The organism is Flavobacterium sp., from assembly GCF_046296355.1.
Taxonomy (GTDB): Bacteria; Bacteroidota; Bacteroidia; order Flavobacteriales; family Flavobacteriaceae; genus Flavobacterium.
In genome coordinates this window covers 1-57,671 of sequence record NZ_JBKBLM010000011.1, presented here as the reverse complement: position 1 = coordinate 57,671, position 57,671 = coordinate 1, and the positions used below count along the sequence as shown (strand labels likewise).

Sequence of the window (57,671 nt, the reverse complement as noted above, 5' to 3'; positions counted from 1 at the left end):
TTCGACCTAAAAAAGGAGATATCGCCAATTTTGACTACGAAATCAAAGACTTAAAAGGCAATGTGGTTTATTCAGAAGTGGAATTACGTCCGCAAACCTATGCTGTCGACAAACAAAACATCATGATGGGATTGCGTCACGGGATTAAACTGATGCGCAAAAACGAGAAGGTAACTTTTCTTTTCCCGTCACACATGGCCTATGGTTACCATGGAGATAATAAACGAATTGGGTCAAACGAACCTTTGATTTGCACCGTAACTTTAAACGATTTTAAACCCGAAACTAAATTAAAAACCGAAAATTAATTACATTAAAATGAACAAAACTATAGGTCTTTTTCTGTTGGCTTTATCCATAATGGTAAGCGCATGTAAAAACGAACAAAAAAACTTAAAAGATGGTTTATACGCCGAAATTGTCACCCCAAAAGGTAGTATTATTGTAGAACTTAACTACAAAAAAGCGCCCATTACTGTGGCCAATTTTGTGTCTTTAGCCGAAGGTAACAATCCTTATGTTATGGAAGACTTAAAAGGAAAACCATTTTACAACGGCACAGTTTTTCACCGAGTTGAAAAAGGATTCGTGATTCAAGGTGGTGATCCTTACGGCAATGGTTCAGGTGATCCTGGATACATCTTTAAAAATGAAATCAGTGATTTGAAACATGACAAAGCCGGAGTACTTGCGATGGCCAATTCAGGTCCGGACACTAATGGTTGTCAATTCTACATTACCCAAAAACCAACGCCACAATTAGATGGTGGCTACAGCGTATTCGGTCGCGTGGTTGAAGGGATGACAGTAGTAGATTCTATAACGGTAAATGACGAGATGATTGAAGTAAATATCATCCGAAAAGGAGAAGATGTAAAAAAGTTTGATGCCGTAAAAGTGTTTTCTGATTATTTCAAAAAGAATAAAACTTCTAAAGAACAAAAAGCAGCTTATTTCAAACAACTCAAGAAATCAGCCAACAAATTGCCTTCAGGCTTATCCTATAAAATTACCCATTCTTCCTCTTTGGAGAGTCCGAAATCAGGAACTACTATAATGATTAACTATGCCGGGTATTTAGAAGACGGAACGCTTTTTGATACCAGCGATACAGAAGTAGCCAAACAATTCGGAAAATACGATGAGCAAAGGGCAATGCAAGGCGGCTATACCAAAATATCTTTTAACGTTGGAGGCCAAAACCAATTGATTCCAGGTTTCGTTGAAGGTGTCGGAAAATTAAAACTAGGTGAAAAAGCAGTTCTTTTTATTCCTGCTAATTTAGGGTACGGAGAACAAGGCGCAGGAAATGTAATTCCGCCTAATGCCAATATCGTTTTTGAAATAGAACTTTTAGAAAAATAAATACCAATAAATAAATTAAAACCATGAAAATAAAATTAAGTATTTTTTGCTTGCTTGTAATGGGATTGACAAGCAGCATGGCACAAACCAAGAAAAAACCGGTGGCTACAAAAGCTGCACCAACAGCTACCACAAATGCTAATGAAGGAATTTTTGCTGAAATCGATACCGATAAAGGTAAAATTCTATTACAATTGGAGTACAAAAAAACACCGGTAACTGTAGCCAATTTTGTAGCCCTAGCCGAAGGAACCAATGCTTCTGTAGCCGATGCTAACTTAAAAGGAAAACCTTTTTATAACGGATTGAAATTTCACCGTGTGATTGCAGATTTTATGATTCAAGGTGGTGATCCTGCCGGAAATGGTTCGGGCGGACCGGGTTATGCTTTCAAAGATGAGTTTGCACCCGATTTAAAACACAACCGTCCCGGCGTACTTTCTATGGCCAATTCCGGACCAAAAACCAATGGTTCACAATTCTTTATAACACACAAAGAAACACCTTGGTTAGACAACAAGCACACTGTTTTTGGTTATGTAATCAAAGGACAAGATGTGGTTAATGCTATCAAACAAGACGATTTGATTAAAAGCATAACCATTACCCGAAAAGGTGGTGAAGCAAAGAAATTTGATGCTCCTAAAGTTTTTGCCGATTATATGGCTAACAAAGCCACTGACGATGCCAAAGAAGCGGCAATTGCTGCAGAAAACAAAAGAAAACAAGCTGAAGCTGAAGCCCAAAGACAAGCCGAACACAAAGCCAAATACGGACCGGTTTTTGCTGCAAAAGCAAAATATTTAAGCGAAACTAAAGCAACCGCAACTGAAACAGCTTCGGGTTTAAAATATACAATCATCCAAACCGGAACAGGAAAAAAGCCTGCTGATGGTACCACTGTTTTTATCCATTATGCCGGTTATTTAGAAGACGGAACGCTATTTGACAGCAGCTATGAAGCGGTTAACAAAGAGTGCGGTAAGTTTGATGAAAACAGAGCCAAACAAAATGGTTACCAACCATTTCCTTTCCAATACGGAAAAAAAGACGGTTTAATTCCGGGATTCATTGAAGGATTAAGCTTTATGAACTTTGGCGACAAAGCTATTTTATTCATTCCGTCTAAATTAGGTTATGGCGAAAGAGGTGCCGGAAATGTAATTCCGCCCAATTCCAACATCATTTTTGAAGTTGAAATGTTAGAAACCGCTCCGGTGAAACAATAAAGAAATATTTTTTAATAAAAAAAGAGTCCCAATTGGGACTCTTTTTTTTATTCTTTTTTGTTCATAAACAAATAATAGACCGGTATTCCCAGCGCCACAATGACTAGGCCTAAACCTGTGTTGACCGTGTCATAAATCAATAAAGCAACACAAATAGCTGCTGTCAAAATAATATACAACGCCGGAATAATTGGATAACCAAAAGCCTTGTAAGGCCTTTCCGCATCGGGTTCTTTCTTTCTTAAGATGAATATACCGTAAATAGTTAGGATGTAAAACAGTAGCGAAGCAAAAGTCGCATAAGTCAGTAAGTCGCCATATCTTCCTGATATACAAAGAATACAAGCCCATAGACATTGGAACCAAAGCGCTTTTTCGGGCACATCGTGTTTATTTAATTCACCTACTTTTTTGAAGAACAAATTGTCTTTCGCCATAGCATAAAACAATCTTCCACCCGACAAAACCAAACCGCTGTTACAACCAAAAGTGGAGACCATAATTAAACCGGCCATCACAAAAACCCCAATGTTCCCCATAATCATATTGGCAGCAGCGGCACCTACTCTATCTTGTGCAGCAAACATAATTCCGTTTTCTACCACCGAACCGTCAGGCGTTCCGGTTAATGGCAATAGGACCAAATAGGCAATATTGGCCAAAATATAAACTATAGTAACAATCAAAGTGCCTAAAAACAAACTTCTCGGAATATTCTTCTTAGGGTCTTTAATTTCTCCTGCAATAAAAGTAACATTGTTCCAAGCATCACTTGAAAATAAGGAGTTGATAATTGTAGCACCGATAGCACCTGCTATGGCAATTCCTGTAAGTTTAGTGACGGTTACCGTTTTTGTAGTTTCATCAAAAACTGTTTTACTGGCTTCCCAAGTATTGTCGAAATTATTAGAAAAAGTATCCGTACTGAAACCTATATACAATCCGAAGCCAATTAAAGCAAAGAGCGCAATTAATTTGGCTGAAGTAAAAACCAACTGAATTACCTTTCCGTTTTTAACCCCTTTGGTGTTGATGTAAGTCAGCAGCACTATACTCAGCATCGCCAAAATCTGACTGTTTTTAAACACAAAAGAATCGCCTATTCGAAATATTTCATCCTGCAAAACGGGAAAGAAAACCGCAGCATAATTTGCAAAAGTTACAGCCACTGCAGCAATCACTCCGGTTTGAATAACTGTAAAAACCGTCCAACCATAAAGAAAGGAAGCCAATTTACCGTATGCTCTTTGGATGTAAACAAATTGTCCTCCGGCGGTAGGCATCATTCCAGCTAATTCTCCGTAACTCAATGCAGCCGACATGGTTAACAAACCGGTGATTAGCCAAGTTACCAATATCCACGCAGCTGAACCTAAATCGCGCGCCATATATACGGTTACTACAAAAATACCGGATCCTATCATAGAACCGGCAACTATACTGGTGGCGTCAATTAGCCCAAGAGAACGTTTTAATTCGTGTTTTGTTTCAGACATAAAGTTGGTTTTGTTTGGTTGGTTATTTTTTCAAATATAGTCAAATAGAGAAAAGAAAATAGAACAAAGAAAAAAGACTATTAACTGCTGCTTACTGCGACTGGAAACTGAATACTAGAGTTTTTTCGCTTCTTCCCAAAAGACATCCATCTCCGCCAATGTCATATCGGCTAACGGTTTGCCTAACTCACCGGCTTTGCTTTCCAGATACATGAATCGCTTCATAAATTTTTTATTGGTGCGTTCCAAAGCGTCTTCGGGATTGACTTTTAGGAATCGTGCATAGTTAATCATTGAAAATAGTACATCGCCAAATTCAGCTTCAATTTTATCTTGGTTTCCTGCATTGACCTCTACTTGGAGTTCATTTAACTCTTCCTGGACTTTGTCCCAAACTTGATGTGGTTCTTCCCAATCAAATCCTACGCCTTTCACTTTGTCTTGAATACGGCTGGCTTTTACTAAAGCCGGTAAACTTTTCGGAACGCCTTCGAGTACTGATTTCTTGCCTTCTTTGAGTTTGAGTTTTTCCCAGTTTTGCTTTACTTCTTCTTCATCTGCCACGACTACATCGCCATAAATGTGTGGATGTCTATCGATTAATTTGTCACAAATGCTGTTGGCCACATCGGCAATGTCGAAATCATTGGTTTCGCTTCCTATTTTGGCATAAAAAACAATGTGCAATAACAAGTCGCCCAACTCTTTTTTGATTTCTTGCAAATCATTATCCAAAATAGCATCGCCCAATTCATAGGTTTCTTCAATGGTTAAATGACGTAAACTTTCGAGCGTTTGCTTTTTGTCCCACGGACATTTTTCGCGCAAATCATCCATGATATCGAGTAATCGGTTGAAAGCTTCAAGTTGTTGTTGTCTGTTGTTCATCACTTAGAATTTGCATAAAAATAAAAAATCCTATCATTGCATTGCAACAATAGGATTTGTATTTATAAAGAAGTAATTAACTATTCTTCTTTCTTAGTATTTTTTTTTGGTGCTTTTTTAGCCTTTACTTCTTCTACCACTTCTTCTTTGATGGCTTCAGCGTTTTCTACTTTTGGCTCTTCTTTAGAAACTAAACCTTTGCCTTGAAGGATATTGTACCAGTTCAACACTTTTTTAATATCCGAAGCATAAACTCTTTCCTCATCATAATCAGGAAGAATTTCTTTGAAGTAAGCAATTAATTTGTTGTTGTCTTCTTTATGAGAAATCGCCGGACCTTCATTTTCTTTGATAGCAATGGCTCTCATAATATCAGCTAACGGTTTCTCTTCGCTATAAGTATACATCGAAATTTCAGAAAGTAAACTCACGTTACTTCTCATTCCCACGGTGATTTTTTTTCCGTCGATTAATGACTCTGCTAAAAACCCTGAACGAGTTTGCAATTTCAATTCGAATAAACCCGGTTTTCCGGCAATAGCTAATATTTTCTCTACGTTCATTGTTTTAATTTAATTTAGGGCACAAATATATTTAAATGTTTATTTCAGAAATGTTAATTATCTTCCTTTTTTGTTGGCAAATTTCATTCTGTAATCAGGGAAAGCTTTGCCATCCATGATGTTTTGTAATTTCTTCTTAATCAATGTTTTTTTCAAGGTCGAAATTTTGTCCGTAAACAAAACACCTTCAATGTGATCGTATTCGTGTTGGATTACACGGGCAATCAAACCGTCAAACACTTCTGTTTTTTTGTTGAAATCTTCATCACAATATTCAATCGTGATTCTTTCATTTCTGTATACATCTTCGCGTACATCCGGAATACTTAAGCAACCTTCGTTAAAACCCCATTCATCACCTTCTTCTTTCAACATTTTGGCATTGATAAAAGTCCTTTTAAATCCTTTCAATTGGGCTTGTTCTTCTTTAGTCAAATCATCGCTGTCGCTGAACGGTTCGGTATCGATTACGAATAATCGAATCGCCATACCTACTTGTGGCGCGGCCAAACCAACACCATACGCATTGTACATCGTGTCATACATATTGGTGATAATCTCTTTTAGATTGGGATAATCAGGCGTAATTTCTTCCCCAACTTTTCTTAAAACAGGTTCACCATATCCGTAAATAGGAATAATCATTTCTGAATTTTTTTTTTTTGCAAAAATAAGGAATTTAAATCATTTTCCTTGTCAAATAATCCTGAAGCAAAATCGTAGCGGCAATTTCATCTACCAATCCTTTATTTTGTCTTTGCTTCTTCGACAATCCGCTATCAATCATCGTTTGGAATGCCATTTTAGAAGTAAAGCGCTCATCTACTCTTTCAATTTTCATTTCGGGGAAAGCTGTTACAAAAGCTGTTACAAACTTTTCAATAATCGGTGTACTTTCGGAAGGCTGACCATTCATTTGCTTGGGTTCACCAATCAATACTTTAGCGACATTCTCTTTTGAAAAATAATCTTTTAGAAATGCAATCGCTGTTTCAGAAGGAATCGTTGTTAAGCCCGAAGCAATAATCTGCAACTCGTCTGTGACAGCAATTCCGGTGCGTTTCATTCCATAATCTATAGCGAGAATTCTTGGCATTCCATTATTATTTTATTGGTTCAAAGGTAGCCAAAATTGCTACTTTACCTCGGTGAAGTTTGAGAATATTATCTTTAATAGTGTATCGTTCGGTTTCTTCTAATGCTTTTGAAAAAAGGGTTTCTAAAACCATTACCGGACAAGCCATTTTTGTCATAGCCATATTGGAAAACGACAAACCAAAAGCCGATGGCATCACATAACTTCCCATTATGGAATTACAACCTGCATAAGCGGTGAACTTACCGTCTTTTGAATTTAGTTTAAGAAAATAGTCTTTCTTTCCCTTTTGAGTCACCACTTTTCCGTTTAAAGTAATCAACTTCCATTTGGTTTCTGCCAAAGTCGCTTTGCCAATGGCCGGATTGACTTTTTTGATTACCGTTTGAGATTCAATTCTATTGTTTAAATCCACTGTCTTTTTTGGTTCAGAAGTGGTTTCAATTTCAGAATTCTCCGCCGGTTGTTTGCCCAAAATATAAGCTGTGGCTAAATCACCGGTGATTTTTTTTCCCGACATATCCAATTGGGTCAAGGTATTTTCACCTACAAAATATCGATTAGGACCATTTTTCACATCGGCTAAAACAATCGTATTTCCGGCTTTGTTCCAAGAAAAAGTACCTTTTTGTTCGAATACTTTTTCGCCTTTGCCTTGGTACTGCGTTTTGATGTTATAGGTATTATTTTCATTGATGCAAATCACGGTTTCCAAGCCTTCGCAATCAGCACAAGGCAAAATACCTTTGTAGATCCCAATGTAATCCAAGGAGTTTTTAGCATTATGGGCCTCAATATTGTTGATTGAATCAACTTTTGCAATAGAATCTTTAGCCGCAACATTGCTATCAGTAGTCTGTTTTTGACAGCTTGTAAAGAAGAGTAGCAACAGTGTAAAAAGTAAAAGTTTTGCCTTCATAATTTAAGAGAATTGTAATGTTAAAGTTGGTCAAGACAAACTTACTTATTCTACCAACTACTAGTAAGATTTTAACATTTTTTTGATACAACAGCCGAACAAATAAATGCTTTGTTACTTTCTAAAAATGAAACTATCTTTGTTCCAAATTCAAAAAACATGACAACACTACAAAATACGATTGAAAAAGCTTGGGACAACCGCGCTTTATTACAAGAAGAAACGACTACAACAGCCATCAGAGAAGTTATCGCTTTATTAGACGCAGGAACTTTACGCGTTGCAGAACCAACTGCCGATGGTTGGCAAGTAAACGAATGGGTAAAAAAAGCCGTAGTGATGTATTTCCCAATCCAAAAAATGGAAACTTGGGAAGCCGGAATTTTTGAATACCACGACAAAATGCTACTCAAAACCGGTTATGCCGAAAAAGGAATCCGCGTTGTACCACCGGCAACAGCTCGTTATGGCGCTTATATTTCAAAAGGTGTAATTTTAATGCCAAGTTATGTAAACATCGGCGCTTATGTTGATGAAGGAACGATGGTAGATACTTGGGCAACGGTTGGTAGTTGTGCCCAAATCGGGAAAGACGTTCACCTTTCGGGTGGCGTTGGAATTGGTGGTGTTTTAGAACCGTTACAAGCGGCTCCTGTTATCATTGAAGATGGTGCTTTTATTGGGTCAAGATGTATAGTAGTGGAAGGCGTTCACGTTGGAAAAGAAGCCGTACTTGGCGCCAATGTTTGTTTGACTGCCTCGACCAAAATTATAGACGTAACGGGAAGCGAACCAATTGAATACAAAGGATTTGTTCCGGCGCGTTCTGTTGTGATTCCCGGAAGTTATACAAAGTCTTTTGCAGCCGGAGATTATCAAGTACCTTGTGCTTTAATCATTGGAACCAGAAAACCTTCAACCGATTTGAAAACATCACTCAACAATGCTTTGAGAGAATATGATGTAGCGGTTTAAAACACTTTGCACTTCTAACTTCTAACCTCTAACCTCTAACTTTTCAATGAAAGTACTGGTAATTCAAATCAAAATGATTGGCGATGTTTTGGCCAGTACTGTCATTTGTGAAACCCTCAAAAGAAATCATCCCAAAGCCGAAGTCCATTATCTGATTCAGAAAAATACTTTCGCGGTAGTGGATAACAATCCATTTATTGATAAGGTGATTTTCTTTGATCCCGAAGAACACAAAGGATTTCTAAATCTTTATCAATTCGGAAAAGAACTAAAAAAAGACCACTACGATATTGTTATTGACGCCTATTGCAAATGGGACAGCATTTTGCCGGCTTATTTTTCGGGTGCCAAAACAATTGTCGGGCATTACAAATGGTACACGACTTTTTTCTACACCAAAACCGTAGTTCCCGATGCGGATTGTAATGCGACGGCGAATGCCTATCGACTATTGCTTTCTAAAACCGCTTTAGGCAAAGAAGTCGCAATGATTTATCCGCAAATTCATTTACGTCAAGAAGAAATCGAGAAAGCCAAAGTTGACATCAAACAAAATTGCGACACTTCCAAACCTATCTTTATGATTGGGATTTTAGGCAGCGGCAAGAATAAAAGTTTACCTCCAAAATACATGGCGGAAACTTTAGACATCATTGCGAATACCAAAGACGTTCAAATGTTGTTTAATTATATGCCGAATCAGTTGGAAGAAGTTAAAGCGATTTATGATTTGTGTGCCATATCGACTCAGGAAAAAATCAACTTGAATTTTTACGCTAAAAGTTTGAGGGATTTTATCGCGTTACAATCCCAATGCGATGCTTTAATCGGAAACGAAGGAGGTGCAACTAATATGGCGAAAGCTTTAAACATTCCAACTTTTACCATTTATGCACCTTGGATTAACCGTACTTCCTGGAATATCAAAGAAGAAACCGGTTTCTACGATATTGTTCACTTGAGCGATTACTATCCTGAACTCTATCAAAACCATGCCAAAAACTATAAAGCGTTAGCCTTCGAATGGTACGAGAAATTAAAACCGGAATTGTTTGCGGAAAAGTTGAAACAGTTTGTCCTTCGAATTACGAAGTAAACTTATCCAAATACCATTGTACTTGTTGCTCCAACCCTTTTTTGAAGGTAACTTTAGGTTCGTAACCCAATAATTTCCGGGCTTTATCAATCACAGCAGAAGTTCGTTCCTGATCGCCTTTGCGTGCTGGTTTGTGGTCGATTATCAATTGTTTGTTCATGATTTCTTCCACCAAATTGATGCCTTCTTGAGTAGTATGCACTTCGTCAGTTCCTAAATTGATGATTTCGCCATTTACGATGTCTTCTTTGCCAATGATTGCCGATAATCCGTCCACAATATCACCAACATAAGTAAAACTTCTTTCATGCTTCACACTACCTTCAAAAAGTGGAAAAGGCTTGTTGGCATAAAGGTTTTCAATCAGTTTAGTATATAATTTTTCCGGACGTTCTCTTGGTCCGTAAACCGAATACAATCTTATCGAACAAGCATTCAATTTACTCAAGCGTTGTAAACCTAAAACCAATTGTTCGGCAGCTAACTTCGTACTACCGTAAAAAGAAATCGGCTTAGCCGGAACATTTTCATCCACATTTGCCACCAAACCATAAACGGAAGAAGTCGCAATATTGATAAAGGATTTTAAATTCGGATTGTATTTTTGGACAGCATCAAGTAAATTTTGTGTTGCAAAAATATTATTGGTAACATAATCACTCAAAGGTGTTTCGGCTGAAATTCCGGGTTGAGCCGCTAAGTGATAGATATAATCATATGGTTTTTCAAAAACCGATTGCAAGTTGTCATTCAAATCAATTTCGACGACTTCGATGCTTTTGGCATTCAAATCGGAAGCATTTAATCGTTTTAACGCCGGACTGTAATAATCATTAAAATTATCCAATCCAACCACGTCATAACCTAAATCATGTAGTTTTTCACAAAGATGTGACGCAATAAAACCTGCTGCTCCGGTGACTAATATCCTCATCAACTATTGATTGTCTTTTTTGATACCAAAAGGGGTCCAAACTATTTTTTTGTCCTTTACTTCTTTTCGAATCGCCAAGTTGGCCGCCAAAGATTCCGGCGTTTTGTAACCTCTTGGATGATCCAAATGTAAAACTATGGCTTTATGGCGAATTTGTTTTCCTTTGATGCCATTATTTTCCAAACGCTCTCCAAATTCTCTATCCGGACCGCCATATTTCATGCGTTCGTCGTATCCGTTAATGGCAATCATGTCTTCTCTGAAACCCGAAGAATTACAGTTATTGAATGACGCGTTGGTTGGCGAAAAGAAATCTAAAATATTAGCAGATAAATCATTGGCTCCGATTTTTAATTTATTTGAAAGGTTCAATTTGTCAATGCTTTTCAACCATTTCAAATTAAAACATCTTCCGGTTAGTATATCGTCTTTGGAAATTTCCGAACTCAATTTCATTGATAATTTACAGTAACCCCCAGAAAGGAATCTACCTTTTTCGGCATATTTCGCATGAATTTCAACAAAGTCTTTTCTTGGAATACAATCACCATCGGTCATTAAAATGTACTCATTAGAAGCTTCCATTATCGCCACATTTAGGATTTCCTGACGACGGTATCCTAAATCCTCGTGCCACAAATGACGTACCGGAACCGGATAATTCTTGGCATAACTATCAATCAATTCCTTAGTGGAAGGTCTTGATCCATCGTCGGCTATAATTAATTCGAAATCTTTATAAGTCTGAACACTGTAGCCAATCAATACTTTTTCCAACCATTCTTCGGCATTGTAAGTACTAACGATAACTGATATTTTCATAAGTGTAAATTATGTTGCAAAGGTAATTATATTTTCAATTTATCAATCCCTTTCTCGATTCGGATTACGTAGTGCTTTTTGTTATGGCGTCGGATTTCCATATTCTGTTTGATTTTTTCTTCATTAGCATAGCCTCGAGCATGATCTAAATGCAAACAAATAGCACTGTAACGAATTTGTTTCGAAAGCATCCCGTTGTTGAACATTCTTTCACCCAATTCTCGGTCCATTCCGCCATAATCCATTGCTTCGTTGAAACCATTGACGTTTAAAATATCTTGCTTAAATCCGGACGAATTATGTCCGTTCCATGAACGTTTCGTTGGCGTCAGCCAATTCATAAAAGCCGCAAAATATTTATTATGAGTGAGTTTAGACAATTTAAAATTGGCTTTCAATCCTTGATTTAATAACCATGAAATTTCAAAACATTTTTGGCTTAAAATATCTTCGTCAGCAATCGCTTCTGAAATACCCATCGGCAACTTAAAATAGCCACCCGAAAGGAAATAACCTTCTTGTTTTTCTTTCACATGAACCACTACATAATCCTTTCGCGGAATACAATCGCCATCGGTAAAAAGCAGGTAATCGGAATTGGATTTGAGTATGGCTTTATTTAGAATTCTCGACTTCCGAAAACCTTTGTCTTCGTGCCAAACGTGCACAATCGGGTATTGAAATTGACCTTGAAAAGCGGCTATTACGTCAGCCGTTTCATTCGTCGAACCATCATCAGCAATCACTACTTCGAAGTCTTTTTCGGTTTGAACCGTGAAGCCCAAAAGTACTTTGCGCAACCATTCCTCCGAATTGTAAGTGGTGATAATAACTGATAATTTCATCTAAATATAAAATTGGAAATTACAATTTTTCGGGCAACTTCCACTGGCTTTTTGAGTTATTTTTGAATATAATATTCTTCGTAAAAGTAACCAATTGGCTTTTAGACTCAAACAAAATGATTATTTTTACCAAAATTTATTCGACAAATGTCTATATCCGATTTTCTTTTAAACAAATTATCGCATTTTAACCGTTCAGCTCGTAAAAAAGAAGTCATCAATCGAATCCTAAAAAATCCCACTCAGGAAAACCTTGATGTAATCAACTTACACCGATATGATCCAACCAATATTGGTGATTATTATTGTGGCGTTCATCATTATTTTGATGAGTTGAAAGGCAAACACCTGGACATTTTTGATTACAAAAGAGACGAAGCTATCCGTGACAATTGGTTTGAAAAAATCACAAAAAACTCCTTGATTATTGGTGGCGGTGGGTTGCTTAACCGAGAAGGATTTGATTTACAGATGAAACTTTTCGAACAATTGGGCGATAAAGGAAAGAAAACCGTGCTATGGGGATTGGGACACAATGCGAAAGAAAAAAGCACTTATGGTAAAATCTCCAAATACAATGTTGATACTTCCAAATTTGGTTTGGTCGGTGTTCGTGATTATGGCATGAAAGAAGAATGGGTTCCTTGTGTGAGTTGTTTGCACCCTATTTTTGACGAAAAACACGAGGTGAAAAATGAAATCGGGATGATTTTTCATAAGAAAACGTTGAACGATAAAAGTGTTTTGAAAAAATTTGAGCAATTTCCATCTACGGCTAATAATGCCGTTTTTGAAGATGTGGTGAAATTTATTGGTGAAACCGATACGATTTTGACCGATAGTTACCACGCAATGTATTGGTCGCTGATGTTAGGCAAAAAAGTCATGGTATTCCCTAATTCCTCTAAGTTTTACAATTTCAAATACCAACCGGTAATATCCACTTTCTCTAACTTTGAGGCCGATTTGAAAAAAGTACAATCTTACAGTGGTGTTTTAGAAGACTGTCGAGAAACCAATTTGAAATTTGCAAACAAAGCTTTTGATTATTTAAATATATAAATAAATATGTTCCATCACCTTTTAGTTACCCGTTTCAACCTCAGAAATCCGGAATGGGACGTAACCAAAAACAACGAAAAACTACTCACCGACGAATGGATGGAAGAACGCATGTGGTTTTTTGAGAACTTCTGTTTTCCGGGTATAGTAGCACAGACCAATCAGAACTTTGAATGGCTGCTGTATTTTGATATTACAACTCCCGAAAAATACAAAAACAGAATGACGGAGTTGATTCAAAATCAACCCAATTTCAAAGTGTTTTACATAAATGGCATGCCAAAGTTTTACGATGAGTTGAAAAAATACATCAGCGCGATTCCAAATAAAAAGCCATATCTAATCACGTCGCGTATTGACAATGATGATGCCGTACATAAAGATTTTATCAACGAAGTTCAGTTGCAATTTGACCATCAAGAGTATTTGGTTTTAGACATTATTAAAGGCTATTCGTTACAAATTCGACCTACAGTAATGTTGGGCAAAAAAGAGCATATTTTCAATCCGTTTATGAGTTTGATTGAAAAAAATGACGACCCAAAAACCATTTGGTATTACCACCACAATATGTGGAAAAAAGAAACTCGCATCAAGCAACTAACACACAAACGCCTTTGGATTGCAGTGATTCATGAGAAGAACAAAGTTAATAACTTCAACGGTTATGACAATGTAAAATGGGACAAATTAAAATCGGATTTTATCCTTTCGGAAGAAGCCAATGTGTTAATCAAAAACGAATTGTTGCCACACAGCAAATGGTTGAAGTTAAGCTGGAAAAACAAAGTTATTGTCAAGTATAAAGTCATCAGCAAGAGTTTTAAAAAATTCTTCGGTGTTTACAAATTCAAATAAATTATGAGCGACATCAACGAAGAAGTACACAAAGCTTTTGAAGTTATCCAAAATGGCGGAATAATCCTATATCCGACCGATACGGTTTGGGGAATCGGTTGTGATGCTACCAATGCAGAAGCCATAAAAAAAATCTACGCCTTAAAACAACGAGAAGAAACCAAAAGCATGATTGTGTTGATGAATGGCGAAAAAATGATGTACAATGTTTTTAAAGACATACCGGAAGTCGCCTGGCAAATATTGGATTTATCCGAAAAACCAACGACCTTAATCCTCGACAATCCGAGAAATGTGGCCGCTAATGTTATTGCAGAAGACAAAACGCTTGGCGTGCGAATCGTCAAAGAACCGTTTTGTTTCAAACTGATGGAACGCATGAAAAAACCGTTGGTTTCTACTTCGGCTAATATTTCCGGAATGTTTACCCCAAAATCTTTTAAAGAAATTAGCCCCGAAATTATAAATGGTGTAGACTATGTAGTAAATTTGCACCACGAAAAAATTTGCGATAAACCGTCGACGATTATCAAACTAACGAGTGATAGTCAGGTTAAGATTATTAGAAAATAGTTTTCAGTCGCAGTCGCAGTTTTCAGAACAAAAAGCATGAATTATACCAAAGCATTAGACAATAAAATATTTGAAATCATTTCAAAAGCTTCTCAAGAACTTAACCTGGAAAGCTACGTGATTGGCGGTTTCGTGCGTGACTTTTTACTGCAACGCGATTTCAAAAAAGACATTGATATCGTGGCCGTGGGTTCCGGTATTGATTTGGCGCTGAAAGTTTCCCAATTGTTACCCAACAAACCCAAAGTACAGGTTTTCAAAAACTATGGCACGGCCATGTTGCGTTACAAAGAAATCGACATCGAATTTGTGGGCGCCAGAAAAGAAAGTTATACCCAAGACAGCCGAAATCCTTTAGTGGAAAACGGCACTTTAGAAGACGATCAGAACCGTCGTGATTTCACCATTAATGCGTTGGCTTTTTCTTTGAATCCGAATAATTACGGTGAATTGGTCGATCCTTTTGATGGTTTAACTGATTTGAAAAATAAACTCATCAAAACGCCTTTGAATCCGGATATTACCTATTCTGATGATCCTTTGCGGATGATGAGAGCGATTCGTTTTGCGACGCAATTGAACTTTATCATTGAAGAAAAATCTTTGCAAGCCATTGCCGATAACAAAGACCGTATTAAAATCATTTCGGGTGAAAGAATTGTAGACGAGTTGAACAAAATTCTCGAAACCCCGAAACCATCAATTGGGTTTTTACATTTATACAAAACCGGCTTACTTGAGATTATTTTACCCGAATTGACCGCGCTCAATAATGTAGAAGAAATTGAAGGCCATACGCATAAAAACAACTTCTATCACACGTTGGAAGTGGTAGATAATATTTGCCCGAATACCGATGATGTTTGGTTGCGTTGGGCAGCTTTGTTGCACGATATTGGCAAAGCGCCAACGAAACGTTTCAATAAAAAACAAGGCTGGACTTTCCACGGACATGAATTTTTAGGCGGAAAAATGGTGAAGAAAATCTTTGAAAGATTGCACATGCCCTTGAACCAAAAGATGAAGTTCGTGCAAAAAATGGTGATGTTGAGTTCGAGACCAATTGTATTGTCAGAAGATATCGTAACCGATTCTGCTGTGCGTCGATTAGTGTTTGATGCCGGAGAAGATGTCGATAATTTGATGACGTTGTGTGAAGCCGATATCACGACTAAGAATCCAAGTAAATTCAAAAAATACCATAACAATTTTGATATTGTTCGCCGTAAAATCATTGAAGTCGAAGAACGCGATCATGTGCGCAATTTCCAACCGCCTATTAGTGGTGAAGAAATTATGGAACTTTTCAACTTGCAACCTTCGAGAGAAATTGGTGTGTTAAAAGAAGCGGTAAAAGAAGCAATTCTGGAAGGAGAAATCCTGAATGAATACCAAGCTGCATATGATTTTGTTTTGGCAAAAGCTGAGAAATTAGGGTTGAAGAAAGTTACTGAGTAGCTGAGTTACTGAGTGGCTGAGTAAGATCATTTTCTTAAAAAATTAATAAAATATTATAATTTGTTTTTAGTCGAAAAGACAAAGTCAACATAAATTTGCATCTCAAAAACTAAAAAGACTTAGTTACTCAGCCACTCAGTAACTCAGCGACTCAAAAAATATGAAAAAAGACAAATCAGTCATTTATTGGCTATTTTCCGGTTGTGTTTTAGTGTTTATTATGGTCGTGGTTGGCGGAATCACTCGCTTAACAAATTCGGGTTTATCGATGACCGATTGGCATTTGGTAACCGATACTTTTCCACCGATGAGTGAGGAAAAATGGGTTCAGGCTTTTGAAGAATACAAGAAATTTCCCGAATACCAAAAAATCAATGTTCACAACGATTTCCAGTTGGATGACTATAAATTCATCTACTTTTGGGAATGGTTCCACCGTTTTATCGGCAGAATTATCGGTTTGGTATTTATCATTCCGTTTGTCTATTTCTTGATTAAAAAACGAATCGACAAAGCCACTTTGAACAAATGCTTCATCCTTCTCGGAATGGGCGCATTGCAAGGTTTCTTTGGTTGGTTCATGGTGAAAAGTGGTTTGGTTGACAATCCGGATGTGAGTCATTTCAGATTGGCTTTGCACTTGACTTTTGCTTTTGTCACTTTTGCTTACACACTTTGGGTCGCTTTGGATTTGATTTATCCGGAAAAGAAATTTGTTTTGGTTGATTTGAAAAAATTAGCCCGAATTACAATGTTTTTCTTAATTGCCCAAATCATTTACGGTGGTTTTGTAGCCGGATTAAATGCCGGATTAGTGCACAATCATTGGCCACTAATGAGTGACGGACAGTTTTTTCACGAGAGTATTGCTTTGGAAAAAGACAGTTGGTTACTGCGTTTAACCGAAGGCAAAAGCGGTGTTCAATTCGTTCACCGAACTATGGCCTACGTTGTAGTTGGATTGATTTTATATTTGTATTTCAAAAGCAAAAAATACACGCTTTCGGCCCAACAACAAAATGGTTTGAATGCTTTGGTTGTTTTGGTGTTTGTTCAATTTGTTTTAGGGGTTTTCACTTTGTTGTATGCAGTTCCGCTTTGGTTGGGATTGATACATCAAGTGATGGCTTTCTTCTTATTGACGGCCATGACTTATACTTTGCACCGCTTGTCAAAATAATACGCTTGCCCTGACTATATTGTCGCAGTTACCTTGTTTACTAACTTAAATGTCTAAACTTGCCGCACAGGATAAATTTTTAGATTTATCCGATTACGGAAGATCTTTCGGGAGATTTTTCGCACTTCAATTAAAAGATTCCCGCTTTACCCCTATTCATGTTACCTTACTTTTCGGGCTATCCGGACTGATTGCGATTTACTGTATTTTGGTACACCAATATTTATTGGCCGGATTTTTCATTTTACTAAAATCAGGAATCGATGCCGCCGATGGTGAATTGGCCCGACTCAAAAACACACCTTCGTATTCCGGAAGGTATTTAGACAGTGTGTTTGATATTGTCTTGAATTTTATGTTTTTGATGGCGATTTGTTATGTTTCTGAAACCTCCATTTGGTTTACCCTTTTGGCTTTTATCGGGCTCCAATTGCAAGGCACTTTGTATAATTACTACTATGTGATTTTGAGAAACAAATCGGTTGGCGGTGATAGTACCAGTAAAATTTTTGAATACAAAACACCCAAAGCTTTGCCGGGAGAAACCCAAAAATCAGTCAATATTTTATTTGGCATTTACCAAATTGTTTACGGCACTTTTGACAAAATCATCCACGCTTTGGATTCAGAGGCTTATAAAGTAAAAACCTTTCCGAACTGGTTTATGACTTTGCTTTCTTTATATGGCTTAGGCTTTCAATTGTTGATTATAGCTGTGATGTTGCCAATGGGCTGGATTGAACTGATAGTACCGTTTTTCATGGCTTATACTTTGCTAATCTTTGCCTTGATTGGCATTCGAAAAAAATGCATAGTGTGAATTATGCAATCTTCATTTATAATTGCATAACACCAACATCCCTATAATTGCCGAAATTTATAGTCTATAATTTTAAAACTATAAATCATGCCGAATTCAAAAGAAATTGAAGGAAATTGGGAACAATTAAAAGGAAAACTGAAGCAAAAATATGCCGACTTAACCGATGATGATTTGCTTTATGATGAAGGCAAAGAGCAAGAAATGTGGGGAAGATTGCAAGAAAAGATAGGAAAGACTGAAAAAGAAATTAAAGCCTTATTTGATTAGATTAAGTTATGCTTTGATTGTATTCGGAATGGCTGCATCAATGAGTTATTTCCAATAAAAAAGTCCCGTCTCGTCCCATAACGAGACGGGCTTTTTCGTTATACTTTTTTCTTCGCTTTTATCGAGCAACCAATAGCTTTGGTCAGTGAAGGTGAAGGTTCGCTTCCTTTTTCCAAGGCGGCGATGGCGTTTTCTAAATATCTTTCTTTTACGGCTGAAGCATCATCAGAATTGTCATCAATAGCGCCAATGTATTTTACCACTAAGTTTTTGTCTAACAAAAATACATGCGGTGTTTTGGTTGCGCCATATTGCGGATACACTTGTTGTCCTTCATCTACTAAATAAGGGAAAGCAAACTTTTTGTCTTTGGCTTTGTCTTGCATCAACTCATAAGTATCGGCCGGTTGTACTGCAGGATCATTAGGATTGATGGCCAAAAGAACATAGCCTTGTTTTTTGTATTTTTTGGCCAAATCATTGATTCGGTCTTCGTATTTGATGGCGAACGGACAAGTATTACAAGTAAAAACCACAATAAAACCTTTGGCGTCTTTGTAATCGGCCATGCTGTACATTTTGCCGTCAACAGATTTTAGTTTGAAATCGGCTGCTTTGTCTCCGGGTTGGTAACCGTTGGAAACCACAGTTTCTCCAATAAATAAACTGCTGAAGAATAAAATTAATAAGGATAAAACTTTCATGTTGAATTAATTAAGATTGATAAATGAGTTCACGTAATCGTTGAGTTCGGTAAAATTTTCAAATTCGCGCTCGGCGAATAAGTGCTTTTTACCTTGTATGATTAAGGTGGCCGGAATCGCGCCCGACCAATCTTTGTCGATTTTAGATAACCACGAATTGTAATCTTTGTCGCTTAGCAGCAAAACCTCAGCGGTGATTTTTTTTCTTTCTACAAAAGGGATAAGCTTTTTCTCCAAGTCTTTTCGGCTGTCAAGGCTGACCAAAATTACTTTTACCTTTTTGTTCTCTTTATGAAGTTGCTCAAAATAAGGCAACTCTTTGATACACGGTGCACACCAAGTCGCCCAAAAGTTAATCGCATAAACATTCTCATCTTCTTTGATTACCGCTTTTTCAAACTCGGCAAACGTTTCATAAACCTTAATTTGCGCCAAAGAAGTGTTGGCAAAAGTCAAGGTAAAAAAGATGCATAAGGTGTAAAGTAATTTCATAGGGAAAATTAAGTGTAACGAAGTTAATAAGTTAGGGTTTAGTTTGGAATTTACTTAACAAAATTTTACCAACTTTAACATAGCTTACCCCAACCACTCCTTAAAATCATTCACTCTTTCTCGCGCTACGATTACCTCATCGTCTTTATACGTTGGCAAAATGACTTTGAGTCTTGAGTTGCTGTGCAGTTGAATCTCTTTTATCGCTTTCATCGGGATGATGAATTTGCGCGAAACGCGGTAGAAGTCTTTTGGGTCGAGTTCGGTTTCGAGTTGTTCCAAAGTGATATCCAATAAATAATCACGATTGTCTAAAGTGTGCAAATAAGTGCCTTTGTTTTCGCTGTAAAAACATTCCACTTCCTCAATATTAATCATCTTCAATTGCTGTCCCATTTTGATAGTGAAACGTTTTTTGTAGGTTCTGTCTATTGGGTTGACCAGCATCTTTTTGATCATTTCGAAATCTAAAGACAAATTAGGCAAAGCCACATTTCTTGCCTTGAATTTATTGACAGCGGTTTCCAAATCGTCTTCGTCAATTGGTTTCAGCAAATAATCGATACTGTTGAGTTTGAACGCACGCAACGCATATTCGTCGTAAGCCGTCGTGAAAATTACCGCACTTTTTATATCTATGCTTTCAAAGATTTCAAACGACAAACCGTCGGACAATTGGATGTCCAAAAAAATCAAATCGGGATGCGGATTCGAATTGAACCAATAAATGGCTTCTTCCACAGAATGTAATAAAGTATTGACTTGCAAGCCCAGTTTTTCCACTTTGCGTTGGAGTAATCTGGCGGCGGGTTTTTCGTCTTCTATTATTATGATGTTCATTTTTCTTAAGTTGCTGAGTGGCTGAGTAGCTGAGTGGCTGAGTACTTTTTTGCTGATTTGCTCAGCAACTTAGGCACTCAGTAACTCAGTCACTTTTATTCCCATTTATTATTTTTCTCCTTCTCCATCAACTCTTTAATCTTTTTGTCTTCCCAATTTTTGCCCAAAATCATCGTTGGTACAAAAACTGAAAATCCATGAGCGGCTAAACCGATGCCCCAAAATAAAGCTGTGGCAAAGTTTTTCCAGTGAAAAAAGCCTTCGGAAGAATTTTGAGTGTTTACGATTAACAATATGATATTAATCACCACATAAACCGCAGCGTGACTATAGAATCCTTTGATTCGCTTTACTCTTTTTACTGCTTCTTGGTATTTGATTTCGTCTAGGTTTTCCATCGTTATTCAAATTTATTTCTTTTATTTTCTTCGTCCATGTATTCTCTAATCTTTTTTTCTTCCCATTCTTCGTTGAAGAACGGAAACCAGCCAAATACTTTCATCGCGTGAAAAAACAAACCAATGCCCCAACCCATCATCGACCAAAGAAACCAAAGGTATTGAGGGGTGTATTTTAAATTGATAAAAATTAAAACCGCCATCACTAAGACATAAGAAGCCAAGTGGCTGTAAAAACCTTTGATTTGCTCCACTTGCTTTTTGGCGCGCTGGTATCTTTCGAAGTCGTTATTTGTTTCCATGATTAACTCCATTTATTATTTTGATTGCTGTCTTTGTTTAAAATCTCTTGAATTTTCTTCTCTTCCCATGATTTTCCGTAGCCGAAAGTTTCTAAGGCATGGAAGGTTAATCCCATTCCCCAACCTAACATTGGGAACCAAAACCATTGAAATCCGCCGGATTTGAGATTGATAAAGATTAAAAACGGTATCACGCAACAGTATGAAATTAAGTTGCCGTAAAATCCTTTGAGTTTTTCTACTCGTTCTTTGGCTTTCATATAAGCCATATTTTCGTTGTATATATTTTTAGTTTCCATGATGACTATTTGTTTGGTTAAAATCGGGATTTTTACTTTGAAAGCGGTTTCAGTTTGATCTACCAAAACTTTTCGTTCCGAAATCAAAGCATAACGGTTGACGATGTTTTGTAAACCAACGCCTTTTCGGTCTTGCAAGACTTCTTTCTTTTGTAAATTATTCTCAACAATCAGGTAATTATTCTCGATATAAATTTTGATGTGTAATGGTTTTTGCTCGCTGGCGATATTGTGTTTGATGGTGTTTTCCAATAAAAGTTGTAATGAAAGCGGAACCACTTTGGCTTCCGGATTACCATATTCGGTTGGCAGTTCGTAACTGATGCTGTTTTCGAAACGCATTTTGAGTAAATTCATATACGTTTTAGCGAAAGCCAATTCTTCCTCCACCGAAACCAATTCTTTGTCTTTTTGTTCCAAAACATAGCGGTAGATTTTGGACAAAGAAGTGGTAAATCGTTGTGCATTATCCGGATTTTCTTCTATCAATGAACTCAGTACATTCAAGCTATTGAACAAGAAATGCGGATCGATTTGGTTTTTCAGGCTTTCAAACTGTGCCGATGCAGTGCCGGCGATAACCTTTTGCTCTTTAATTTTATTTTCTTGATACCCTTTGTACAAATAAATAATGTGGATAATCAATAAAACTATGAAGGTAAAAACAGAGGCAACTACATAATCTCCGGGCGATTCTTGCTTAAAAAAATTCTCCAACGTATTGTTTTCAATAATGATATTGATAAAAATACGGAGCAAAAAAATGACAAACAGCGATAGAAAAAATGAGGCAACAAATCCGATGGCAATTCTTTTCTTGTTGAACCTATCATTGATAAAAACCTTATCCAAATAAATAAAGAGAAAAGTATTGGCAAAGTGGAGAGAAAAACTATACAATATTGTGTACAGAAAGGTCATCTTCAAATTATGGTTGAAGCTAACATCTTCGCCATTGAGCAACCGAATGATGAGGATTACAATAAAGATTGATAATCCGATGAAAAGTGCTCTTGGTAGTTCTTTTATGAATTGTTTCATTGGTGACTTTTTAGTTTCTAAGTAGCTGAGTGACTGAGTAGCTTAGCTTTATTTACAATTTTTCAAGGATTGTTGTGCTCTTTCCAATCCCCAATTTGGGTGAAAAGGTGTTTCTGGTTGGAATCTTTCAAACAGTGGAATGGAACTTGCGATTTCTTCACAAAGCTTTTTTACATCGGCACCTGTCCATTGTGCGCCACCCATTTCAAAATCGGCTTTGCTAAAAACTACTCTTGGATTTTCGGGTGCAATGATTCTGGCTTTAGTGTATAATTCCATCACTTTAGGAGAATATTTCATGCCGTTGACCATTGGATCTTGAACAATCATTGCAGTGTAAATCATAGCTTGCATTACCATTAATTCCGGGTTGTTTGGGCTAATCATTGTGGCTGCATCTTGAGCGTTTTGTGCTTTTTCTAACAACGCCGGCACTTTAGCTTTATTTGCCGGATTGAAAGCTTCCGTGGTGTTGATTAAGGCTATGTAATAATTTGGTAACCAATTGGTTTTTTCTGCGGCTGAGATGCGCTCCATTAAATCGGAAGCTTCCTGTGCTTTGCCTTCTCCCCAAAGTCCGAGCGATTTGCCCATGCCTTGTTCAAATTGTGTTTGTGCTGATAATAACGAACAAACGAATAATGCGATAGTGGTGATAATTTTTGTCATGTCTTTTAATTTATTTGATGATTAAAACTCTTGTTATTTTATAGTCCAAAAGTATCTCGGTTTTTGTTGTTGTAAAACTTATAGTTACTGAATTGTTGATTTTTGGGGATGAATTGTTTTTCTTGGAGTGGCTGAGTTTTTTTTTTACTCAGGCTCTCAGTTACTAAGCAACTCAGTTACCTTTTACAGATTATCCAACTGATTCTCCTTCTTATTCTCACTAATCGTCCAAAAGAAACCTACGAAGAAAAACTGGTCAGCCGTTGGTCTGATGGTTCTTCTGTTGTAAACGCCTTCGGTATTTGGTGAATTTGCATATTCGTAACCAAAAACGTTGGCAGTTCCCAAAACATTGGATACTGAAAAGTACAAAATCTTTTGTTGCGACATTAAATAAGCCCAGCCCAAACTCAAATTATTGTAGCCTTTGGTTCTGCCATTCATAAACTCCGACTCATTCGGATTATTATAAGGTCTTCCAGTAGTGAAGGAATTAGTAATGCTCAATTGCGATTTTAGTTTGTTTATCCACCATTTGCTTACTACGCTTAAACTATGATTGGCCACAAAGCTTGGGGTTACTTCTGCTGCATAGTTTTTATAGTTTCTTTGGGTGTCAATAAACGAATAAGAAACCCAGTATTCAACATTTTTAACGGTTTTATTATCTCTCCAAAAAACGTCTAAACCTTTGGCATAACCGGTTCCGGTATTGTTGAAATTGGTGTCAAATTGAGAAACTTCAGTGTCATATTTTACCAAATCGGAATAATCTTTAAAGTAAACCTCTGCGCGAAACGTTCTTCGGTCTTTGCTGTATTGGTAGTTCAAAATATAATGTTGGGCTTTTTCACTGTTCAAATAATCCGCGTATTTCAAATAGTCTTGTCTTGGCGCTTGGGTAAAACTTCCGTAGGCAAATGAAAACTGACCATTTTTGGAAATTTTATAAGCCAAAGAAGCTCTCGGAGCAACGACTGTTTCGGCTAATAAATCATTATTAGATAATCTCGCGCCTAATTTTACGGCAAACTTTTTAGAGAAGAAAATATCCGCTTCGGTAAAGAAAGCTGCGATGTTCGCATCATAACCGCTTTTGAAAGTGTTGCCTTCGTATTGTTTGAAATCTTCGTCGAATTTTGTAATGAAATAATCGCCACCAAATGATAACTTCACCCTATCTGAAAATGATTTTTTTAGTTTTAGTTTCAAATGAGATGAATGTTCTGAGTTGGCTACATTATCTAAATCTAAACTGATTTTATTTTGGCTATAACCATAACTTAAACCGGTAAACAATTGCCATTGGGAACCAAAATTGATTTTGTAAGACGAATTCAAATAAAAATTATTATTGTCCAAATCGACTCTGATTTTTTCCGGATTGTTAATCGATTCACTGTTGATATCGAATTGTGATGCATCAAACGCCGCGTACAATTTGAACATACCATTCGTAAAACTGTGTCGGTAAACCGCTTCTCCTGAAAGCGATTGAAAAGGTTTGTTCCAATCGGCGCGTTGCGGAAATACTTTTTGGTATGGAGCCAAATTAATGTAGGCAGTGTTAAAACTCAAGGAGTTGTTGCCCCATTTTTGGGTATTGGCTAAGCCTAAACCAACAGTCATCAAAGAAATATCGGTTTTCTCTTCAACGGCTTCGTCTTGGGTGTTTAACAGTAAGACACTCGACAACGCTTCGCCATATTCGGCAGAATAACCACCGGTAGAAAACGACATTCCGCTGAACAAAAAGGGAGAAAATCTACCGCGAGTTGGTACATTCGCTGTCGTCGCACCATAAGGTTGCGCTACTCTTATACCATCTACAAAAGTTTGGGTTTCATCGGCTTCACCACCGCGAACGAATAATCTTCCGTCTTCGCCAACGGTTTGTGTTCCGGGTAATGTTTGCAATGCAGAGACGATATCGCCCATTGCTCCGGCTGTAGTAACAATATCTAAGGGTTTCAAAACCGAAACTCTGGCTTTATCACCGGCATCAAAAGTTCCGGCAGTAACGATAACCGCATCGAGTGAATTGACACTTTCTTTAAGTTTGAAGGATTTGTTTTGACAAGTCGCTACGTCAATTGGCGTTTTTAAAGTTTCATAAGTCAAGAAACTAATCACCAAAACCTGATTGCCAATGGCGGTTGTGTTGAATTTAAAATTCCCGTTTTCATCAGACGTGCTACCGTCATATGTGCCATCGATAAAAATATTGGCTCCGACTATGGGTTTGTTTTTTTCATCCAATACAGTTCCCGAAACGATTTGTTGTGCATTACTAGTTAAAGCAACTAAAAAAAATAGAAAAGTGTAAATTGTCTTCATGCTTTTTGTTTTGATGAAGCAAACTTGCAACAAAGGATAAAGCTATGAAATTTAAATTGACTGAAATGTAATTTTGAGTGGATGAATTGTAAATCGTTTCTAAAAAAAAAATATCTTTAACAAAAAATACAAATAAAAATCAGTAGCATTGCATTACCAAAAATCACTAAGACAATGAAAATTATCAAATCACTATTGGCAATTGCGGCTTTTTTTGCTTTAAACAGCGCATCAGCCCAAACAATTACTGAAAGATGGCCGGAAATTAAGGCTTACCATGAAGTTATATCCAAATCGTTTCATTCTTCTGAAGAAGGGAACTTAAATCCTATCAAATTGAACTCTGAATTATTGGTTGAACGAGCTGAAGCATTAGCCGTAGAAAATATGCCGGAAGAATATCGCACACCAAAACTTATAGAATCGATAGTAGTTTTGAAAAAAGACACTAAAAAGGTTAATGATTTAGTGCAAAGAAAAGCCGGTGACGACGAAATAAAGAAAGCTTTAGCTGCTCTTCACGATACATTCCATAAAATAGTCGGATTGTGTCAAACCGAAAATAAATAATCAAAAAGCCCGACCATAACGTCGGGTTTTTTTATGCAAATAGTTTTCAACAATTCGCCTCTGAGAAATCAAATATTGCAAATTAAATTTACCTTTGTGCGCTTATAAAAATTAAGATTATGATTTATAAATTCAGAGCTATTCTTGATGCCGAAGAAGATGTTTTCAGAGACATTGCGATTCAGGAAGAGGACACTTTAGAAGATTTGCACAACGCCATAGTTAATGCCTTTGGCTTTGACGGTTTAGAAGTGGCTTCATTCTATACTTGTGATGACCAATGGAACCAGGAAGAGGAAATTCCGATGTTTGATTCGGGCGATGTTCCGGGTGAAATGAAAATCATGAGCGATTATCCTTTGAACCAATTATTAGGCGAAGACCAAACCAAAATTATTTACGTGTATGACTTCATCAATATGTGGACATTCTTAGTCGAATTGGCCGCCGTTGAAGAGGCAGAAACCGGTATAATCTACCCCAATTTATTATTCTCTCACGGCGTATTGCCTGCCATAGCGCCTGAAAAAGAATTTGAAGCTGAAGGCGAAGATTTCTACTCCGAATTTGAAGACGATTTAGACGAGGATGATTTAGACACGTTTGGCGGAGATGACAGCTTTGAGGATTTTGGATTTGAGGAGAATTGGAATTAAAGTTACTGAGTAGCTGAGTTACTGAATAGCTAAGTTTTTTCTTATTTTTGTGTAATAAAAAACTTAGAAAATGAAAACATTCAGAGACTTATTTATTTGGCAAAAAGCAATGACTTTGGTAACCAATACCTATCAAACTACCCAAAAATTTCCGAAAGAAGAATTATTTGGTCTAACATCACAAATAAGACGAAGTGCTATATCACTTCCTAGTAATATTGCTGAGGGTTATGGAAGGGAAAGTAACAAAGAATTTTCAAGATTTATAAATATTGCCATCAGTTCTTTATTTGAGTTTCAAACACAAATTGAGATTGCAAAAAACATCAATTACCTAAACGAAAACGAATTTAAAAATTTATATGTCGAAACTAGAGAACTAGAAGCCATGATTATTTCCTTCTCGAAAAGACTAAAATAATCTCAGCTACTCAGTAACTCAGCTACTCAGCCACTAAAAAATGATCAACCTATTCAACGCCCACATCGAGTCCTTATCCATCCACCGAGTTGGAAACAAAAGCCGTAACGAAGCCATTTTTCTTTCAGAACAACCTTATGGTTTAAATGACGAAATTGTGCCGCTTTTGAAGGAATATTTTTTTAAACCTTTCCGTGAGAAAGAAGAGAATTACTTTCAATTTGCACACGATGTCGATTTGGAGTACAACGACATGTTCAACTTGGCGACAGAAATCTTTACCAATCCGAGTGATACGCACGAAGTTTCTAAAAAGATTACCAAGCATTTATTCGAACAATCTAATCATCCGCATATCAAAAACGGTGAAGTTTATGTGGCGCATTTGACCAATGTTTCTATCGACAATAATGTGGTTGATGCAATTGGCGTTTTCAAAAGCGAAATCAAATCTGATTTTATGCAGTTTGAAGAAAAAGGCGCTACACTGGAAATGATTTTACAACAAGGAATTAACTTGAACAAACTAGATAAAGGTTGTTTGATTTTTAATTACAAAAAAGAAGAAGGTTACAAAATTTTAACCATTGACAGCAACCGTTATGATGCGCGTTATTGGTTGGAACATTTCCTTTCGGTAGATGCCTTTCAAGATGAAAATTTTTATACCAAAAAGTATTTGAAATTCTGTCAAGGTTTTGCCAAAGACGTGGTTCTTCCGGCAGAAGACAAGAAGGAAGAAGTAATGTTTATGAATCGCTCAGTTAACTTTTTTGCCAAAAACGACGAATTCGAAGAAAGCAAATTCTTAAACGAAGTATTAGACAATCCTGATTTGATTCCGGAATTCAAAAACTACAAAGTAGACAAAGGCGAAAAATACAGCATAGAAGACATTACCAATTTCCCTATTGCCAATGCAGCAGTAACTGACGCTCGAAAGTCAATTAAAAACGTAATTAATTTGGATACCAATATTCAAATCAAACTCGATTTTATCAATCCGGAAAGTGCAGAGAAATATGTTGAAAAGGGTTGGGATGAAGAAAAACAAATGTACTATTACTTGGTTTACTTCAATAAAGAACAGAAAAGCTAAAGCGCCGGTTTAAAATTAATCACCATTTAAAAAAAATCCTCAATTGTTAAAATAATTGGGGATTTTTTTTAAATGGTGATTAATTTTATACCTTTCAAGATTAGTTATTGAACAAGCATGTCCTCAAAACATTACATATACTTCCTACTCTTCTTTCTTTGTGCCCAAAATCTATTGGCACAGGAAAAGGAAACCCATAGTGGTAATGACTCCGTCAAAGTATATAAGAAAATTGAAACTTACTCCAAAAAAAGTAAGTTCAATAAATTCATCTACAAATTATTGTTTAAATCTAACCGAAAGGCAAAAGCATCAACGGCAAGTATCAAAAGAAAACGGTTTTTAATCAAAAAGTCTTTTGACAGAAACGAAGGCAAAATCATCCGAAATATCAATATCGAAACCTTAGATCCTTTTGGGTATTCGATTGATAATTATAAAGATGCACCCGAAAAAGGATTTGAAAAATTTGGAAACAAACTTCACCTTAAATCCAAAACCTGGACGATTAGAAATCAGTTGCTTTTTAAAAAAAACCAGCCTCTAGATTCACTTGTTGTCAAAGAATCGGAGCGTTTGATTCGACGCCAACGTTACACCCGAAGTGTTATTATTAAACCTGTAGAAATTCCGGGCAGCAAAGATTCTGTTGATATTTCGATACGTGTTTTAGATTCTTGGAGTTTGATTCCAACCGGAAGTTTGTCGAGTTCCAGAGGTAATTTTGAATTGACTGAACGAAATTTTTTAGGCCTTGGTCACGAATTCAGAAACGATTTTGCCAAGCAATTTGACACCGGAAAAAGCGCTTACTTAGGTCAATACTCGATTAGTAATATTAAAAATACTTTTATCAATACGGAACTGACTTATGAAAATTCAATAAACAACAATACCATAAAAAGTGCTCGAATTGAGCGTCAATTCTTTTCCCCATTTACCCGTTTGGCCGGTGGTGTTTATTTTGAAAACCGATTTTATGTTGATTCGTTACCGGACAATATCGGTACTTTTGAAAACCATCGATTCAAATTAGAAACTCAGGAATATTGGCTAGGGCATTCGTTTAAAATTTTTAGTGGAAAAGACGAAGACTACCGAACAACCAATTTGGTAACCTCTTTTGGATACAAAAATGTCAACTATCTCGAAATTCCGACCATTGCCTATGACCCAACACGGTTTTTTGCTTCAGAAAAACTATACTTGGCTACTATTGGTTTGAATACCCGAAAATTTGCTGAAGATAAATATTTATTCAACTTTGGCATCATTGAGGATATTCCTTATGGACAAGTGTACTCTATCACAGGTGGATTTCAGGATAAAAATAATAAGAGAAGAAGTTATTTTGGCGGTCGATTTGCCTATGGTGATTATTTCTCTATTGGTTATTTAAGTGCCAATATTGAATGGGGAAGTTTTTTCAACAATGGTTGCACCGAGGAAACTACTTTTAGAATTGAAGGCAATTATTTTACCAATTTGCAATATTTAGGGAATTGGAAAATAAGACAGTTTGTCAAACCTACATTGGTTTTAGGAAATCATAGAGCGCCAATTATTAAAGACCGAGTGTTACTTTCTGACGACAATGGCATCATCGGATTTAATAACCCATTAATCAACGGAACGAGGAAACTTTCTGTGGCTTTTCAAACCCAAACTTATGCTCCGGGTAATTGGCACGGATTTCACTTTAGTCCTTTTTACAACATGACTTTTGGCTTTTTAGGCAATGAAACCGACAAATTCCTCGACGGCCGATTGTATTCTAAATTCAGTTTGGGTATGCTGATAAATAATGATTATTTAGTATTCAACAGTTTCCAAATTTCCTTTTCCTATTATCCTTCTATTCCATTTGAAGGCGATAATGTTTACAAAACAAACTCCTTCAAAAACAACGACTTAGCCCTACCCGATTTTCAAATTGGCCAACCAATTATTGTTCCGTACCAATAAATTTGGATTTTAAAAGTTTATTTTTGTAAGTTTTGTTCATTATAATACATCGATATAGTGTATTTTGACGACTATTTTTTGCTCCTAAACGGTAAAACTATAGATTTACTATACCTAAATAAAACCTTATCCTATGAAACTAAACTACTTAACTCAAGGAATGGTCAATAAAAGTTATCGCTGTTCCATCCTTGGACATCGCTTTGTGGAAACCAAAAAAATCAATATTCATTTTAGTGAATACGAATGTAATGTTTGCAAAATGCAAGCTACCAATGACAGTAGAGGTCAAAAAATAACGCTGACTTCCAAACTCAAAGAAATCAATGAAACACTTTTCTATTTGAATCTGAAAAAGCAATTCATTACTAAATTTTACTTTACTAAAAAAGAACAGTAACAAATCGATATTTCAATCGTCATACCCTAAACCAAAAAACCTGACCATTGGAATCAACTATTCTTTCAATTAACAAACTCAACAAACGTTACGGCAAAATACAAGCTGTTAAAGACGTTTCCCTCGAAATACACAAAGGCAATGTTTATGGCATTCTCGGTCCAAACGGAAGTGGAAAATCTACGACTTTAGGTATCGTTTTGAATGTGGTTAACAAAACTTCCGGCGACTACAGTTGGTTTGACGGCGCTATGCAAACGCATGAAGCCCTCAAAAAAGTTGGCGCCATCATTGAACGCCCGAATTTTTACCCTTACATGACAGCCAAAGAAAACCTGGAATTGGTATGTAAAATTAAAGGCATCAATTATGCAAAAGTCAACGAAAAACTGGAAATCGTTGGTCTTATGGACAGAAAAGACAGCAAGTTTAAAACCTTTTCACTCGGAATGAAGCAGCGTTTGGCCATTGCCTCCGCACTTTTAAACGACCCTGAAATTTTAATTTTGGACGAACCTACTAACGGTTTGGACCCACAAGGAATTCACCAAATCAGAGATATTATACGATTGATTGCTTCACAAGGCACGACGATTCTATTGGCTTCTCACTTGTTGGATGAAGTCGAAAAAGTCTGTAGTCATGTATTGGTTTTGCGTTATGGTCAAATTTTGTACAACGGAACCGTTGACGGCATGATAGCACATGAAGGTTATTTTGAGCTTCAGGCCAATGACAACCAAAAACTTTTACAAGCTTTAAACCAGCATCCAGAAATCGAAAAAGCTTCGGAGGTTGAGGGTAAAGTAATTGCTCATTTCAAAAGCATTGTTGAGGCAGCACAATTAAATAAATATTTATTTGACCAAGGCATTTGTTTGAATCATTTGGTTTTGAAAAAACAGAGTTTAGAAGAACAATTTTTAGCCTTAACCAAACAATAAACGCACGATTATGAAAAGATTACTCGCTATAGAATTACAAAAAATCTGGAAAAATCGCGCCAGTAAAGTTTTGACGATTGGTTATTTTGTTATCCTTTCTTTTATTGCCTTAATAGCTTCTATCAAGTTTGACATTGGCACTTTTAAAATTCATTTTGCCGAAATGGGCATCTTTAACTTCCCGTTTATATGGCATTTCAATTCTTGGATTGCTTCTTTACTAAAGTTCTTTTTAGCGGTCGTTATTGTTTCGATGATGGCCAATGAATACAGCTATGGTACTTTAAAACAAAACCTTATTGACGGTATGAGCAAAAAGGAATTTATCCTTTCCAAATTCCTGACTGTTTTACTTTTTGCCTTTGGCTCGACGGTTTTTATCTTCGTAATGTCGTTAATTTTAGGATTTAGTTTTTCTTCTTACACCGAATTGGGCATCGTTTTTTCTGACATGGAATACTTGCTGGCTTATTTTGTCAAACTAGTTGGCTTTTTCTCCTTCTGTTTGTTTTTAGGGGTATTGATTAAACGTTCGGCTTTTGCCATCGGATTTTTGTTCATTTGGTTCTTGATTGAGAAAATATCTTATGGTATTTTAAAATTTGAAATATTTGACAGAAACCCAATGGTCGATAAAGTTTATGCCTTTATGCCTTTAGAATCTATGAGTAATCTTGTAATAGAACCTTTCACCAGATTGAGTGTTATCAAAAATATACAAACAGTGGTGGGAGAAAATAATGTAAAAGATTATGACGTTCATTTTACTTCCCTATTAATCGTTTTGGTTTGGAGTGCCATCTTCATTTACTCTTCCTATAAAATAATCAAAAAACGAGATTTATAAATCAATTATCACCCGAGGCGAAACCGAACAGTTTGGAGCGCAGCGGAAAAAATCAATTCTTAAAGAAAACATAAATAGAAAAACTTCTCTTTATGTTTTCTTTTTTATTTGTTAATTTTAGCGAATGAAAAAGAAGTTGTTTTTTTTATTACTTATTGTTTTCTCCAGCATAAATTGTTTTTCACAATTTAGTAAAACGCACTATATACCGCCGCTTTCAGGTGCAAGTAGTGTGACTTCAGAAGACCAATTTTTATACATTTCAACACCCAACGTCAATCCGATAAATTTCAGAATTATCGAGTTGGGCGGAGGTGTTATCACTGGTACTGTATCCAGAAGTACGCCATATATCTACAATGTTGGTTTTGGCAATGACACCCAATTACATGTTGATGCCAGTATGGCCAATAATGTTTTTAACAATAAAGGTTATATTGTTGAAGCCGATGACTTGATTTATGTTTCGGCTAGGGTAACTGCAGGTTCAGGAAATCAAGCCGGAGAATTAGTATCCAAAGGAAAAGCTTCGTTGGGTAATCGATTCAGAATTGGCGCCATTACGAATCTTGCTGTCAACAACTACGTTGATATTCACACTACTTTCATCTCGGTTTTAGCTTCCGAAAATAATACTACGGTAAATTTTAGCGATATCAGAGCTGGTGTCCAACCCATCAACAGCTCCAACGGAAGTAATCCTTTTAGTATCGTTTTAAATAGCGGGGAAAGTTATGTGATGGCTGTTCAAGGACCGCTCAACGCAAATCGAGACGGATTAATTGGTTCATTAGTAACTTCAGACAAACCCATCGCTTTAAATTGTGGTTCTTTTGGCGGAAGTAATGCACCAGGTAACTTGGACTTAGGATTTGACCAAATAGTACCTTCGGAACGCATCAACACTAACGAATATATTTTTATCAAAAGTACCGGAATCGATATGGTAGAAACCGTTTTATTAGTCGCTGATGTTGACAATACCGAAATTTACCTGAGCGGTTCAGCCACACCGGCTACTACTATAAATGCCGGAGATTATGTGGTTTTTGACGGTTCGAGTTTTGACGCCAACGGTAATTTATATATCAGCACCAGCCAAAAAGTTTTTGCTTATCAAACCATTGGTGACAATAGCGCTATTGACCAAAGAAATCAAGAAATGTTTTTTGTTCCGCCGTTGAGTTGCCAAACTCCGAGAATCATCGACAACATTCCTTCTATAGATTTCATTGGCAACCGACAGTTTACCGGAAGAGTTACCATAGTAACCAAAACCGGCGCTACTTTAAATTTTATTATTGATGGCGTAAGCTATACTTTGGCCGATTTATCGGCGACAGCCTCAGTTATCGGACCTACCAATGTGGTTGGAAATGCGGATTATGAAACTTATATTATCACAGGTTTAACCGGTGACGTTTCTGTTTTTTCAACCCAAGAATTGTATTTAGCAGCTTATGGAACCAGTGGCGCAGCTACTTTTGGTGGGTTTTATTCCGGTTTTACTTTTGAACCTGAAATTTCCTTTAACCAATTAGACCCTATTCAAGCCAGTTGTATTCCCAATACGAGTTTGTCTGTAAATACTTTGAGTCCGTTTGATACTTTCCAGTGGTATTTTAACGGAAGTGTAATTCCGGGTGCTACCAACAGCAGTTATACTCCTTCAACACTCGGACCGGGTTATTATTTTGTTTCGGCTACGATTTCCAATTGTTCACTACCTATAAATTCTAATGAAATTCCGGTTAGCTCTTGTCCTATTGACACCGACAATGACGGCACAAATAATAATATTGACTTAGATAATGACAATGACGGAATCACCAATTGTAACGAATCCTACGGCAATCAAAATATCAATTTAACCAATACCACAATTGGAACCGTTACAGTGAGCAATTATACCAATTCTTTTGTAGGTGCTTTTGCTACTGCAGGGTCAGGAACACCTTCTGCAACCCCGATTGTTGGGGATGCCAATGGTAATTTTGTAACCGAAGCCGCAATCGGAAAACAAAACAGCGTCAGTTATACCACCACTTGGAACAATCCGATAAGTTTGGCTGTAGAATATGCTTCAACGGCTTTGGCCAATGATTTGTTTACTGCCTCTACTGAAATAAGAGTCACTTGTCCGATCAATAAAACCTTGACGATTTTAAATCCGAATAACCAAGTTTTGATTGACACCAATTATGACGGAATTTTCGAAAGCGGCATCACTGCCTATTCTTCCTTTGAAATTCGTTTTCGTTTAAACAGCAGTATTTCTTTGGCTTCCGGAACGGGAACTTTTTCGATTAGAGGTAATTTAATCGATGCCATCACCGTGAGTAATATCAACTTGGTGGATACCAATTCAAGCCGAGTTGCTTTGCGATTAATGGCTACTTGTGTTCCTTTAGATTCAGACAATGATGGTATTGCAAACCAAATTGACTATGACAGTGACAACGATTCCATACTCGATTTTGTAGAATCACAAGGGACAAATGTGCAAGCACTATCAAACGTAGACACCAATAATGACGGAATAGATGATGTTTTTGGAAACGGGTTAACACCTATTGATACTGATAACGATGGCGTATTAAACTATCTCGATTTAGATTCCGACAACGATGGAATTCATGATTTAGACGAAGCACAAAGCAATGCAACAGATGCTAATAGTGATGGAATAATTGACGGAGCTAATTTTGGCACAAATGGATTAGCAAATACTTTAGAAACAACTACCGACAGTGGGATTTTGAATTATACATTGGCCGATACTGATTCTGATACCATTTTTAATTATATAGAGTTGGACAGTGATGATGACTTTTGTTTTGATGTCATTGAAGCTGGTTATCTAGATCCAAATGGGGATGGAATCCTTGGGAATCTCCCTAATTCAGTTGATCCAAATGGGTTGTTATATAGCAGCAGTGGTTACGGAATTCCCAACGGTAATTATTTTATCGGAGCACCTATTTCAATTTCGGTGCAACCGGTAGATGTGACTACTTGTGAATTGCAGTCGGCTACTTTTACAGTAACTTCAGTTGCGGTTAACAGTTACCAATGGCAATTATCTACTGATGGCGGAACCAATTGGGTCAATTTGACTAATAACGCAACCTATTCAGGGGTAACTACTGTTTTACTTACTGTTTCCAATGTATCTCCTGCAATGGCGGGTTACCAATACCGTGTGTTTTTGAACAAAAACGGCAATAGTTGTGGTTTGTATTCCGATGCAGCGATTTTAACTACTTATGCTTTACCTGTAGTTACCACACCAATTTCCTTAATCCAATGTGATGATGATACTGATGCGATTTCGGTTTTCAATCTTACGCAGAAAAACAATGTGATTTCGGGCAATTATTTGAATGAAACCTTTACCTATTTCACAACTTCAACAGCTGCCAATACGGAAAATACCGCTTTTGAAATAACAAATCCTTTGGCTTACACTTCGGGGAATGCCGTGGTTTATGCTCGTGTGGAGAACAGTAACGGTTGTTTTAGAGTGGTCCAAATTAATTTAGCAGTTTCTGTGACGCAAATTCCACCCAATTTTGTGATTCCAAATCAGTATTTGTGTGACGATTATTTGGATGCGGTTAATGATGATTATGATGGTGTTTCGGGACCATTTAATTTTACAGCCATTCAAAACAGTTTAGCGGCTATACTTCCCGCCAATGTTACCATTAAATTCTATAAAACCCAAGCCGATTTCTTAGCGGAAACTGATGCTGCCGGAAATTCTTTGGCCATTGTTGATATTACCAATTACAGAAATATTGGTTTTCCTAATGTCCAAACCATTTGGGTTCGTGTTGACAGTACAATAGACAATTCCTGCTTTGGTTATAAAACTTTTGATGTAGTGGTTGAAGCTTTACCGATAGCGTATCCTGTAAATGCTGCTAATTTGATTCGCCATTGTGATGACAATCATGACGGGATTTACGGTTTTGACACTTCCGGAATTGAAGCTACAGTTGTCAACGGTCAAACCGGAGTTAATGTAAGATATTTTAGGGCTGATGGAACGCAGATTTTACCGTTTGGTAATCCGTATAATGTAACGGGAACCGAAACGATTACTATCAGAGTAAGTAATAATACTACGCAAACCGGCGGTCAACCTTGTTATGACGAAGTATCACTTCAATTTATAGTAGATGATTTACCCGAAGCCTTTGCCATTCCTAATACGCTAACCACTACTTGTGATGACGAACAAATTGCTATTGCTCAAGATGGTTATTTTGACTTTGACACTTCTACATTTTTAAGCACCATTTTGGGAACGCAAACCGGTATGATTGTTTATTATTATGACCAAAATAATGTGTTGATTCCGAGTACTGTTCCAAACGAGCTTCCGAATCCGTTCAGAACCAATACCCAAAACGTTAGAGTTGTGGTTGAAAACCCAATCAATACGGCTTGTTATGCTGAAATTACTATTCCGTTTATTGTCAATCCGACACCTAAAATAGACCAAGAAGAAACCATAATCATTTGTCTTCCCGAAACCCAAGCCTTAATTGATGCCGGAATTTTAGACGGAACACCAACAAGTAATTATACATTCCAATGGTATGAAAATAATGTCATCATTCCGGGACAAACTAATTCCGCAATAACGGTAAGTACTCCCGGACTTTACAGCGTGGAAGTAACTAATGCTTTCAATTGTACCAAAACCAGAAATATCAGTGTCATAGGTTCGGAAATTGCTACAATTCTTGGAATTGATGTGGTAGATTTGAGTGATCTCAATTCGATTATGGTTAATGTAACAGGTTTGGGTGATTACGAATTTGCGATAGATGACATTAACGGACCTTACCAAGAAAGTAATTTCTTCAACAATGTTCCTATTGGTTTTCACGAAGTGTATGTTAGAGACCAAAACGGTTGTGGTTCGCTTGGGCCAATTTTGATTCCGGTTTTGGGTATTCCTAAATATTTTACCCCTAATGGTGATGGTTTTCATGACTATTGGAATGTGAAAGGCGTTAGTGCACTTTACAATTATCGCTCAACGATTTATATTTTTGACCGCTACGGAAAATTATTGAAACAAATCGGAACCACCAGTCCGGGTTGGGACGGAACTTACAACGGAAGACCAATGCCGGCTGACGATTATTGGTATTCCATTGAATTTGAAGATGGTCGTAGCGCCAAAGGACATTTCACTTTAAAGCGATAAGGTTATGAAAACCCAACTGACTGCGGCAATTATTCTTTTTTGTTCGCTTATAAATGCTCAGGACATCAAAGTTTCCAAAGGCAGGGTTCAACGATTTGAGAATTTTAAATCCCAATTTGTCGATGCCCGAAATGTGGATGTTTGGTTGCCCAATGGCTATAATACCAATGAAAAATATGCTGTTTTGTACATGCACGACGGTCAAATGCTGTTTGATGCTTCAACCACTTGGAACAAACAAGCATGGGAAGTGGATGAAGTCGCCGGAAAATTAAATGCAGAAGGCAAAGTCAAGAAATTTATTGTTGTTGGGATTTGGAATATTGCTGCGAAACGCCATCCGGAATACTTTCCGCAAAAGCCTTATGAGAATTTGACCGAAGTTCAAAGAGATACGATTACTGCCCAATTGAAAAAAGCAGGAAGAACGACGCAAGTTTTCAAACCTTACTCTGATTTGTATTTGAAATTTTTGGTAACCGAGTTGAAACCTTTTATCGACAAGACTTTTTCAACCCTTGCTGACAAAGACAATACCTTTATTGCCGGTTCGAGTATGGGCGGATTGATTTCGATGTATGCTATTTGTGAATATCCCGAAGTTTTTGGAGCTGCGGCTTGTATTTCGACGCATTGGCCCGGGATTTTTGCGGTAGAAAACAATCCGATTCCTGATGCTTTTAATACTTATTTGAAGACTTATCTTCCGAATTTTAGAGCTAACCGAATTTATTTTGATTACGGTGACCAAACTTTAGATGCTTTGTATCCGCCGTTGCAACAAAAAGTCGATTTGATTATGCGTGAAAAAGGATTTACTTCTGTGAATTGGAAAACGGTATTCTTTCCCGGGAAAAATCATTCGGAGGAAGCTTGGGCTGAACGTTTGGCTATTCCGCTGGAGTTTTTGTTGAAGCACTAAACCCTAGCCCGGATTGGAATGGCATCCTTTTACACCTGTCAGGTTTTAAAAACCTGACAGGTGTAAAAGATAGAATGGAAAGCCGGAAATAGCTCCTAATAAAAAACCCTCTCATTACTGAAAGGGTTTCTTTTTATGATCAATAGAACTTATATTTTATTACGTTTTCGGTCGTTTTCGTTTAAGTAAATTTTTCTCAAACGAATAGATTTTGGCGTAACCTCAACATATTCATCTTTTTGTATGTACTCTAAAGCTTCTTCTAAAGAGAAAATGATTGGTGGAATAATTCTGGCTTTTTCATCATTTCCAGAAGAACGAACGTTAGATTGTTTTTTCTCTTTAGTTACGTTTACACTCATATCATCACCACGTGAGTTTTCTCCGATTACCTGACCTTCGTAAATTTCGGCATTTGGTTCAACAAAAAACTTACCGCGATCTTGTAATTTATCGATAGAATACGGAATCGCTTTTCCTTTTTCCATAGAAATTAATGAACCTTTGTTACGTCCGGCAATTTCTCCTTTGTAAGGTTCGTATCCTATAAAACGGTGTGCCATAATAGCCTCACCAGCAGTAGCAGTAAGCAATTGATTACGCAATCCAATAATTCCACGAGATGGAATATTAAATTTAACAATCATACGTTCCCCTTTAGTTTCCATACTCAGCATTTCACCTTTACGCATAGTAACGAACTCAACAGCTCTACCTGATAAATGCTCTGGTAAATCGATAGTCAATTCTTCAATTGGTTCACATTTTACACCATCAATTTCTTTAATGATAACTTGTGGCTGTCCAATTTGCAATTCGTAACCTTCTCTTCTCATGGTTTCGATAAGAACCGATAAGTGAAGTACTCCACGACCAAAGACCATGAATTTATCAGCAGAATCAGTTTCACCCAATTTCATCGCTAAGTTTTTCTCTAACTCTTTAGTCAGACGATCTCTAATGTGACGTGAGGTTACAAATTTACCTTCTTTACCAAAGAAAGGAGAGTCATTAATGGTAAACAACATACTCATGGTTGGCTCATCGATAGCAATAGAAGCTAACCCTTCTGGATTTTCAAAATCAGAAATAGTATCACCAATTTCAAAACCCTCAACACCAACAATAGCACAAATATCTCCGGCAATTACTTCTGTTACTTTTTTACGGCCAAGACCTTCAAAAGTATGTAATTCTTTAATTCTAGATTTTGTTACAGTACCATCTCTTTTTACCAAAGAAATTGGCATTCCTTCTTTTAAGATACCTCTTTCTAAACGACCGATAGCAATACGTCCTGTAAAAGCTGAGAAATCTAACGAAGTAATTAGCATTTGAGGTGTTCCTTCAGATACTTTTGGTGCTGGTACATGTTCAACAACCATATCCAATAAAGGCTCGATGTTTGAAGTTACATTTCTGAAATCATCAGACATCCAGTTATTTTTAGCCGAACCGTAAACGGTTGGGAAATCCAACTGCCATTCTTCTGCGCCTAATTCAAACATTAAGTCGAATACCTTTTCGTGTACTTCTTCCGGAGTACAGTTTTCTTTATCTACTTTATTGATAACCACACAAGGTTTTAATCCTAAGTCGATTGCTTTTTGTAATACGAAACGCGTTTGTGGCATTGGACCTTCAAAAGCATCAACCAATAGACAAACACCATCAGCCATATTCAATACTCTTTCTACTTCTCCACCAAAATCGGCGTGACCGGGAGTATCGATAATGTTGATTTTTGTTCCTTTATATTGAACCGAAACGTTTTTAGAAGTAATGGTAATTCCTCTTTCACGTTCTAGGTCATTGTTGTCAAGAATTAAATCACCTGTGTTTTCGTTTTCACGAAATAACTGGCAGTGATACATAATTTTGTCAACCAAAGTAGTTTTTCCGTGGTCAACGTGAGCGATAATTGCAATGTTTCTAATAGATTCCATGTGTGCTTTTTTGTGGGTGCAAAGGTACACTTTATTTTCAGATAAAAAACCAATAACAAATTAGTTTACACTTTATTAAAATTGGAATGAAAGTTTATAAAAAACTTAATAAGTTTTTGGGTAAATTTTAAAACTAATTTGAAAATCTATATATTTGGAGTAATGAAAAATAATTCTAATAAAATCACATTAACATACGTCATTATCTTAATGTTTGTGGCTATCCTTGGTCACCAAGTTTTTTTAGATTATATCAAAACTTCTGCTGAAAAATCTTCATTCTATTTTTATATAAGAGACTTCATATTCATTCTTATTTCGGGGATAATTTTAAAGTATATTCTTTATCGCAATGACGAGAATAACAAATCGGTTTTTGAAAAACTTCAGGTAACCAACAATGAGATTCTGGAATCTAATGAGCGCTATGACATTGTAGCCAAAGCGACTAGTGATACCATTTGGGATTGGAAAATTGAAGAGGATAGTTTTATTTGGAACAAAGGAATCCAAGGTGTTTTTGGATACAAAAAAGAAGACGTTGGTAAGAATTCAAATTGGTGGTTTGAAAGAATTCATCCGGAAGACAGTTTAAAGATGTCGGTGAAGCTCTACTCCTTTTTGGAACAAAAAACAGAAAAATGGCAAGACGAATACCGTTTTCAATGTGCAGACGGAAGTTATAAGTATGTTTTTGATAGAGGTTTCTTGGTAAAAGACAAAGAAGGGAAACCCATAAGAATGATTGGAGCTATTCAGGATGTCACCAAACAAAAAGAGGAAGAACAACGTCTTAGATTATTAGAAACGGTGATTACCCAAACCAAGGATGCCGTAATGATTACCGATATTGACACTGCTGTTGAAGTCATTCCGAATATCATTTTCGTCAATTCGGCTTTTACTGATATGACGGGTTACAAATCGGAGGAAGTGATTGGCAAATCTCCCGTGATGTTCTTTGGTCCAAAATCTGACATTTTAGAATTTGACAAACTAAAAACTGCTATCCAAGAATATAGAGAATGTTATGTAGAAACCATTAGCTATAAAAAAAGTGGCGAAGAATTTTGGATTAATTTCTCGATGATTCCTGTGACCAACAAAGATGGTGAACATTCCCACTGGATATCCATTCAAAGAGATGTTACAGAAGAAAAAAACAAAGAAAAAGAAAGAGAACAACTCATTAGAGAGCTTACCCAAAACAATAAGGATTTAAAGCAATTCTCCTATATCACTTCGCACAACTTAAGAGCGCCGCTGTCTAATTTAACCGGTTTGTTGAATTTGGTGGAAGACATGCCAATAGAAGATCCGGAACTAAAAGAAATAATTACAGGTTTCACTAAATCGACGCATTTGCTAAATGAAACCATCAATGATTTAGTCAAGGTTGTTATCATCAAAGACAATCCGTCTATTCAAAAGGAGAAAGTATTGATTAAAGAAATTTTCGAGAATGTTTTCAATCAGTTGAGTTTTTTAATTGGGTTACACAAACCAATCTTAAAAATCGATTTGGAAGAAGTTACAATTTTGAACATCAATAAGTCTTACTTAGAAAGTATTTTTTTAAATTTACTGACGAACGCTATCAAATACAGATCCGAAAACAAGCAATTGCGGGTAACCATCTCTTCTAAAGTGGTTGATGATGATTTAATCCTTACCTTTAAGGACAACGGAATAGGAATAGATTTGGTTAGAAATAAAGATAAAATATTCGGTTTGTACCAAAGATTCCACAACCATCCCGACAGTAAAGGATTAGGATTGTATTTAGTGAAATCGCAAGTAGAAGCTATGGGAGGAACAATAACCGTATCGAGTGTAGTGGATAAAGGAACCACTTTTACCATCACATTCAAAAACAATTAAACTCATTTTTTGATTAAATGCTGGATAAAATACTTTGTGTAGACGATGATGCCATAACTTTAATGCTTTGTAAAAAGGTAATTGAACGCGTATCTTTTGCTCATGAAATACTAACGGCCAAAAACGGAGAAGAAGCTATTTTCTATTTTGATGAATTAGCACCGCAGCTCCAAAAGGATCAAACCGTCTCCTATCCTAAATTGACCTTTTTAGATTTGAATATGCCTATAATGAACGGTTGGGAGTTTTTAGACAACTACCTTCAAAACGGTTATCATGAACTTTTTAGTGAAGCCAAATTCATTGTGCTTTCGTCTACAATAGATCCTTATGATGTTGAAAAAACCAAAAGCTATCCAATGGTAATTGACTTTCTCTCCAAACCAATAACAAAAGAAATGCTTGAAAATTTAAAAAGTAAATCTTAGCAATGATATAAAACAAAAAAGCACTCAAAATTGAGTGCTTTTTTATGTTTTGTAAGTTAGATTATAACTTAGTAACGTGCTTAGTTAATTTTGATTTTAAATTAGCTGCTTTGTTATCATGAATGATATTTTTCTTAGCCAATTTGTCAATCATAGAAATAACAGCAGATAACTTAGCAGAAGCATCAGATTTATCTGTAGCCAATCTTAATGCTTTGATTGCATTACGAGTCGTTTTGTGTTGGTATCTGTTCAACACTCTTTTCTTTTCGTTACTTCTGATTCTCTTTAAAGCTGACTTGTGATTTGCCATTTTTTCTTTTCTTTTATTTAAATTGTAGCCCGTAGGGGAATCGAACCCCTCTTACATGGATGAAAACCATGCGTCCTAACCGATAGACGAACGGGCCATCTTTCTGATTGCGGTTGCAAAGATACAACTGTTTTTTATTCTCGCAAGAGGGAAGATAATTTTTTTTTATTTTTTTTTAGTACGCTTTTGCAAATAACACTCTACCAGCGGATTTGTTCCCGGAAAAAACACAAATCCCTTCCTCATTCTCCCTATTTAAAGGAATACAACGAATGGTTGCTTTGGTCAAATCCTTAATTCTCTCTTCTGTTTGAGGTGTTCCGTCCCAATGTGCCGCAATAAAACCGGTCTTATTTTCTAAAACGTTTTTAAATTCTTCAAACGAATTGACTTCAGTTACATGGGTATTTCTAAATTCCAATGCACGATTGAATAAATCTTTTTGAATTTGTTCCAACAAATCAGAGACGTAATTTACCGCACCTTCTTTTGCGATGACTTCTTTGGTCAACGTATCGCGTCTGGCTACTTCAAAAGTACCATTTTCTAGATCTTTTGGCCCGATGGCAATTCTAGCTGGTACGCCTTTTAATTCCCATTCGGCAAACTTAAAGCCCGGTTTTTGAGTAGTTCTGTTGTCAAACTTAACAGAAACACCGAGTTTTCTGAATTGGCTAACCAAATCGTTTGCTGCTATTGAAACAGCCTCAAATTCTTCGTCCGTTTTAAAAATAGGTACAATTACGACTTGTATTGGGGCTAAGTTTGGAGGCAAAACCAATCCGTTATCATCAGAATGTGTCATCACTAACGCACCCATTAATCGGGTTGAAACGCCCCAAGACGTTCCCCAAACGTGTTCTTGTTTTCCTTCTTGGTTGGCAAATTTAACATCAAATGCCTTTGCAAAGTTTTGGCCTAAGAAATGAGATGTTCCGGCTTGCAATGCTTTTCCGTCTTGCATTAAGGCTTCAATACAATAGGTTTCTTCTGCTCCTGCAAAACGTTCCGTTTCGGTCTTTAATCCTTTGATTACCGGCATAGCCATAAAATTCTCGGCAAAATCAGCATAGACATGCATCATTTTTTCAGATTCTCCGATAGCTTCCGCTTTAGTGGCATGTGCCGTATGCCCTTCTTGCCATAAAAACTCAGCGGTTCTTAAAAACAACCGGGTTCTCATTTCCCAACGAACCACATTGGCCCACTGATTAATGAGCAAAGGTAAATCTCTATACGATTGTACCCAATTTTTATACGTTGACCAAATAATAGCTTCACTGGTAGGACGAACAATTAATTCTTCTTCCAATTTAGCGTTTGGATCAACTATCAATTTCCCCGGATTGTCCGGATCATTTTTTAGACGATAATGGGTAACGATGGCACATTCTTTGGCAAAACCTTCGGCATTTTTTTCTTCGGCCTCAAACATACTTTTGGGAACAAAAAGAGGGAAATAGGCATTACTGTGACCTGTCTCTTTAAACATACGGTCTAATTCCGCTTGCATTTTTTCCCAAATTGCATAGCCGTAAGGTTTGATTACCATACAGCCTCTAACCCCTGAATTCTCGGCTAAATCAGCCTTGACTACAAGCTCGTTATACCATTTGGAATAGTCTTCATCTCTCTTTGTTAAGTTCTTACTCATAATGAATAGTTTGGCATAAAAATTGTTTAACTTTTTTTAACTAAATAGTTCGACAAAACTAACTATTTTTGTATAGTCCAACAATAAAAATGCTATAGATATGAAAACTTATTATTTATTCAGTAGAAGATTGTCCCTATTTTCCGTCTTAGGAATTTTGGCAATTACAGTAACCTCATGTGGTTCTTATCAAAACAGTTCTTATTATGACTCTGACGGAGTTTATGGTGGTACAGAAAATAAGAAGAAAGAAGTAGCCTCTGATGACAATTCTCAAAGTAATAAATACCAAGAATATTTTAGCGATTTAAATAAAGAGGCTGAAACGTTTACAAATGTTGAAACCTACAGTACCGTATCGGACGACTCCACTGCTACAAACAGCAAAACCTATGATGATGATAATAATGCCGGTTGGGGAAGCAACGCTCAATCAGTAACCATCAATGTTTATGACAACAACTGGGGTTATGGCTATTGGAATAATTACTGGTATGGCAATTATTGGGGCTGGAGTAGTTGGGGGCCATCATGGGGTTGGGGCTGGAACAGTTGGTACGGACCGGGTTGGAACGTTGGTTGGGGTGGTTGGAACAGCCCGTGGTATAGCCCTTGGTATGGTGGTTATTATGGCTACAACAATTGGTACGGCGGCTATTACAACAACTATTACCACTATAACGGTGGAAGAAGAGGTTCTACCTACGGTTACTATGCCGGAAACAGAGCAAACAGCTCAAGATATGGTATCAGAAATTCATCAAATAACGGTGGAAGAGGCAATAACATCGTGAGACCAAGAAATTCAAACTTCAGTCCGACAAGAAACAATTACAGTTCACCAAGAAATAATTCTTCCAGTCCAAGAAACAACAATACCAGTTCTCCTAGACAAAATACAAACACCTCACAACCTAGAAATAACGTAAGATCAGAATCAGTACCTACTCGTTCTTATAGTCCAAGTTCTAATTCTAACTATGGCGGAGGACGTTCTTCATCAGGTGGCGGTGGCGGAAGATCATCATCAGGTGGCGGAAGAAGATAATACTAACACCTAACTTATACCTATGCTTTGTTAATCTATTGCATAGGTTTTTTTTGAATAAAATTTAAAACTACTATGAAAAAGTATCTACTATTATTATGCATGGGAATGTCCTTTTCCAATATGCATGCACAAGAAACCACACCGGAAGATGTTATTCGTTTAGCTACAGATAACCTTACTGGAACAGCCAGATTCAGAGGAATGAGCGGCGCATTTGGAGCTGTTGGCGGTGATTTATCTGCCATAAGTGTTAACCCGGCAGGTTCTATTTTTTTTAATAACAACTATGCTACAATAACCGGTTCTGTTTATAATGCCAAAAACAGGTCCCGTTATTTTGGAACTTCAACCAATGATACCGATAGTACGCTTGACATCAATCAAATTGGCGCTGTATTTATTTTTAAAGATGGTGCCGACAGCAAAAATGATTGGAAAAAAATTGCAGTGGGTTTAAATTATGAAAACGCTAATAATTTCAACAATAGTGTGTTTTCTGCCGGAGTCAATCCTTATAATTCAATCGGAAATTATTTCTTGAATATCGCTCAAGGCATTCCAACCAATGTGCTGACAGATTACAGTTATTACGACTTAAATTTTTATGAGCAACAAGCATATTTAGGGTATGACACTTATATTTTCGAACCAACTGTTGATGCTGCGAACAATACTTCTTACTATACCAACATCCCAAACGGAGGAAACTATTACCAAGAAAACCAAATTTTAACTACCGGTTACAATGGTAAACTTACCGGAAACTTCTCAGCTTCTTATAAAGACATTCTCTTTTTAGGAGGTAACTTAAACTTTCATTTTGTAAACATTGAAAGACTGTCATCGGTTTATGAAAGCAATGAAAATCCGGTTTATGATACCGGTTCAACTATTTCGGAAATTCTTTTTGAAAACCGCCTTTGGACAACCGGTTCGGGATTTTCTTTTAACTTGGGTGCCATCGTAAAACCGATTGAAAGTCTTCGAATTGGATTGGCTTATGAATCCCCAACATGGTTAAGATTAACCGACGAATTACAACAAGGCGTTAGCACACAAAGTCTCAACAATCAGGATGGAAATGAATTTCCTTTCTCTTACCACGACCCTATTACCTATTTACCTTACACCATTCAAACACCGGGAAAATGGACCGGAAGTATGGCCTATATTTTTGGGAAAAGAGGTTTATTGAGCGTTGACGTCTCTACCAAAGATTACAGCAACACCAGAATAAAACCCAAAAATGATTACGCAGGTATAAATCAATTTATGAGCAATGCTTTAGACAATGCTATGGAAATTCGTGTAGGTGGAGAATTCAAAATCAAACAAGTGAGTTTAAGAGCCGGTTATTGCTTTGAGGAAAGTCCGTATAAAGTGGATGAAGCGTTTGGAGACTTAACCGGTTATACTGGCGGTATCGGTTATAATTTTGGTGAAAGCCGTTTGGATTTGGCTTATTCTTACGACCACAGAAACAGCAACCAAGCTTTAATATCTTCAGGCATGACTGATCCTGCGAGAATCAGCCGATACAATAATAATGTGACCCTTAGTTATTCTATCAATTTCTAATTTTTAGAATACACCATATAAACCATCTCAAGCGAGGTGGTTTTTTTATTTCCAAAAATCAACAAACTAATTATAAATAAAAGCGTAATTTTGCACGCTTTCCCAATAATCGGAATTAAATCTATGAGAACTAAGTCTTTAAAGAAAAACAAAATCAATGTCATTACCCTTGGATGTTCAAAAAACACTTACGACAGTGAGGTTTTAATGGGGCAATTAAAAGCCAGCGGTAAAGATGTAGTGCATGAACAAGAAGGAAACATCGTGGTGATTAACACCTGCGGTTTTATTGATAATGCCAAAGCAGAATCGGTAAATACCATTTTGGAATATGCCGATAAAAAAGAAAAAGGTTTAGTAGATAAAGTTTTTGTTACCGGTTGTCTTTCTGAAAGATACCGTCCCGATTTAGAGAAAGAAATTCCGAATGTCGACCAATATTTCGGAACCACAGAATTACCGTTATTATTAAAAGCATTAGGTGCCGATTACAAACATGAGTTACTTGGAGAACGTTTGACTACAACTCCAAAAAACTATGCTTATCTAAAAATTGCCGAAGGTTGTGACAGACCATGTAGTTTCTGTGCAATTCCAATTATGCGTGGCAAACACGTTTCACAATCTATTGAAAAATTGGTTAAAGAGGCCGAAGGTTTAGCCAAAAACGGTGTAAAAGAATTGATTCTTATTGCACAGGATTTGACTTACTACGGTTTGGATTTATACAAAAAAAGAAACTTAGCGGAGTTGTTAGAAAACTTGGTAAAAGTAGAGGGCATCGAATGGATTCGTTTGCATTATGCGTTCCCAACAGGTTTTCCGATGGATGTTTTGGAATTGATGAAAAACGAACCTAAGATTTGTAATTACATCGATATTCCGTTGCAACACATTTCAGATAATATTCTGAAATCAATGAGAAGAGGAACAACCAAAGAAAAAACAACCAAGCTACTAAAAGATTTCCGCGAAGCCGTTCCGGGCATGACCATCAGAACGACTTTAATCGTAGGTTATCCGGGCGAAACTCAAGAAGATTTTGAAACCATGAGAGATTGGGTTCAGGAAATGAAGTTTGAAAGACTGGGCTGTTTCACCTATTCCCACGAAGAAAACACACACGCTTACTTATTAGAAGACGATGTTCCGGAAGAAATAAAACAAGCACGTGCTGCAGAAATAATGGACTTACAATCGCAAATTTCTTGGGATTTAAACCAAGAAAAAATCGGGCAAACGTTCAAATGCATTATCGATAGAAAAGAAGGCCAACATTTTATTGGAAGGACAGAATTTGACAGTCCGGATGTAGATAATGAAGTGTTGATTGATGCCGCTAAATTCTATGTAAAAACCGGTGAATTCGTTAATGTAAAGATTATTGACGCCACTGAATTCGACCTTTACGGCGAACCGGTTTAATAGCTAAAACTTACTGTAGTTATCCAAAAGTTTTTTCCAAATGCTTCCGTATTTTTGGTAGCGCCATTGTGTGTGTAATTCAAAGCAATCGGCATAGTAATTCCTTTGCCCAAATCAATTTCTTTGGATACTGTTATTCCTAAATTCACAAAAGAAGGCTTATCATAATCGGCATAAGAATAATACTCGGCTTTATTATTTAGCACTACACCAATAACAGGAGCAATCTCAATATTTTGCATTGCTGTCCATTTGGCCTTTTCAAAAAACGAAAACGTATACCCTAACTCCAAATAAGTAGTGAAATTCTGTTTAGGATTCTCTCCGTTTCTGTCATAACTGAAATCATTTCCGGCAACTAATGTACTTATGGTAGCGTTAAAAGGATATTTGTAACCTTCAGAAAAATCAAAATACCAAATAGCATCAACCGTTTTAGAACCATCTCTACCATAATTTAAAAAACTATTATCAATACCTGCTACGCTTTCAACAGACGGCCAATAGTAATCCCAAAGCTGGAACTGCAAAAAATCATTAATTTGATAAGTCAGATAAAAATCTATTTCCTGATAACCTTTATAATAAGTCACGCCATCTGGATAAAAATAGTCGTTTTGGAAATTGGTAGTCGCCCAAAAACCCAAAGTGAATTTTGGTGTAAGCTTGTATTCTATAGTTGGCTGAACGGCCATATAATCTCCACCCCAACATTGACCACGCCAAAGATAACGGTTCACTATGTCCAAATTTAAATAAAGTCTTTTCTCTTCCTCCGCTGCAATGCTATCAACAGCTGTTACTGTTTCTTGCGAATTAGAATAAATTGAAACCAATCCAAAAAACAACACTGCAATAATTCTATTCCTCATCCTTGCTTTTTTCTTCTAAATACGTGGTTAATAAATCAAATAATCGCTCTCTGTTTAAGGGTTTAGTGATATAATCCGTGAATCCTGCTTCTTCGATTTTGGCTTTATCTTCGGAAGAAGAATAGGCTGTTTGCGCTATTATTGGTAAAGTTGGTCGCATAGGCTGAATTCTTTCAATCGCCTCAAAACCGGTCATGATTGGCATTTTTATATCCATCAACACCAAGTCAATGTTGGGATTGTTTAAGCAAATCTCAACGGCTTCCTGACCATTAATGGCTCTGATGATTTGGTAATTTTTATTTTGCATCATTTTTTGGAACAACAAGAAATTGATATTGTCATCTTCCGCAATCAAAATCAACTTGTCCTCCGATTTTGAAACTTCAAGATTGTTTATCGGTCGAACAGAAATATTCTCCATCTTAGCATACTTAAGCGGAATAGAAAAATAAAACGTTGAGCCTTCTCCTACTTTAGACTCTAAGGAAATACTTCCGCCAAGCAACTCCACATAAGCCTTGGATATCGCCAAACCTAATCCCAAACCTCCTACTTTTATAGAAACGTCACTATCAACACGCTTGAATCGGTCAAAAATATTTTTGTGTTCTTCTGCGTCTATTCCGAGACCTGTATCTCTTACCGTAAAATGAATTAGTTGATTCTTTTCATCAATCTCATAGCCAAAAGTCACCATGCCTACATCAGTAAATTTAATGGCATTAGTCAACAGATTAATGATGACCTGTTTCAGTTTGATGTCATCCGTTACTATATTAAATTCTGCCGGTAATGAGCTTTTAATCAATATAAACTCGATATCCTTGTTTTGAATAGTTACCTTGATGGTTTCGTACAACTCATTGACACAAGATTCCAAATTGACCAAAGTATAATTGGGTGCAATTTGATTCGAATCAATTTTAGACATTTCTATTAAATCGTCAATGATGGAAACCAAATTTTTTCCGCTTTTTTCAATGACATTCAAGTATTCCAACTTCTCTGTTTCATTGATATCCGTGTTGAGAATCAAATCTGTAAAACCGTTGATGGCATTCATTGGCGTCCTGATTTCATGAGATAAATTGGCCAAAAAGGAAGATTTCAAGCGATCGCTTTCTTCTGCTTTGATTTTGGCCGTAATCAATTCGAGTTTTTGGTTGTTGTTTTCCTCAAACAAATTGCCAATATAACTGAATTCACCATTGGATTCTTTCAACAATTTAATGGCCTTTTTATTGCCGGTTTCCAATACTCTTCTGACCAAATCCAGCGGATAATACACCAAGGTTCTGGTGTAAATTAAATTCACCAACAAACTCACGAAAAAGGCTATAATGATGATATAAAGCAAGTTAGTCGTATTCTCAAAATAAACTTCAAAGTTTCTTTGGAACAACAATTCGCCGATAACTTTATCTTGTGAATCTTTTAATTGAAAAACAGAGGCAATTTTATTTTTTTCATCAGAAGGTTTAAAATTAGCCTCAACCAATTGAATTTCCGAATTGGTTATGTGCTCTAAATTTTTGATGAATGCTTGATCAATAAGACGAACCACAAAAAAATAACCCGAAGTATTTGTTTTGTTTTTTAATGGGTCGTCAGAAGGATGAATTGCGGCTCCGGTAATTTCTACTATGCCTTCAGGAATTTTTAAGTAAAACTTTTTTATTCCTTCTTTGTTGAGCAAATCCATCGACTGCTTCGGAATAAAATCCAGTGTTTTGATACTGGGCGTTGGAGTCCTGATGATAAATTTTTTATCGGCACCATAAGCTCCTAAATAATCCGCATCATAAATTTCTAATTCATTGCCTATGGTCTCATCAAACCAAACTTTGTCTTTAGTAGCAATAAAATCAACAAATTCATCCCAATTAGTATCATTATTAATCGCCACAAAAATAGGCTTAGACTCTAAACTGAGGAGCTTGTAAATCTCATTGTTAAACTGTTCTACAGAATCTCTATAAACTTGTTTTTCCGCTTTTTTAGTATAATAAAAAAGGGCAAAATAAAGGATAATAAAAAAAATACTGGAAGAAATTATTAACCAAAGGATTTTGGGGAAGGTTTTTTTAACTTTCATGCAATTCGGCTAAACAATTAGAATTAGAAAATTAAATTTAGGCTAAAAAACAACCCTTCAACAAAAGAAAAAATAAAACTAATAAACAAGTTATTAAGATTTTTAAACAAGTTACAAGACGAGCAAAAACCCAAAATCTCTCAATTTTTTCAAGGGCTTTGAGTGCCAAAACAATTCAAAATCATCAAATTGCGTTTCAAAATCAGTTTTAAGTTGCACAAAAGTAAGTGTCTTTTGATTGTGAATGGCCAAATTATCTATGATGCGCAACAACCATTCGCCTTTATCTTTTTCTAAATTGATTTCAAGGGTTTCTTTTTTATCAAAGAAAACTAACTTCATCATTTCCCAACGATTGCCTTTCTTGGTCTTGGTGAAAATTTCAGTTTGTGGTTTTCCGCTTAACCAAATTACTTTGGCGGAAGGTTTTATCCCAAAGTCAGTCTCTTTTTCCAAACAACTAACTATAAAATCAGGTGAAATAGTTGTTTTCGGAATTTTGAAATCAAACCAATCATGTAATGTATAATCGAACCCAATGCCATGCATATAATTGAATAGCGATTTCTTTAAGCCAAAACTAAATTGGTCATGATCAATTCCGGTTTTGTCTTTAAATTGGATATCATTGTTGGCAAAAGTAATTTCATTTTGTTCAGGAATCACACCGAATTCCTCTGGAAACAAGCCAACCGGACTATGCGCCGTCATCGCAAATTGGTGCCAAAAACCCGATTGCAAAACGCCCACTTCAAACAGTTGTCGAACCATTTCCAAACTATCAACAGTTTCTTGAACGGTTTGTGTCGGATAACCATACATCAAATAAGCGTGTACCATGATGCCACTTTCGGTAAAGTTCCTTGTAACTTGCGCTACTTGTTCTACCGTTACGCCTTTTTTTATCAACTCTAATAATCTATCCGAAGCGACTTCCAATCCGCCTGAAACCGCAATACAACCGGATGCTTTAAGCAGCAAACACAAGTCGAGACTAAAACTTTTCTCAAACCGAATGTTCGTCCACCAAGTCACGGTAAGTTTACGGCGAAGAATTTCCAAAGCCACTTCCCGCATCAATGCCGGTGGCGCAGCTTCGTCTACAAAATGGAATCCGTTTTCACCCGTTTGGGCAATCATTGTTTCCATTCGGTCGACCAAAATTTGCGCTGCAATCGGTTCGTATAATTTGATATAATCCAAAGAGATATCGCAGAAGGTACATTTGCCCCAATAACAACCATGCGCCATCGTAAGCTTGTTCCATCGGCCATCGCTCCACAAACTGTGCATCGGATTGGCTATTTCAATGACTGAAATATATTTGTCTAAAAACAAATCGGAATAGTCAGGTGTGCCAACCTCACTTTGTTTATAATCAGATTGTGTGGTATTGTTTTTATAAACGACTTGGTTGTTTTCAAGAAGGAATGTTCGTTTAAACTCGTTGGAATTTGGATTTTTAATATTGTAATTTAAAAGTTCCACCGGCAATTCTCCATCATCTAACGTAATAAAATCAAAGAACTCGAATACTCTTTGGTCTTTTAAATCACGGAGTTCTGTATTGGGAAAACCTCCGCCCATCGATACTTTTATGCTTGGAAAGTTCTTTTTGATAAACTGTGCACAGCGAAAAGCACTATACAAATTTCCCGGAAACGGGACGGAAATACAGACTAATTTCGGCTGAACTTCAGCGAGTCTGTTTCCCAAAATTTTGAGTGTGATTTTGTCGATGTAAGTCAAGTCATCTTGCAAATGTGCATACAATTCGTCAAAGGAATTAGCGCTTCTCCCCAATCTTTCCGCATAGCGACTGAAACCAAAATTTTCATCAACACATTCTACTATAAAATCGGATAAATCTTCTAGGTATAAAGTCGCTAAATGTTTGGCCTTATCTTGCATTCCCATCGAACCAAAAGCCCATTCCATATCGTCTAACTGTTCAAATCGTGACGCTTCGGGCAGAAAGTTACCGCTGCAAATTTGGCGTGCCAAAGTATGATTTTTCCCTTGGAGAAAAGCAATAACGGCGTCGACAGTCTGGATATAATCTTCTCTTAAACTGAAAATCCGCTGAAGATTGGGTGTTAGATGTTGGGTGTTAGATGAATCAAAAATTGCCGTCAATCCTTCTTTGGAGAACATCGCCAAAATCACTTCGATGCCCAAATCCATTTGATAGGCAGAAATGTTTTTTGTATTCAAAAACCCTTTTAAGTAAGCCGTTGCCGGATAAGGTGTGTTGAGTTGGGTAAACGGTGGCGTTATGAGAAGGATGTCTTTCATTTGCTTTTAGTGACAAACAAAAGTACTTTATTTTTCAATCTTTTTTCTTTCCGCTATAAACTGGTTAAGTTTTTTACCGTAAAGTGATTTTGCCACTTGTGGTGTTAATGATTTTTGAATGGTGTCCAAATACTTTAAATTGATATCATAAATCTCTGCCAATGCAACATAAGGCGCGACTTCATATTTGGCATTGTTTACGGCAAAATTAGTGGTAAACAAGTATTTTCTTTTTAAAATACCTTTTTGCTGTTCTTCCATTGCACTTACTTCCGATAATTTTCCGGCTTTGAAGGCTTTGAATTTTTTTTCCACCAAATCCAAATCCTGATTGATATATCGCGACATTACTTTTCTATAGTCATCATATAACTCTTGGTTTTTAGAACCGGTAATTTTAACATCCGAAGTAAAAAAATCCAAACTGGTTTCTAAATTCATCGTGCCTTTTTCGGCAAAAAACATAATATTATTGTCGACCGAATTGGTTACGCCACGATCTAAAAACAAGTATAACATTTCAGGCGATTGCAAATCAAACTCGCTGACAAAATGAGAATCTCCATCAATTTTAATCGTATCTATCGGCACTAAAAGCGTGTCTTTTATCCTTTGTATATAAAGCGTTCCATTCTTTAATCCTTTGATATTTCCGTTGAGCACAAAGTTTTTGGTGGATTTTTGTTCCGAACAGGAAACTAAAACAAACAAGGATACTAAGGCTAAAAATGTTTTTTGCATGTTTGATATTAAGAGGAGAATGCCCGGTGGACATTCGGTTTATATTTAGTTATACACAGATATTTCAAATCTGTTATAAATTTTGGCAATAATACTAAAAAAACCTCAATTTGTTGACCAAATTGAGGTTTTATACTATTGCAAAATTATTTTATTTCCCGGTCAACCAAGCTTTGTTCAGCTTCTCTTTGGAAGCATCAGTAAGTCCGTAACCTTCAACCTCTTCTGTTGATAATTTTACTTTTCCGTTGATTACTTGTTCTTTTCCGTCTCTTCGGATTTTAACACTGATAGCATCGTCTACTTTCCAATTTTGACTTTCCATAATCATATCGTAAATATTATCTAAATTGTAATCTTTGTTGTTGATAGCCAAGATAAAATCGCCGCCTTTGATTCCGAGACTGTTCATAAAATCGTTTAAAGTACTATCCGGAATCACCATGATTTCTTTACTTTTCCCATCAACAGTGATATAAGGTGTTGATTGGTCTTTCAAAAACGGATTAATCGGAACACTAACTTTGGTTTTCCCCACACCAACTTTAGCAAAGAAATCGTCATACTTTATTGGTATTGGTCCGGCTACATAAGTATTTAAGAACTCACCTACTTCAGGATAAGTCAACGAAGTGATTTTTGCGAAAAGCTCGTCATCGTTGAAAGGCTTATTCGGACCATATTCACTTGATAATTTTTGCATTAAATCTAAAATACCTCTTTCACCATTGCTTTTTTCACGAATGATAATATCGATACACATCCCAATTAAAGCGCCTTTTTCGTATACATTTAAATATTGATCTTTGTAGGGTTGCTCTAAAACTTTAGCACTCATTTCGGTAAACGGCATGGTGTCGTTTAGAGTTGAAGCATTATTGATTTTCCCTATCATTCTTTGGTAAAACTCATCCGCATCGATTAATCCTTGGTTGACTTGGAACAAATTGGCGAAATACTCAGTTACGCCTTCATACATCCATAAGTGTTTTGACATTTTTGGATTGTTATAGTCAAAATATTGTATCTCTTTAGAGTGAATACTCAATGGTGTTACGATGTGAAAAAACTCATGGGAAACCACGTCTTTAATTTGTTCTCCTAAAGCAGCAGCCGGCATCATATCAGGGAAAACTACGGTTGTTGACGTGTGGTGTTCCAAAGCGCCAAAACCTTTAGCATCCTTTTTTTGCATGTCGGATAAATACAAAAGAACCGTGTATTTTTTATTGTTATTGATAGGACCCAAAAAAGCTTTTTGCGCACGCATGGTAGTTTCCAAGTAAGTCGAAAGCGATTTGGCAGTATGCATCCCATTGGCTGAATAAACACTAAACAAAATTTCCATCCCGTCAACATTAAAAGTAATGTAATCGGGTTTGCAATACATGATTGGGTTGTCAACCAACTCAAAATATCTTTCGGTTTTAAAAGTATCTACGGTATCACTTTTGTTACTGTCAATCAATGATGTTGAACCAAAAAGTGACGCCGGATGCGTGATGGTTAGATTATAAGGAATCTCTAACTTGTCGTCAAAATACCCAACAAATCCGTGGTTGTTCAGCATAAAATTTTTGCCTTCATCTATATTCGTTCCGGCCGGCGAAAAAATCTCATCTTTACCAAAACCTCTTCCGGTTTCGGTATCATATGTATCAGTTACCCAATAAGTAACTTTTGACAAGGCTTTGGCATTGCTTATTTTCCAGGAATTGTCATCGGTTTTGGTTACGGTTAATTCTTTACCGCTTTTGTCCAAAGCTTTTAAATCAACGATTAGCTTCCCGTAATTATCAGAAGAATAAGTTCCGGGAACCGTTTTAGGGATGTGAAAAACAACTTCCTCCGATTTAAAACTCGGCGGCGTGACTGTAACCATCACTTTATCCTCTTTCACTTGGTTCAAATCTATGGCGACTTTCACTTCTTGAGCCGCTGGTTTTTTTTGGGCTACCGCACTATAATTGAATACAGTTAACGCCACTATGGCACTCAGAATTAATTTTTTCATTGTCGAAAATTTATATTTTTTTGGAATAAGTCATCAAATGTAACCAATAGTTACACCCGAATTTAACATTTTACCATTGATTAACTAAAATCGTGCCGATTAACGCTTGGATATTTTATTGTGGGTAATTTGTCTTTGTAAGGTACACTTAAATCGGTCGATACCATTTTCGCGGAGTTTTGCGTGCTTTGTGGCTCTACCTTGTACCCTTTCACGCCACATTTTGAAACTCGAAGGCTTCATTTCGCGACGCATAATTTCTATAGTTTCTTGTTCTGAAATACCAAACTGAAAAGTAATCGCTTCAAATGGCGTTCTGTCTTCCCAAGCCATTTCAATGATTCTGTCGATTTGTTGTTCGGTAAACGAGTTTGGTTTCATACAAACAAAAATCGGGATTAAATAAAAAAACTCTTGTTGAACAAGAGTTAAAGTTTAGTCAAATTTATTTTTGATATAGTATTTGCCTTCTAAATCATCATCAAAATCGTCAATAATTGGTTTTGGCTTTGGTTTACTGCCGGTGGCTTTCTTTTTCCAAAGCTCAAAATTATCTTTCGATAATCGTTTGCGCATCAATTCGGTTACTTCATTTTCGGTAAGGCCAAATTCTTCTTTTATTACCTCAAAAGGTTTTCTTTCCTCTTGAGCCATGCTGACAACTCTTTCAATTTGCTCGTTGTCAAAGTCTGCAAGCTTACTTTTTTTCATTTCTGTAAAAGCATTATTTTAAAATAGATTTCAACTGAATAATTTCCAATTCAATATTAATAAAAAAAATAATTAGTTTTTAATC

The 57,671-nt window shown here is 36.6% G+C and carries 54 protein-coding genes and 1 tRNA gene (1 of these 55 running past the window's edge); 27 read left to right on the top strand and 28 right to left on the bottom strand.

The annotated features are described in order from the left end of the window. The 3 genes in view from gldI to ACK4HO_RS06610 are tightly spaced (at most 23 nt apart) and all read left to right on the top strand, a layout consistent with a single transcriptional unit that may run on beyond the window. On the top strand, positions 1–308 hold the 3' portion of the coding sequence (gene gldI / locus ACK4HO_RS06620; protein WP_409664241.1) for a gliding motility-associated peptidyl-prolyl isomerase GldI. 259 nt of this gene lie to the left of the window's left edge; the window shows 308 of its 567 coding nt (coding positions 260–567); its start codon lies beyond the left edge, outside the window; the stop codon is at positions 306–308. Positions 309–318: 10 nt separating this feature from the next. Further along, positions 319–1,365 (top strand): peptidylprolyl isomerase, encoded by a 1,047-nt coding sequence (locus tag ACK4HO_RS06615; RefSeq protein ID WP_409664239.1) that lies wholly within the window; start codon positions 319–321, stop codon positions 1,363–1,365. Between the two features lie 23 nt (positions 1,366–1,388). Beyond that, positions 1,389–2,594, top strand: a complete 1,206-nt coding sequence (locus ACK4HO_RS06610; RefSeq protein WP_409664238.1) for a peptidylprolyl isomerase — start codon at positions 1,389–1,391, stop codon at positions 2,592–2,594. Positions 2,595–2,641: 47 nt separating this feature from the next. On the opposite strand, the gene ACK4HO_RS06605 is transcribed toward ACK4HO_RS06610, so the two are convergent. The 6 genes from ACK4HO_RS06605 to ACK4HO_RS06580 all read right to left on the bottom strand — a co-directional run bounded on the left by ACK4HO_RS06605 (position 2,642) and on the right by ACK4HO_RS06580 (position 7,556). Next, on the bottom strand, positions 2,642–4,090 hold the full coding sequence (locus ACK4HO_RS06605; protein WP_409664237.1) for an APC family permease: 1,449 nt from the start codon (positions 4,088–4,090) through the stop codon (positions 2,642–2,644). A gap of 114 nt (positions 4,091–4,204) precedes the next feature. Further along, positions 4,205–4,978, bottom strand: coding sequence for a nucleoside triphosphate pyrophosphohydrolase (gene mazG / locus ACK4HO_RS06600; RefSeq protein ID WP_409664235.1), 774 nt, complete (start codon positions 4,976–4,978; stop codon positions 4,205–4,207). 80 nt (positions 4,979–5,058) lie between these two features. Then, the gene (locus ACK4HO_RS06595; RefSeq protein ID WP_409664233.1) at positions 5,059–5,541 is read right to left on the bottom strand and encodes a DUF5606 domain-containing protein; all 483 of its coding nucleotides are present in this window, start codon (positions 5,539–5,541) and stop codon (positions 5,059–5,061) included. 57 nt (positions 5,542–5,598) lie between these two features. Next, positions 5,599–6,186 (bottom strand): peptide deformylase, encoded by a 588-nt coding sequence (def, locus tag ACK4HO_RS06590; RefSeq protein WP_409664231.1) that lies wholly within the window; start codon positions 6,184–6,186, stop codon positions 5,599–5,601. A gap of 34 nt (positions 6,187–6,220) precedes the next feature. Beyond that, positions 6,221–6,637: a Holliday junction resolvase RuvX gene (gene ruvX / locus ACK4HO_RS06585; protein ID WP_409664229.1), complete on the bottom strand. Its 417-nt coding sequence runs from the start codon at positions 6,635–6,637 to the stop codon at positions 6,221–6,223. A gap of 7 nt (positions 6,638–6,644) precedes the next feature. Beyond that, positions 6,645–7,556, bottom strand: a complete 912-nt coding sequence (locus ACK4HO_RS06580) for a copper resistance protein NlpE N-terminal domain-containing protein (protein ID WP_409664227.1) — start codon at positions 7,554–7,556, stop codon at positions 6,645–6,647. 159 nt (positions 7,557–7,715) lie between these two features. On the opposite strand from ACK4HO_RS06580, the gene ACK4HO_RS06575 reads away from it, so the two are divergent. After that, positions 7,716–8,531: a 2,3,4,5-tetrahydropyridine-2,6-dicarboxylate N-succinyltransferase gene (locus ACK4HO_RS06575; RefSeq protein WP_409664225.1), complete on the top strand. Its 816-nt coding sequence runs from the start codon at positions 7,716–7,718 to the stop codon at positions 8,529–8,531. A 46-nt stretch (positions 8,532–8,577) separates the two neighbouring features. Further along, positions 8,578–9,627 (top strand): glycosyltransferase family 9 protein, encoded by a 1,050-nt coding sequence (locus ACK4HO_RS06570; protein WP_409664223.1) that lies wholly within the window; start codon positions 8,578–8,580, stop codon positions 9,625–9,627. Here the strand turns inward: ACK4HO_RS06570 and ACK4HO_RS06565 are convergent. The 3 genes from ACK4HO_RS06565 to ACK4HO_RS06555 are packed head-to-tail and all read right to left on the bottom strand — an operon-like array spanning position 9,617 to position 12,228. Next, on the bottom strand, positions 9,617–10,561 hold the full coding sequence (locus ACK4HO_RS06565; RefSeq protein ID WP_409664221.1) for an NAD-dependent epimerase/dehydratase family protein: 945 nt from the start codon (positions 10,559–10,561) through the stop codon (positions 9,617–9,619). The two genes, ACK4HO_RS06570 and ACK4HO_RS06565, sit on opposite strands and share 11 nt — an antisense overlap. 3 nt (positions 10,562–10,564) lie before the next feature. Next, entirely contained in the window at positions 10,565–11,383 is an 819-nt protein-coding gene (locus ACK4HO_RS06560) for a glycosyltransferase family 2 protein (RefSeq protein ID WP_409664219.1), read from the bottom strand. Positions 11,384–11,409: 26 nt separating this feature from the next. Continuing rightward, positions 11,410–12,228, bottom strand: coding sequence for a glycosyltransferase family 2 protein (locus ACK4HO_RS06555; protein ID WP_409664217.1), 819 nt, complete (start codon positions 12,226–12,228; stop codon positions 11,410–11,412). A 147-nt stretch (positions 12,229–12,375) separates the two neighbouring features. Between ACK4HO_RS06555 and ACK4HO_RS06550 the strand changes: the two genes are divergently transcribed. The 7 genes from ACK4HO_RS06550 (at position 12,376) to ACK4HO_RS06520 (ending at position 18,449) form a co-directional block, all read left to right on the top strand. Then, a complete protein-coding gene (locus ACK4HO_RS06550) occupies positions 12,376–13,290 on the top strand; it encodes a polysaccharide pyruvyl transferase family protein (protein ID WP_409664215.1) in 915 nt (304 codons plus the stop codon). 6 nt (positions 13,291–13,296) lie between these two features. Continuing rightward, positions 13,297–14,148: a glycosyltransferase gene (locus tag ACK4HO_RS06545; protein ID WP_409664213.1), complete on the top strand. Its 852-nt coding sequence runs from the start codon at positions 13,297–13,299 to the stop codon at positions 14,146–14,148. Positions 14,149–14,151: 3 nt separating this feature from the next. Continuing rightward, positions 14,152–14,721, top strand: a complete 570-nt coding sequence (locus tag ACK4HO_RS06540) for an L-threonylcarbamoyladenylate synthase (protein ID WP_409664211.1) — start codon at positions 14,152–14,154, stop codon at positions 14,719–14,721. 36 nt (positions 14,722–14,757) lie between these two features. After that, positions 14,758–16,179 (top strand): CCA tRNA nucleotidyltransferase, encoded by a 1,422-nt coding sequence (locus tag ACK4HO_RS06535; protein ID WP_409664210.1) that lies wholly within the window; start codon positions 14,758–14,760, stop codon positions 16,177–16,179. 160 nt (positions 16,180–16,339) lie between these two features. Next, on the top strand, positions 16,340–17,359 hold the full coding sequence (locus tag ACK4HO_RS06530; protein ID WP_409664208.1) for a COX15/CtaA family protein: 1,020 nt from the start codon (positions 16,340–16,342) through the stop codon (positions 17,357–17,359). A gap of 49 nt (positions 17,360–17,408) precedes the next feature. After that, the gene (locus tag ACK4HO_RS06525; protein WP_409664206.1) at positions 17,409–18,179 is read left to right on the top strand and encodes a CDP-alcohol phosphatidyltransferase family protein; all 771 of its coding nucleotides are present in this window, start codon (positions 17,409–17,411) and stop codon (positions 18,177–18,179) included. An 87-nt stretch (positions 18,180–18,266) separates the two neighbouring features. Beyond that, positions 18,267–18,449 carry a CsbD family protein gene (locus ACK4HO_RS06520; RefSeq protein ID WP_121313070.1) on the top strand — a complete coding sequence of 61 codons (183 nt, stop codon included), beginning with the start codon at positions 18,267–18,269 and terminating at the stop codon, positions 18,447–18,449. 98 nt (positions 18,450–18,547) lie between these two features. Here ACK4HO_RS06520 and ACK4HO_RS06515 read toward each other — a convergent pair whose 3' ends face one another. From ACK4HO_RS06515 to ACK4HO_RS06480, 8 genes are all read right to left on the bottom strand, one after another. Beyond that, positions 18,548–19,153 carry a thioredoxin family protein gene (locus ACK4HO_RS06515; protein ID WP_409664204.1) on the bottom strand — a complete coding sequence of 202 codons (606 nt, stop codon included), beginning with the start codon at positions 19,151–19,153 and terminating at the stop codon, positions 18,548–18,550. A gap of 6 nt (positions 19,154–19,159) precedes the next feature. Beyond that, positions 19,160–19,645: a redoxin domain-containing protein gene (locus ACK4HO_RS06510; RefSeq protein ID WP_409664203.1), complete on the bottom strand. Its 486-nt coding sequence runs from the start codon at positions 19,643–19,645 to the stop codon at positions 19,160–19,162. A gap of 84 nt (positions 19,646–19,729) precedes the next feature. Continuing rightward, positions 19,730–20,485, bottom strand: coding sequence for a LytR/AlgR family response regulator transcription factor (locus tag ACK4HO_RS06505; protein WP_409664201.1), 756 nt, complete (start codon positions 20,483–20,485; stop codon positions 19,730–19,732). Positions 20,486–20,580: 95 nt separating this feature from the next. Further along, positions 20,581–20,883 (bottom strand): 2TM domain-containing protein, encoded by a 303-nt coding sequence (locus tag ACK4HO_RS06500; protein WP_409664199.1) that lies wholly within the window; start codon positions 20,881–20,883, stop codon positions 20,581–20,583. A gap of 2 nt (positions 20,884–20,885) precedes the next feature. Continuing rightward, positions 20,886–21,185: a 2TM domain-containing protein gene (locus ACK4HO_RS06495; RefSeq protein WP_409664197.1), complete on the bottom strand. Its 300-nt coding sequence runs from the start codon at positions 21,183–21,185 to the stop codon at positions 20,886–20,888. A 2-nt stretch (positions 21,186–21,187) separates the two neighbouring features. Beyond that, the gene (locus tag ACK4HO_RS06490; RefSeq protein ID WP_409664195.1) at positions 21,188–22,525 is read right to left on the bottom strand and encodes a 2TM domain-containing protein; all 1,338 of its coding nucleotides are present in this window, start codon (positions 22,523–22,525) and stop codon (positions 21,188–21,190) included. A 48-nt stretch (positions 22,526–22,573) separates the two neighbouring features. Beyond that, complete coding sequence (locus ACK4HO_RS06485) at positions 22,574–23,194, bottom strand: hypothetical protein (protein ID WP_409664193.1); 621 nt, start codon at positions 23,192–23,194, stop codon at positions 22,574–22,576. Between the two features lie 183 nt (positions 23,195–23,377). Further along, a complete protein-coding gene (locus ACK4HO_RS06480; protein WP_409664191.1) occupies positions 23,378–25,531 on the bottom strand; it encodes a TonB-dependent receptor in 2,154 nt (717 codons plus the stop codon). Between the two features lie 174 nt (positions 25,532–25,705). On the opposite strand from ACK4HO_RS06480, the gene ACK4HO_RS06475 reads away from it, so the two are divergent. The 10 genes from ACK4HO_RS06475 (at position 25,706) to ACK4HO_RS06430 (ending at position 38,579) form a co-directional block, all read left to right on the top strand. After that, positions 25,706–26,101: a hypothetical protein gene (locus ACK4HO_RS06475; protein WP_409664189.1), complete on the top strand. Its 396-nt coding sequence runs from the start codon at positions 25,706–25,708 to the stop codon at positions 26,099–26,101. A gap of 119 nt (positions 26,102–26,220) precedes the next feature. Further along, complete coding sequence (locus ACK4HO_RS06470) at positions 26,221–26,757, top strand: IS1096 element passenger TnpR family protein (protein WP_409664187.1); 537 nt, start codon at positions 26,221–26,223, stop codon at positions 26,755–26,757. A 70-nt stretch (positions 26,758–26,827) separates the two neighbouring features. Further along, a complete protein-coding gene (locus ACK4HO_RS06465) occupies positions 26,828–27,178 on the top strand; it encodes a four helix bundle protein (protein ID WP_409664185.1) in 351 nt (116 codons plus the stop codon). A gap of 40 nt (positions 27,179–27,218) precedes the next feature. Continuing rightward, positions 27,219–28,277, top strand: coding sequence for a nucleoid-associated protein (locus ACK4HO_RS06460; protein ID WP_409664183.1), 1,059 nt, complete (start codon positions 27,219–27,221; stop codon positions 28,275–28,277). A 117-nt stretch (positions 28,278–28,394) separates the two neighbouring features. Further along, entirely contained in the window at positions 28,395–30,242 is a 1,848-nt protein-coding gene (locus ACK4HO_RS06455) for a hypothetical protein (protein ID WP_409664181.1), read from the top strand. Positions 30,243–30,375: 133 nt separating this feature from the next. Continuing rightward, complete coding sequence (locus ACK4HO_RS06450; protein WP_409664179.1) at positions 30,376–30,642, top strand: hypothetical protein; 267 nt, start codon at positions 30,376–30,378, stop codon at positions 30,640–30,642. 47 nt (positions 30,643–30,689) lie between these two features. After that, on the top strand, positions 30,690–31,586 hold the full coding sequence (locus tag ACK4HO_RS06445) for an ABC transporter ATP-binding protein (protein ID WP_409664177.1): 897 nt from the start codon (positions 30,690–30,692) through the stop codon (positions 31,584–31,586). A 10-nt stretch (positions 31,587–31,596) separates the two neighbouring features. Further along, positions 31,597–32,433 (top strand): ABC transporter permease, encoded by an 837-nt coding sequence (locus ACK4HO_RS06440; protein ID WP_409664175.1) that lies wholly within the window; start codon positions 31,597–31,599, stop codon positions 32,431–32,433. Positions 32,434–32,557: 124 nt separating this feature from the next. Then, on the top strand, positions 32,558–37,657 hold the full coding sequence (locus tag ACK4HO_RS06435) for a T9SS type B sorting domain-containing protein (protein WP_409664173.1): 5,100 nt from the start codon (positions 32,558–32,560) through the stop codon (positions 37,655–37,657). Positions 37,658–37,661: 4 nt separating this feature from the next. Then, on the top strand, positions 37,662–38,579 hold the full coding sequence (locus ACK4HO_RS06430; RefSeq protein WP_409664171.1) for an alpha/beta hydrolase: 918 nt from the start codon (positions 37,662–37,664) through the stop codon (positions 38,577–38,579). 149 nt (positions 38,580–38,728) lie between these two features. On the opposite strand, the gene typA is transcribed toward ACK4HO_RS06430, so the two are convergent. Then, positions 38,729–40,525, bottom strand: a complete 1,797-nt coding sequence (gene typA, locus ACK4HO_RS06425) for a translational GTPase TypA (protein WP_409664169.1) — start codon at positions 40,523–40,525, stop codon at positions 38,729–38,731. A gap of 162 nt (positions 40,526–40,687) precedes the next feature. Here typA and ACK4HO_RS06420 point away from each other — a divergent pair, with 162 nt between their 5' ends. Both ACK4HO_RS06420 and ACK4HO_RS06415 read left to right on the top strand, forming a co-directional pair. Continuing rightward, positions 40,688–42,406, top strand: coding sequence for a PAS domain S-box protein (locus ACK4HO_RS06420; protein WP_409664167.1), 1,719 nt, complete (start codon positions 40,688–40,690; stop codon positions 42,404–42,406). A gap of 17 nt (positions 42,407–42,423) precedes the next feature. Then, positions 42,424–42,834: a response regulator gene (locus tag ACK4HO_RS06415; RefSeq protein ID WP_409664165.1), complete on the top strand. Its 411-nt coding sequence runs from the start codon at positions 42,424–42,426 to the stop codon at positions 42,832–42,834. Positions 42,835–42,895: 61 nt separating this feature from the next. On the opposite strand, the gene rpsT is transcribed toward ACK4HO_RS06415, so the two are convergent. The 3 genes from rpsT to proS all read right to left on the bottom strand — a co-directional run bounded on the left by rpsT (position 42,896) and on the right by proS (position 44,801). Then, positions 42,896–43,147, bottom strand: a complete 252-nt coding sequence (gene rpsT, locus ACK4HO_RS06410) for a 30S ribosomal protein S20 (protein ID WP_236464581.1) — start codon at positions 43,145–43,147, stop codon at positions 42,896–42,898. A gap of 25 nt (positions 43,148–43,172) precedes the next feature. Then, positions 43,173–43,244, bottom strand: a tRNA-Glu gene (locus tag ACK4HO_RS06405). Positions 43,245–43,322: 78 nt separating this feature from the next. Then, positions 43,323–44,801, bottom strand: a complete 1,479-nt coding sequence (gene proS, locus ACK4HO_RS06400) for a proline--tRNA ligase (protein WP_409664162.1) — start codon at positions 44,799–44,801, stop codon at positions 43,323–43,325. Between the two features lie 100 nt (positions 44,802–44,901). Between proS and ACK4HO_RS06395 the strand changes: the two genes are divergently transcribed. The 3 genes from ACK4HO_RS06395 (at position 44,902) to rimO (ending at position 48,855) form a co-directional block, all read left to right on the top strand. Beyond that, complete coding sequence (locus ACK4HO_RS06395) at positions 44,902–45,849, top strand: hypothetical protein (protein ID WP_409664160.1); 948 nt, start codon at positions 44,902–44,904, stop codon at positions 45,847–45,849. A gap of 75 nt (positions 45,850–45,924) precedes the next feature. Beyond that, positions 45,925–47,430 carry an OmpP1/FadL family transporter gene (locus tag ACK4HO_RS06390; protein WP_409664158.1) on the top strand — a complete coding sequence of 502 codons (1,506 nt, stop codon included), beginning with the start codon at positions 45,925–45,927 and terminating at the stop codon, positions 47,428–47,430. Between the two features lie 123 nt (positions 47,431–47,553). Next, complete coding sequence (gene rimO / locus ACK4HO_RS06385) at positions 47,554–48,855, top strand: 30S ribosomal protein S12 methylthiotransferase RimO (RefSeq protein WP_409664156.1); 1,302 nt, start codon at positions 47,554–47,556, stop codon at positions 48,853–48,855. Here the strand turns inward: rimO and ACK4HO_RS06380 are convergent. From ACK4HO_RS06380 to ACK4HO_RS06350, 7 genes are all read right to left on the bottom strand, one after another. Further along, entirely contained in the window at positions 48,852–49,727 is an 876-nt protein-coding gene (locus ACK4HO_RS06380) for a hypothetical protein (RefSeq protein ID WP_409664154.1), read from the bottom strand. The genes rimO and ACK4HO_RS06380 overlap by 4 nt on opposite strands. Next, a complete protein-coding gene (locus tag ACK4HO_RS06375; RefSeq protein WP_409664152.1) occupies positions 49,717–51,825 on the bottom strand; it encodes an ATP-binding protein in 2,109 nt (702 codons plus the stop codon). The genes ACK4HO_RS06380 and ACK4HO_RS06375 overlap by 11 nt, the downstream gene beginning before the upstream one ends. Before the next feature lie 111 nt (positions 51,826–51,936). Next, the gene (locus ACK4HO_RS06370) at positions 51,937–54,120 is read right to left on the bottom strand and encodes a B12-binding domain-containing radical SAM protein (RefSeq protein WP_409664150.1); all 2,184 of its coding nucleotides are present in this window, start codon (positions 54,118–54,120) and stop codon (positions 51,937–51,939) included. Positions 54,121–54,147: 27 nt separating this feature from the next. Then, positions 54,148–54,861 (bottom strand): DUF4369 domain-containing protein, encoded by a 714-nt coding sequence (locus tag ACK4HO_RS06365; RefSeq protein WP_409664148.1) that lies wholly within the window; start codon positions 54,859–54,861, stop codon positions 54,148–54,150. Between the two features lie 151 nt (positions 54,862–55,012). Next, on the bottom strand, positions 55,013–56,875 hold the full coding sequence (locus tag ACK4HO_RS06360; protein WP_409664146.1) for a peptidase M61: 1,863 nt from the start codon (positions 56,873–56,875) through the stop codon (positions 55,013–55,015). Positions 56,876–56,974: 99 nt separating this feature from the next. Beyond that, positions 56,975–57,256 (bottom strand): TIGR03643 family protein, encoded by a 282-nt coding sequence (locus ACK4HO_RS06355; protein WP_409664144.1) that lies wholly within the window; start codon positions 57,254–57,256, stop codon positions 56,975–56,977. A gap of 54 nt (positions 57,257–57,310) precedes the next feature. Next, positions 57,311–57,586, bottom strand: a complete 276-nt coding sequence (locus tag ACK4HO_RS06350) for a TIGR03643 family protein (RefSeq protein ID WP_284651892.1) — start codon at positions 57,584–57,586, stop codon at positions 57,311–57,313. Positions 57,587–57,671: the final 85 nt, after the last annotated feature.

Coding starts and splice junctions, on each gene's coding strand:
- ACK4HO_RS06460 (WP_409664183.1), top strand. CDS start 27,219: ATGATCAACCTATTCAACGCCCACATCGAGTCCTTATCCATCCACCGA.
- ACK4HO_RS06595 (WP_409664233.1), bottom strand. CDS start 5,541: ATGAACGTAGAGAAAATATTAGCTATTGCCGGAAAACCGGGTTTATTC.
- typA (WP_409664169.1), bottom strand. CDS start 40,525: ATGGAATCTATTAGAAACATTGCAATTATCGCTCACGTTGACCACGGA.
- ACK4HO_RS06565 (WP_409664221.1), bottom strand. CDS start 10,561: ATGAGGATATTAGTCACCGGAGCAGCAGGTTTTATTGCGTCACATCTT.
- ACK4HO_RS06485 (WP_409664193.1), bottom strand. CDS start 23,194: ATGACAAAAATTATCACCACTATCGCATTATTCGTTTGTTCGTTATTA.
- ACK4HO_RS06470 (WP_409664187.1), top strand. CDS start 26,221: ATGATTTATAAATTCAGAGCTATTCTTGATGCCGAAGAAGATGTTTTC.
- ACK4HO_RS06390 (WP_409664158.1), top strand. CDS start 45,925: ATGAAAAAGTATCTACTATTATTATGCATGGGAATGTCCTTTTCCAAT.
- ACK4HO_RS06435 (WP_409664173.1), top strand. CDS start 32,558: ATGAAAAAGAAGTTGTTTTTTTTATTACTTATTGTTTTCTCCAGCATA.
- ACK4HO_RS06420 (WP_409664167.1), top strand. CDS start 40,688: ATGAAAAATAATTCTAATAAAATCACATTAACATACGTCATTATCTTA.
- proS (WP_409664162.1), bottom strand. CDS start 44,801: ATGAGTAAGAACTTAACAAAGAGAGATGAAGACTATTCCAAATGGTAT.
- ACK4HO_RS06535 (WP_409664210.1), top strand. CDS start 14,758: ATGAATTATACCAAAGCATTAGACAATAAAATATTTGAAATCATTTCA.
- ACK4HO_RS06440 (WP_409664175.1), top strand. CDS start 31,597: ATGAAAAGATTACTCGCTATAGAATTACAAAAAATCTGGAAAAATCGC.
- ruvX (WP_409664229.1), bottom strand. CDS start 6,637: ATGCCAAGAATTCTCGCTATAGATTATGGAATGAAACGCACCGGAATT.
- ACK4HO_RS06615 (WP_409664239.1), top strand. CDS start 319: ATGAACAAAACTATAGGTCTTTTTCTGTTGGCTTTATCCATAATGGTA.
- mazG (WP_409664235.1), bottom strand. CDS start 4,978: ATGAACAACAGACAACAACAACTTGAAGCTTTCAACCGATTACTCGAT.
- ACK4HO_RS06570 (WP_409664223.1), top strand. CDS start 8,578: ATGAAAGTACTGGTAATTCAAATCAAAATGATTGGCGATGTTTTGGCC.
- ACK4HO_RS06455 (WP_409664181.1), top strand. CDS start 28,395: ATGTCCTCAAAACATTACATATACTTCCTACTCTTCTTTCTTTGTGCC.
- ACK4HO_RS06610 (WP_409664238.1), top strand. CDS start 1,389: ATGAAAATAAAATTAAGTATTTTTTGCTTGCTTGTAATGGGATTGACA.
- ACK4HO_RS06395 (WP_409664160.1), top strand. CDS start 44,902: ATGAAAACTTATTATTTATTCAGTAGAAGATTGTCCCTATTTTCCGTC.
- ACK4HO_RS06380 (WP_409664154.1), bottom strand. CDS start 49,727: ATGAGGAATAGAATTATTGCAGTGTTGTTTTTTGGATTGGTTTCAATT.
- ACK4HO_RS06560 (WP_409664219.1), bottom strand. CDS start 11,383: ATGAAAATATCAGTTATCGTTAGTACTTACAATGCCGAAGAATGGTTG.
- ACK4HO_RS06575 (WP_409664225.1), top strand. CDS start 7,716: ATGACAACACTACAAAATACGATTGAAAAAGCTTGGGACAACCGCGCT.
- ACK4HO_RS06475 (WP_409664189.1), top strand. CDS start 25,706: ATGAAAATTATCAAATCACTATTGGCAATTGCGGCTTTTTTTGCTTTA.
- ACK4HO_RS06360 (WP_409664146.1), bottom strand. CDS start 56,875: ATGAAAAAATTAATTCTGAGTGCCATAGTGGCGTTAACTGTATTCAAT.
- ACK4HO_RS06605 (WP_409664237.1), bottom strand. CDS start 4,090: ATGTCTGAAACAAAACACGAATTAAAACGTTCTCTTGGGCTAATTGAC.
- ACK4HO_RS06480 (WP_409664191.1), bottom strand. CDS start 25,531: ATGAAGACAATTTACACTTTTCTATTTTTTTTAGTTGCTTTAACTAGT.
- ACK4HO_RS06350 (WP_284651892.1), bottom strand. CDS start 57,586: ATGAAAAAAAGTAAGCTTGCAGACTTTGACAACGAGCAAATTGAAAGA.
- ACK4HO_RS06580 (WP_409664227.1), bottom strand. CDS start 7,556: ATGAAGGCAAAACTTTTACTTTTTACACTGTTGCTACTCTTCTTTACA.
- rimO (WP_409664156.1), top strand. CDS start 47,554: ATGAGAACTAAGTCTTTAAAGAAAAACAAAATCAATGTCATTACCCTT.
- ACK4HO_RS06520 (WP_121313070.1), top strand. CDS start 18,267: ATGCCGAATTCAAAAGAAATTGAAGGAAATTGGGAACAATTAAAAGGA.
- ACK4HO_RS06515 (WP_409664204.1), bottom strand. CDS start 19,153: ATGAAAGTTTTATCCTTATTAATTTTATTCTTCAGCAGTTTATTTATT.
- ACK4HO_RS06365 (WP_409664148.1), bottom strand. CDS start 54,861: ATGCAAAAAACATTTTTAGCCTTAGTATCCTTGTTTGTTTTAGTTTCC.
- ACK4HO_RS06500 (WP_409664199.1), bottom strand. CDS start 20,883: ATGGAAAACCTAGACGAAATCAAATACCAAGAAGCAGTAAAAAGAGTA.
- ACK4HO_RS06430 (WP_409664171.1), top strand. CDS start 37,662: ATGAAAACCCAACTGACTGCGGCAATTATTCTTTTTTGTTCGCTTATA.
- ACK4HO_RS06495 (WP_409664197.1), bottom strand. CDS start 21,185: ATGGAAACAAATAACGACTTCGAAAGATACCAGCGCGCCAAAAAGCAA.
- ACK4HO_RS06375 (WP_409664152.1), bottom strand. CDS start 51,825: ATGAAAGTTAAAAAAACCTTCCCCAAAATCCTTTGGTTAATAATTTCT.
- ACK4HO_RS06545 (WP_409664213.1), top strand. CDS start 13,297: ATGTTCCATCACCTTTTAGTTACCCGTTTCAACCTCAGAAATCCGGAA.
- ACK4HO_RS06415 (WP_409664165.1), top strand. CDS start 42,424: ATGCTGGATAAAATACTTTGTGTAGACGATGATGCCATAACTTTAATG.
- ACK4HO_RS06530 (WP_409664208.1), top strand. CDS start 16,340: ATGAAAAAAGACAAATCAGTCATTTATTGGCTATTTTCCGGTTGTGTT.
- ACK4HO_RS06525 (WP_409664206.1), top strand. CDS start 17,409: ATGTCTAAACTTGCCGCACAGGATAAATTTTTAGATTTATCCGATTAC.
- ACK4HO_RS06450 (WP_409664179.1), top strand. CDS start 30,376: ATGAAACTAAACTACTTAACTCAAGGAATGGTCAATAAAAGTTATCGC.
- ACK4HO_RS06465 (WP_409664185.1), top strand. CDS start 26,828: ATGAAAACATTCAGAGACTTATTTATTTGGCAAAAAGCAATGACTTTG.
- ACK4HO_RS06550 (WP_409664215.1), top strand. CDS start 12,376: ATGTCTATATCCGATTTTCTTTTAAACAAATTATCGCATTTTAACCGT.
- ACK4HO_RS06490 (WP_409664195.1), bottom strand. CDS start 22,525: ATGAAACAATTCATAAAAGAACTACCAAGAGCACTTTTCATCGGATTA.
- def (WP_409664231.1), bottom strand. CDS start 6,186: ATGATTATTCCTATTTACGGATATGGTGAACCTGTTTTAAGAAAAGTT.
- ACK4HO_RS06540 (WP_409664211.1), top strand. CDS start 14,152: ATGAGCGACATCAACGAAGAAGTACACAAAGCTTTTGAAGTTATCCAA.
- ACK4HO_RS06505 (WP_409664201.1), bottom strand. CDS start 20,485: ATGAACATCATAATAATAGAAGACGAAAAACCCGCCGCCAGATTACTC.
- ACK4HO_RS06510 (WP_409664203.1), bottom strand. CDS start 19,645: ATGAAATTACTTTACACCTTATGCATCTTTTTTACCTTGACTTTTGCC.
- ACK4HO_RS06370 (WP_409664150.1), bottom strand. CDS start 54,120: ATGAAAGACATCCTTCTCATAACGCCACCGTTTACCCAACTCAACACA.
- ACK4HO_RS06355 (WP_409664144.1), bottom strand. CDS start 57,256: ATGAAACCAAACTCGTTTACCGAACAACAAATCGACAGAATCATTGAA.
- ACK4HO_RS06555 (WP_409664217.1), bottom strand. CDS start 12,228: ATGAAATTATCAGTTATTATCACCACTTACAATTCGGAGGAATGGTTG.
- rpsT (WP_236464581.1), bottom strand. CDS start 43,147: ATGGCAAATCACAAGTCAGCTTTAAAGAGAATCAGAAGTAACGAAAAG.